Annotated in this window: 53 protein-coding genes and 1 pseudogene (1 of these 54 running past the window's edge); 37 read left to right on the top strand and 17 right to left on the bottom strand. The window is 73.8% G+C overall.

Going from position 1 to position 57,002, the window contains the following annotated elements; translation table 11 throughout:
* Positions 1-1,550, top strand: partial view of a DNA polymerase III subunit alpha gene (gene dnaE / locus ADL22_RS20270; RefSeq protein WP_066981422.1) — the 3' portion only. It extends 2,002 nt beyond the left edge of the window; only the last 1,550 of its 3,552 coding nucleotides appear in the window; its start codon lies beyond the left edge, outside the window; its stop codon occupies positions 1,548-1,550.
* A 135-nt stretch (positions 1,551-1,685) separates the two neighbouring features.
* Here dnaE and ADL22_RS35795 read toward each other — a convergent pair whose 3' ends face one another.
* Positions 1,686-1,850 (bottom strand): hypothetical protein, encoded by a 165-nt coding sequence (locus tag ADL22_RS35795; protein WP_199836343.1) that lies wholly within the window; start codon positions 1,848-1,850, stop codon positions 1,686-1,688.
* 271 nt (positions 1,851-2,121) lie between these two features.
* Here ADL22_RS35795 and ADL22_RS20265 point away from each other — a divergent pair, with 271 nt between their 5' ends.
* From ADL22_RS20265 to ADL22_RS20250, 4 genes are all read left to right on the top strand, one after another.
* Entirely contained in the window at positions 2,122-3,399 is a 1,278-nt protein-coding gene (locus tag ADL22_RS20265) for an NYN domain-containing protein (protein ID WP_066981417.1), read from the top strand.
* 94 nt (positions 3,400-3,493) lie between these two features.
* Complete coding sequence (locus ADL22_RS20260) at positions 3,494-4,504, top strand: ABC transporter ATP-binding protein (RefSeq protein ID WP_420711579.1); 1,011 nt, start codon at positions 3,494-3,496, stop codon at positions 4,502-4,504.
* A gap of 55 nt (positions 4,505-4,559) precedes the next feature.
* Positions 4,560-5,375, top strand: a complete 816-nt coding sequence (locus ADL22_RS20255; protein WP_079064285.1) for an ABC transporter permease — start codon at positions 4,560-4,562, stop codon at positions 5,373-5,375.
* A gap of 68 nt (positions 5,376-5,443) precedes the next feature.
* Positions 5,444-6,118: a DUF2567 domain-containing protein gene (locus tag ADL22_RS20250; protein ID WP_066981410.1), complete on the top strand. Its 675-nt coding sequence runs from the start codon at positions 5,444-5,446 to the stop codon at positions 6,116-6,118.
* 230 nt (positions 6,119-6,348) lie between these two features.
* Here the strand turns inward: ADL22_RS20250 and ybaK are convergent, their stop codons facing one another.
* The 3 genes from ybaK to ADL22_RS20235 all read right to left on the bottom strand — a co-directional run bounded on the left by ybaK (position 6,349) and on the right by ADL22_RS20235 (position 9,334).
* Positions 6,349-6,864: a Cys-tRNA(Pro) deacylase gene (ybaK, locus tag ADL22_RS20245; protein ID WP_066981407.1), complete on the bottom strand. Its 516-nt coding sequence runs from the start codon at positions 6,862-6,864 to the stop codon at positions 6,349-6,351.
* Positions 6,865-6,942: 78 nt separating this feature from the next.
* Complete coding sequence (locus ADL22_RS20240; protein WP_066981406.1) at positions 6,943-7,683, bottom strand: LON peptidase substrate-binding domain-containing protein; 741 nt, start codon at positions 7,681-7,683, stop codon at positions 6,943-6,945.
* A gap of 49 nt (positions 7,684-7,732) precedes the next feature.
* Positions 7,733-9,334, bottom strand: coding sequence for an oxidoreductase (locus ADL22_RS20235; RefSeq protein ID WP_066981404.1), 1,602 nt, complete (start codon positions 9,332-9,334; stop codon positions 7,733-7,735).
* A gap of 346 nt (positions 9,335-9,680) precedes the next feature.
* Here ADL22_RS20235 and hisD point away from each other — a divergent pair, with 346 nt between their 5' ends.
* Genes hisD through hisF form a run of 8 tightly spaced genes read left to right on the top strand, consistent with a single transcriptional unit; the run spans position 9,681 to position 15,506 of the window.
* The gene (hisD, locus tag ADL22_RS20230) at positions 9,681-11,006 is read left to right on the top strand and encodes a histidinol dehydrogenase (RefSeq protein WP_066981400.1); all 1,326 of its coding nucleotides are present in this window, start codon (positions 9,681-9,683) and stop codon (positions 11,004-11,006) included.
* 8 nt (positions 11,007-11,014) lie between these two features.
* Positions 11,015-12,148 (top strand): histidinol-phosphate transaminase, encoded by a 1,134-nt coding sequence (locus ADL22_RS20225; RefSeq protein ID WP_066981397.1) that lies wholly within the window; start codon positions 11,015-11,017, stop codon positions 12,146-12,148.
* Positions 12,145-12,750: an imidazoleglycerol-phosphate dehydratase HisB gene (gene hisB / locus ADL22_RS20220; protein ID WP_066981394.1), complete on the top strand. Its 606-nt coding sequence runs from the start codon at positions 12,145-12,147 to the stop codon at positions 12,748-12,750. Before ADL22_RS20225 ends, hisB begins: the two co-directional genes overlap by 4 nt.
* On the top strand, positions 12,750-12,914 hold the full coding sequence (locus ADL22_RS35790) for a hypothetical protein (protein WP_199836342.1): 165 nt from the start codon (positions 12,750-12,752) through the stop codon (positions 12,912-12,914). Before hisB ends, ADL22_RS35790 begins: the two co-directional genes overlap by 1 nt.
* Entirely contained in the window at positions 12,905-13,552 is a 648-nt protein-coding gene (gene hisH, locus ADL22_RS20215; RefSeq protein ID WP_066981391.1) for an imidazole glycerol phosphate synthase subunit HisH, read from the top strand. Before ADL22_RS35790 ends, hisH begins: the two co-directional genes overlap by 10 nt.
* A gap of 14 nt (positions 13,553-13,566) precedes the next feature.
* Complete coding sequence (priA, locus tag ADL22_RS20210; RefSeq protein ID WP_066981388.1) at positions 13,567-14,289, top strand: bifunctional 1-(5-phosphoribosyl)-5-((5-phosphoribosylamino)methylideneamino)imidazole-4-carboxamide isomerase/phosphoribosylanthranilate isomerase PriA; 723 nt, start codon at positions 13,567-13,569, stop codon at positions 14,287-14,289.
* Positions 14,290-14,332: 43 nt separating this feature from the next.
* Complete coding sequence (locus ADL22_RS20205; RefSeq protein ID WP_066981708.1) at positions 14,333-14,743, top strand: Rid family hydrolase; 411 nt, start codon at positions 14,333-14,335, stop codon at positions 14,741-14,743.
* 7 nt (positions 14,744-14,750) lie between these two features.
* Positions 14,751-15,506: an imidazole glycerol phosphate synthase subunit HisF gene (hisF, locus tag ADL22_RS20200; RefSeq protein ID WP_066981385.1), complete on the top strand. Its 756-nt coding sequence runs from the start codon at positions 14,751-14,753 to the stop codon at positions 15,504-15,506.
* Positions 15,507-15,589: 83 nt separating this feature from the next.
* Here the strand turns inward: hisF and ADL22_RS20195 are convergent, their stop codons facing one another.
* The 3 genes from ADL22_RS20195 to ADL22_RS20185 are packed head-to-tail and all read right to left on the bottom strand — an operon-like array spanning position 15,590 to position 18,974.
* A complete protein-coding gene (locus ADL22_RS20195; protein WP_066981382.1) occupies positions 15,590-16,333 on the bottom strand; it encodes a succinate dehydrogenase/fumarate reductase iron-sulfur subunit in 744 nt (247 codons plus the stop codon).
* Positions 16,330-18,303 (bottom strand): fumarate reductase/succinate dehydrogenase flavoprotein subunit, encoded by a 1,974-nt coding sequence (locus tag ADL22_RS20190; protein ID WP_066981379.1) that lies wholly within the window; start codon positions 18,301-18,303, stop codon positions 16,330-16,332. The genes ADL22_RS20195 and ADL22_RS20190 overlap by 4 nt, the downstream gene beginning before the upstream one ends.
* Before the next feature lie 2 nt (positions 18,304-18,305).
* Positions 18,306-18,974, bottom strand: a complete 669-nt coding sequence (locus ADL22_RS20185) for a succinate dehydrogenase (protein WP_066981376.1) — start codon at positions 18,972-18,974, stop codon at positions 18,306-18,308.
* A 130-nt stretch (positions 18,975-19,104) separates the two neighbouring features.
* Here ADL22_RS20185 and ADL22_RS20180 point away from each other — a divergent pair, with 130 nt between their 5' ends.
* On the top strand, positions 19,105-20,004 hold the full coding sequence (locus ADL22_RS20180; RefSeq protein WP_066981373.1) for a LysR family transcriptional regulator: 900 nt from the start codon (positions 19,105-19,107) through the stop codon (positions 20,002-20,004).
* Positions 20,005-20,047: 43 nt separating this feature from the next.
* On the opposite strand, the gene ADL22_RS20175 is transcribed toward ADL22_RS20180, so the two are convergent.
* Positions 20,048-20,680: a TIGR03085 family metal-binding protein gene (locus ADL22_RS20175; protein ID WP_066981369.1), complete on the bottom strand. Its 633-nt coding sequence runs from the start codon at positions 20,678-20,680 to the stop codon at positions 20,048-20,050.
* Between the two features lie 52 nt (positions 20,681-20,732).
* Positions 20,733-20,882 (bottom strand): hypothetical protein, encoded by a 150-nt coding sequence (locus tag ADL22_RS35435; RefSeq protein WP_159048696.1) that lies wholly within the window; start codon positions 20,880-20,882, stop codon positions 20,733-20,735.
* 32 nt (positions 20,883-20,914) lie between these two features.
* Between ADL22_RS35435 and hisI the strand changes: the two genes are divergently transcribed.
* The 14 genes from hisI (at position 20,915) to ADL22_RS20110 (ending at position 37,300) form a co-directional block, all read left to right on the top strand.
* On the top strand, positions 20,915-21,289 hold the full coding sequence (gene hisI, locus ADL22_RS20170; protein WP_066981366.1) for a phosphoribosyl-AMP cyclohydrolase: 375 nt from the start codon (positions 20,915-20,917) through the stop codon (positions 21,287-21,289).
* Between the two features lie 11 nt (positions 21,290-21,300).
* Positions 21,301-22,836 carry an anthranilate synthase component I gene (locus tag ADL22_RS20165; RefSeq protein WP_066981363.1) on the top strand — a complete coding sequence of 512 codons (1,536 nt, stop codon included), beginning with the start codon at positions 21,301-21,303 and terminating at the stop codon, positions 22,834-22,836.
* A 54-nt stretch (positions 22,837-22,890) separates the two neighbouring features.
* Positions 22,891-23,544: a TIGR02234 family membrane protein gene (locus ADL22_RS20160; RefSeq protein ID WP_066981360.1), complete on the top strand. Its 654-nt coding sequence runs from the start codon at positions 22,891-22,893 to the stop codon at positions 23,542-23,544.
* Between the two features lie 105 nt (positions 23,545-23,649).
* The gene (locus ADL22_RS20155) at positions 23,650-23,889 is read left to right on the top strand and encodes an HGxxPAAW family protein (protein ID WP_066981358.1); all 240 of its coding nucleotides are present in this window, start codon (positions 23,650-23,652) and stop codon (positions 23,887-23,889) included.
* A gap of 212 nt (positions 23,890-24,101) precedes the next feature.
* Complete coding sequence (locus ADL22_RS20150; RefSeq protein ID WP_066981705.1) at positions 24,102-24,494, top strand: DUF2752 domain-containing protein; 393 nt, start codon at positions 24,102-24,104, stop codon at positions 24,492-24,494.
* 174 nt (positions 24,495-24,668) lie between these two features.
* A complete protein-coding gene (gene trpC / locus ADL22_RS20145) occupies positions 24,669-25,478 on the top strand; it encodes an indole-3-glycerol phosphate synthase TrpC (RefSeq protein ID WP_066981354.1) in 810 nt (269 codons plus the stop codon).
* A 28-nt stretch (positions 25,479-25,506) separates the two neighbouring features.
* On the top strand, positions 25,507-25,677 hold the full coding sequence (gene trpM / locus ADL22_RS37005; RefSeq protein WP_420711577.1) for a tryptophan biosynthesis modulator TrpM: 171 nt from the start codon (positions 25,507-25,509) through the stop codon (positions 25,675-25,677).
* 118 nt (positions 25,678-25,795) lie between these two features.
* Entirely contained in the window at positions 25,796-27,058 is a 1,263-nt protein-coding gene (trpB, locus tag ADL22_RS20140; RefSeq protein ID WP_066981351.1) for a tryptophan synthase subunit beta, read from the top strand.
* The gene (trpA, locus tag ADL22_RS20135) at positions 27,058-27,909 is read left to right on the top strand and encodes a tryptophan synthase subunit alpha (protein ID WP_066981348.1); all 852 of its coding nucleotides are present in this window, start codon (positions 27,058-27,060) and stop codon (positions 27,907-27,909) included. Before trpB ends, trpA begins: the two co-directional genes overlap by 1 nt.
* Positions 27,910-27,966: 57 nt before the next feature.
* Positions 27,967-28,779: a DsbA family protein gene (locus ADL22_RS20130; protein ID WP_066981702.1), complete on the top strand. Its 813-nt coding sequence runs from the start codon at positions 27,967-27,969 to the stop codon at positions 28,777-28,779.
* A 124-nt stretch (positions 28,780-28,903) separates the two neighbouring features.
* Positions 28,904-29,929: a prolipoprotein diacylglyceryl transferase gene (gene lgt / locus ADL22_RS20125; RefSeq protein WP_066981346.1), complete on the top strand. Its 1,026-nt coding sequence runs from the start codon at positions 28,904-28,906 to the stop codon at positions 29,927-29,929.
* Between the two features lie 285 nt (positions 29,930-30,214).
* Positions 30,215-30,946: a VIT1/CCC1 transporter family protein gene (locus tag ADL22_RS20120; protein ID WP_066981699.1), complete on the top strand. Its 732-nt coding sequence runs from the start codon at positions 30,215-30,217 to the stop codon at positions 30,944-30,946.
* Positions 30,947-31,245: 299 nt separating this feature from the next.
* Positions 31,246-35,847 carry a glutamate synthase large subunit gene (gltB, locus tag ADL22_RS20115; RefSeq protein ID WP_066981343.1) on the top strand — a complete coding sequence of 1,534 codons (4,602 nt, stop codon included), beginning with the start codon at positions 31,246-31,248 and terminating at the stop codon, positions 35,845-35,847.
* Positions 35,840-37,300 carry a glutamate synthase subunit beta gene (locus ADL22_RS20110; RefSeq protein WP_066981340.1) on the top strand — a complete coding sequence of 487 codons (1,461 nt, stop codon included), beginning with the start codon at positions 35,840-35,842 and terminating at the stop codon, positions 37,298-37,300. The genes gltB and ADL22_RS20110 overlap by 8 nt, the downstream gene beginning before the upstream one ends.
* Positions 37,301-37,447: 147 nt before the next feature.
* Here the strand turns inward: ADL22_RS20110 and ADL22_RS20105 are convergent, their stop codons facing one another.
* Positions 37,448-38,014 (bottom strand): hypothetical protein, encoded by a 567-nt coding sequence (locus ADL22_RS20105; protein WP_066981338.1) that lies wholly within the window; start codon positions 38,012-38,014, stop codon positions 37,448-37,450.
* Between the two features lie 67 nt (positions 38,015-38,081).
* Between ADL22_RS20105 and ADL22_RS20100 the strand changes: the two genes are divergently transcribed.
* Positions 38,082-38,873 carry a winged helix-turn-helix domain-containing protein gene (locus ADL22_RS20100; RefSeq protein WP_066981335.1) on the top strand — a complete coding sequence of 264 codons (792 nt, stop codon included), beginning with the start codon at positions 38,082-38,084 and terminating at the stop codon, positions 38,871-38,873.
* Here the strand turns inward: ADL22_RS20100 and ADL22_RS20095 are convergent.
* Positions 38,851-39,447: a MarR family winged helix-turn-helix transcriptional regulator gene (locus ADL22_RS20095; RefSeq protein ID WP_066981332.1), complete on the bottom strand. Its 597-nt coding sequence runs from the start codon at positions 39,445-39,447 to the stop codon at positions 38,851-38,853. The genes ADL22_RS20100 and ADL22_RS20095 overlap by 23 nt on opposite strands.
* 101 nt (positions 39,448-39,548) lie before the next feature.
* Between ADL22_RS20095 and ADL22_RS20090 the strand changes: the two genes are divergently transcribed.
* Positions 39,549-40,271, top strand: a complete 723-nt coding sequence (locus tag ADL22_RS20090) for an SDR family NAD(P)-dependent oxidoreductase (RefSeq protein WP_066981329.1) — start codon at positions 39,549-39,551, stop codon at positions 40,269-40,271.
* 43 nt (positions 40,272-40,314) lie between these two features.
* On the opposite strand, the gene ADL22_RS20085 is transcribed toward ADL22_RS20090, so the two are convergent.
* Entirely contained in the window at positions 40,315-40,791 is a 477-nt protein-coding gene (locus ADL22_RS20085; protein WP_066981326.1) for a PPOX class F420-dependent oxidoreductase, read from the bottom strand.
* A 64-nt stretch (positions 40,792-40,855) separates the two neighbouring features.
* Entirely contained in the window at positions 40,856-41,353 is a 498-nt protein-coding gene (locus ADL22_RS20080) for a hypothetical protein (RefSeq protein ID WP_066981324.1), read from the bottom strand.
* 171 nt (positions 41,354-41,524) lie between these two features.
* On the opposite strand from ADL22_RS20080, the gene ADL22_RS20075 reads away from it, so the two are divergent.
* On the top strand, positions 41,525-42,259 hold the full coding sequence (locus tag ADL22_RS20075) for an MBL fold metallo-hydrolase (protein WP_066981321.1): 735 nt from the start codon (positions 41,525-41,527) through the stop codon (positions 42,257-42,259).
* A gap of 45 nt (positions 42,260-42,304) precedes the next feature.
* On the opposite strand, the gene ADL22_RS20070 is transcribed toward ADL22_RS20075, so the two are convergent.
* Positions 42,305-43,348: a LacI family DNA-binding transcriptional regulator gene (locus ADL22_RS20070; protein ID WP_066981696.1), complete on the bottom strand. Its 1,044-nt coding sequence runs from the start codon at positions 43,346-43,348 to the stop codon at positions 42,305-42,307.
* A gap of 182 nt (positions 43,349-43,530) precedes the next feature.
* On the opposite strand from ADL22_RS20070, the gene ADL22_RS20065 reads away from it, so the two are divergent.
* Complete coding sequence (locus tag ADL22_RS20065; protein ID WP_066981318.1) at positions 43,531-44,226, top strand: alpha/beta fold hydrolase; 696 nt, start codon at positions 43,531-43,533, stop codon at positions 44,224-44,226.
* 80 nt (positions 44,227-44,306) lie between these two features.
* Here the strand turns inward: ADL22_RS20065 and ADL22_RS20060 are convergent, their stop codons facing one another.
* Both ADL22_RS20060 and ADL22_RS20055 read right to left on the bottom strand, forming a co-directional pair.
* Positions 44,307-45,188: a GNAT family N-acetyltransferase gene (locus ADL22_RS20060; protein ID WP_066981316.1), complete on the bottom strand. Its 882-nt coding sequence runs from the start codon at positions 45,186-45,188 to the stop codon at positions 44,307-44,309.
* A gap of 260 nt (positions 45,189-45,448) precedes the next feature.
* Positions 45,449-46,375 (bottom strand): hypothetical protein, encoded by a 927-nt coding sequence (locus ADL22_RS20055; RefSeq protein WP_066981314.1) that lies wholly within the window; start codon positions 46,373-46,375, stop codon positions 45,449-45,451.
* 293 nt (positions 46,376-46,668) lie between these two features.
* Between ADL22_RS20055 and ADL22_RS20050 the strand changes: the two genes are divergently transcribed.
* Both ADL22_RS20050 and ADL22_RS20045 read left to right on the top strand, forming a co-directional pair.
* Positions 46,669-47,478: a S1 family peptidase gene (locus ADL22_RS20050; RefSeq protein ID WP_066981311.1), complete on the top strand. Its 810-nt coding sequence runs from the start codon at positions 46,669-46,671 to the stop codon at positions 47,476-47,478.
* Positions 47,479-47,695: 217 nt separating this feature from the next.
* Positions 47,696-50,782 (top strand): endo-alpha-N-acetylgalactosaminidase family protein, encoded by a 3,087-nt coding sequence (locus ADL22_RS20045; protein ID WP_066981308.1) that lies wholly within the window; start codon positions 47,696-47,698, stop codon positions 50,780-50,782.
* Between the two features lie 84 nt (positions 50,783-50,866).
* On the opposite strand, the gene ADL22_RS20040 is transcribed toward ADL22_RS20045, so the two are convergent.
* The gene (locus ADL22_RS20040) at positions 50,867-52,636 is read right to left on the bottom strand and encodes a glycoside hydrolase family 35 protein (RefSeq protein WP_066981305.1); all 1,770 of its coding nucleotides are present in this window, start codon (positions 52,634-52,636) and stop codon (positions 50,867-50,869) included.
* A gap of 192 nt (positions 52,637-52,828) precedes the next feature.
* Here ADL22_RS20040 and ADL22_RS20035 point away from each other — a divergent pair, with 192 nt between their 5' ends.
* The 3 genes and pseudogenes from ADL22_RS20035 to ADL22_RS20025 all read left to right on the top strand — a co-directional run.
* Entirely contained in the window at positions 52,829-53,716 is an 888-nt protein-coding gene (locus ADL22_RS20035; RefSeq protein WP_066981302.1) for a helix-turn-helix domain-containing protein, read from the top strand.
* A 93-nt stretch (positions 53,717-53,809) separates the two neighbouring features.
* Complete coding sequence (pepN, locus tag ADL22_RS20030) at positions 53,810-56,338, top strand: aminopeptidase N (protein ID WP_066981299.1); 2,529 nt, start codon at positions 53,810-53,812, stop codon at positions 56,336-56,338.
* Positions 56,339-56,586: 248 nt separating this feature from the next.
* Positions 56,587-57,002: pseudogene (locus ADL22_RS20025) on the top strand (aspartate aminotransferase family protein); the annotation flags it as partial.

Raw genomic sequence — 57,002 nt, 5'->3', positions numbered from 1 at the left:
TGGGCATGAACTCCCACATCAACTACGCCGAGCGGAAGAACGGCCGCCAGGAGATCACCCCGATCCACCCGGAGCTGGAGGAGCCGCTCAAGGAGACCCTGGGTCTGACCTACGGCCTGATCGTCTACCAGGAGCAGGTCCAGAAGGCCGCCCAGATCATCGCCGGCTACTCGCTCGGCGAGGCCGACATCCTGCGCCGCGTGATGGGCAAGAAGAAGCCCGAGGAGCTGGCGAAGAACTTCACCATCTTCCAGGCCGGCGCCAAGAAGAACGGCTACTCCGACGAGGCCATCCAGGCGCTGTGGGACGTCCTGGTCCCGTTCGCCGGCTACGCCTTCAACAAGGCGCACTCCTCCGCGTACGGCCTGGTCACCTACTGGACCGCCTATCTGAAGGCCAACTACCCGGCCGAGTACATGTCCGCGCTGCTGACGTCCGTGCGCGACGACAAGGACAAGTCCGCGGTCTATCTGAACGAGTGCCGCCGGATGGGCATCAAGGTCCTCCCGCCGAACGTCAACGAATCCGAGGCCAACTTCGCCGCCCAGGGCGACGACGTCATCCTCTTCGGCCTCACCGCGGTGCGGAACGTCGGCCAGAACGTCGTCGACTCGATCATCCGCTGCCGCAAGGCCAAGGGGAAGTACGCCTCGTTCCCGGACTACCTCGACAAGGTCGACGCGGTGGTCTGCAACAAGCGCACCACCGAATCGCTGATCAAGGCCGGCGCCTTCGACGAGCTGGGCCACACCCGCAAGGGGCTGATGGCGCACTACGAGCCGATGATCGACAACGTCGTCCAGGTCAAGCGCAAGGAGGCCGAGGGGCAGTTCGACCTCTTCGGCGGGATGGGCGACGACGCCGCCGACGACGGCCCCGGCTTCGGGCTGGACGTGCAGTTCTCCGACGACGAGTGGGACAAGACCTATCTGCTCGCGCAGGAGCGCGAGATGCTCGGCCTCTACGTCTCCGACCACCCGCTCTTCGGCCTGGAGCACGTACTCGCCGACAAGGCCGACGCCGCCATCTCCCAGCTCACCGGCGGCGACTACGCCGACGGCTCGATCGTCACCATCGGCGGCATCATCTCCGGCCTCCAGCGGAAGATGACCAAGCAGGGCAACGCCTGGGCGATCGCCACCGTCGAGGATCTGGCCGGCTCGCTGGACTGCATGTTCTTCCCGGCGACGTACCAGCTCGTCTCGACCCAACTCGTCGAGGACGCCGTGGTGTTCGTCAAGGGCCGGCTGGACAAGCGGGAGGACGTGCCGCGGCTGGTCGCCATGGAGCTGATGGTCCCCGACCTCTCCGAGGCCGGCGCGGACGCCCCCGTGACGATCACCATCCCGGCGGTGAAGGTCACCCCGCCGATGGTCGAGAAGCTCGGCGAGGTGCTCAGCAGCCACCGCGGCTCCACCGAGGTCCGGATCAAGCTCCAGGGCACCCGCAAGACCACCCTGCTGCGCCTGGACCGCCACCGGGTCACCGCCGACCCGTCGCTGTTCGGCGATCTGAAGGTGCTGCTCGGCCCGTCCTGCCTGGCCGGCTGAGCCTCCTGCCGGGGCGGCCGCGCCGCCGTCCCGGCCCCGCGTACGCGTCAGGGGCGCGCCCGCACACCGCGGGCGCGCCCCTGGTGTCCCCGGTGGCGCGGTCCGGGCGGCCGGTGAAGCGGCCGCGCCGGGGCGTCAGTTGTGGCCGAAGCGGCGCTGGTGCTTGCGCCCGCCGTCCGCCGCGCCGCCCTGGGCCGGGGAGTGCGAGATGGCGTCCAGAGCCGACTTCTCCGACTGCGCCCGGCCGCGCTCGGCCCGCTCCGCCTTCGGCTGCTTCCGGTCCTTCTTGTCCTTGGCCATGATCGTGCCTCCTGTGGGGGGATCCTGGGATCGGCCGGAATCAGCCTTACACGCCCGACACTTCCCTGCATTTCGGGCAATTACCCTGAGTGAGAGCGGCAGTTGCCCGCCGTGCGCCCCCCGCGCGCCGAATCCGCCACGCCGAAGATCGAGTTCGCACAGATAACCCCCGCCCGGTCGGGCAGACTCGAAGGAAGCCGAAGAGCACTCGTGCCACGGGCCGAGCCGGGGGGCGACCGGACTTCAGCACCTCATGGGAAGAGGGTGGAACGTGGACCGCTGCGTCGTCCTGGTGGACGCCGGGTATCTGCTCGGTGCCGCCGCGAGCCTGCTCGCCGGAGAGCCCGCCCGGTCCCGGATCACCGTCGACCACGCCGCCCTCATCCAGGGCCTGCGCCAGCGCGCCGAGGCCGACACCGAACGGCCGCTGCTGCGGATCTACTGGTTCGACGGCGCCCCCGACCGCGTCCCGCAGCCCGAGCACCGCCGGCTGCGCGTGATGCCCCGGGTCACCGTCCGGCTCGGCGCCCTGACCCGCAGCGACGGCCGCTGGGCGCAGAAGGGCGTGGACGCCGCCATGCACGCCGAGCTGACCGAACTCGCCCGCAACCGCGCCTGCTCCGACATTGTGCTGGTCACCGGCGACGGCGATCTGCTGCCGGGCCTGATGTCCGCCAAGGAGCACGGCGTCGCGGTCCACCTCTGGGCCGTCCAGGCCGCCGACGGCGACTACAACCAGTCCGAGGACCTGGTCGCCGAGGCCGACGAGCGGCGGGTCCTGGACCGCGCCTGGATCACCCGCGCGGTCCGCGCCAAGGAGCTGGGCGGCTCCTGCGCCCCGCCGCCCGCCCCGCGCCCGGAGATCGCCGCGATCCTCTCCGCGCCGCTCCCGGAGACCGCGGTCGCCGCCGCGGCCGCCGCGGCCGGCTCCGGCCCGGACACCGAGCCCCGGTCCGGCGCCAACGGCTCCGCCCGCCCCGCCCCGGCCGGCGACCGCGCCCCCTCCTCCGGCGACTCCGGCTCCGGCCCGTCCCGCGGCGTCCCCACCCCCAAGGACCTCGCCGTCCTCGGCCGCCCGCCCGCCGAGCGGAACGCCGACCGCAACGGCCAGCCCGCCGTCACCCCCGCCGCCACCCTCCGCTGGTCCTCCGACAAGGGCTGGATCGAGCGCGGCGGGCCGCTCGGCGAGCCGGAGGCGACCGCCGGGCTGCCCACCCTCGCCCAGCTCACCAGCGCCGAGCAGCGCTGGGCCGACCGCGAGGAGGACATCACCGCGGTCAGTGGCGACCCGTTCGAGGTCGGCCAGGTCTTCGCCCGCCGCTGGACCGAACGCCTCGCCGACCCCGCCCACCTCCCGCAGCTCTCCGCCGAGTACCCCCGCATCCCGCACCGCATCGACGGGGAACTGCTCCGCTACGCCGCCCGCTTCGGCCTGCTCGCCCACAAGGACGACCAGATCGACGAGCACGACCGGTACGCCATCCGGGCCGGCTTCTGGCGCGAGGTGGACCTCCGCAGCGCCGCCGAGCACGGCGCGGACGCCGGCTGACCGCCGCCGGAAAGCTGTGCGCCGGCTGTGCGCGCCCGGCGCCGCACAGCCCCCGGGGCGGCCGCGCCCGCCGGGCCGCGTACCCTCGTAGCTCGTGAAGACGGGCGCAAAACAGGTGGACAGCGGCGCGCCGGTGTGCGCCGTCCGGGACCTGGTCAAGACCTATCCCGCGCTGCGCGGGCGGCGCGGGGCCGACCGGGCGCCCGCGGTACGCGCCAGCGACGGCATCAGCCTGGACGTCCGGCGCGGCGAGATCTTCGGACTGCTCGGGCCCAACGGCGCCGGCAAGTCCACCCTGGTCCGCCAGCTGACCGGGCTGCTCCGGCCGGACTCCGGCGCGATCACCGTCCTCGGCCACGACCTCGTACGCCACCCGGAGCGGGCCGCCCGGCTGCTGGCCTACCTCGGGCAGGAGTCGACCGCCCTGGACGAGCTGACGGTGGCGCTGGCCGTGGAGACCACCGGCCGGCTGCGCGGCCTGGACACCCGCACGGCCCGCGCCGAACGCGACGCGGTCCTGGCCGAGCTGGGCCTCGAACCGCTCGCCGGCCGGGCGCTGAAGAAGCTCTCCGGCGGCCAGCGGCGGCTGGCCTGCTTCGCCACCGCGCTGATCGGCGAGCGCCCGTTGCTGGTGCTGGACGAGCCGACGACCGGTATGGACCCGGTCGCCCGGCGCGCGGTGTGGGCCGCGGTGGACCGGCGGCGCGCCGAGCGCGGCGCCACCGTCGTCCTGGTCACCCACAACGTCCTGGAGGCCGAGAGCGTCCTGGACCGGGTCGCGGTGATCGACCAGGGCCGGGTGATCGCCTGCGACACCCCCGGCCGGCTGAAGGAGCTGGTGGGGGAGGAGGTCCGGCTGGAACTGGTCTGGCGGGACCGGCCCCCGCTCGACGTGCCCGAGGTCGCCGCGCTCGCCGCCGGCGCCCGCACCGCCGGCCGCCGCTGGACCCTGCGGCTCCCCGCCGACCAGGCCCGCGCGGCGGTCACCGCGGTCACCGCCGGACCCGCCTTCGCGGCCCTGGACGACTTCACGCTGGCCACGCCCAGCCTGGAGGACGTCTACGTCACGCTGGGCGGGCGCGCGGAGGGGCTGGTGAAGGCGTGAGCCGGGACGCGTACGGAGCGGAGCGACGGTGTGGCGAGGAAGGCCGGGTGACGGTGTGAGTGTGCTGACCGCGCGGACCGCGGAGGGGGCCGCCGGGCGGCCGGACGGCGGCGGGCCCGCCCCGCTCGCGCCCCGGGCCCGGCTGCTGCCCGCGCTCGGCGCCGTCTACCGCGCCCAGCTCTCCCGGGCCCGGGTCGCCCGGATACCGCTGCTGTTCGTCGCCACCTTCCAGTCGGTGGGGATCATGGTCCTGCTGCGCGGGGTGGTCAGCGGCGGCGATCCGGCCCGGTCGGTGGTCTCCGGCTCGGCGGTGCTGGTCGTGGCGTTCGTCGCGCTGAACCTGCTGGCCCAGTACTTCGGGCAGCTGCGGGCCGGCGGCGGCCTGGACCACTACGCGACGCTGCCGGTGCCGCCGGCCGCCGTGGTGCTCGGCGCGGCCGCCGCGTACGCGTCGTTCACGGTGCCCGGCGCGGTGGTCACCGCCGTCACCGGCTGCCTGCTCTTCCAGCTGCCGATGGCGCACCTGTGGGTGCTGGCCGCCGTCATCCCGCTCTCCGGGGCGGCGCTGTCCGGGCTCGGCGCGGCCCTCGGACTGCTCGCCCCGCGCCAGGAACTCGCCACGCTGGGCGGCCAGTTGGGCATGTCGGCGGCGCTGCTGCTGGGCGTGCTGCCGGCCGGGGGGATGCCGGAGCCGATCGGCTGGGCCCGCGATCTGCTGCCCTCGACGTACGGCGTGGAGGCGCTGGCGCGCACCTTCGCACCGCATCCGGACTGGCCGGCGGTCGCCGGGGACCTGGGGATCTGCGCGGGCGTCGGGGTGCTGGCGCTGGCGCTGGCGACCTGGGCGTACCGCCGGGCGGCGGTGCGGTGAGCGGCGCGCCCGGCCCGTCCGGCCGTCCTGCTGCCGGGACCGCGGCGCCGGCCTGGCACGATGACGGGGTGACCGCACCGCAGACGCCCCCCGAGAACCAACCGCCCGAAGAGCCCCACCGGCACCAGGACCCCGGGCACCAGGACCCCGGCGGCCACGCGCCCGGCGCCCACGGCGCCACCGCGGGGCCCGGCCCGGAGCGCTCCCGCGAGCTGCGCGAGGCGGTGCTGATCGCGCTGCTGGTGGCGGTGAGCGGGGTGCTGCTGGGCGTGCTGTGGGCCTGGCTGGCGCCGCGCGTCCCGCTGATCGCGGACACCCGCAACGTCTACCTGAAGAACACCGAGGGCGAGGAGGCGATCGGCGCCGACGGCACGTTCCTGCTGCTCGCGTTCGGCTTCGGCGTGGTCAGCGCGGCGGTGGTCTTCCTGCTGCGGCGGCGCGGCGGGATCCCGCTGGTGGTCGCGCTGGCCGCCGGCGGGCTGCTGGCCGCCGTGCTCGGCTGGCTGACCGGGATGTGGCTGGGCCCCACGCCGGACGTGGTCGCGCACGCCAAGCAGGTCGGGCCCGGGGTGGTCTTCGACGGGCCGCTGCGGCTCCAGGCCAAGGGCGCGCTGCTGGCCTGGCCGATCGCCGCGATGCTCACCCAGATCGCGCTGACCGGGCTGTTCGGGCCGCGCGATCCGGAGGACGCCCCGGTGGTGCCGGACTGGTCCGGGCACCACCAGGAGCCGCCGGCGGGCTGACGGCCGACTGACGGGCCGGCTGAACCCACGCGGCCCGTCCGGCCGGTGCTCAGGACGGCCGGCGTCCGTGATTGGCCCGGCGCTTCCGGATGCGCCACTTCCGTTTACGGGTCCTCTTCGACATGGCGTACCTCCTCCCCGGGTGGTATCCGGGGACGGGGCACGCCGGGAAGCCCCCGGACGGCCCGGTCCGCGGCACCCGGGGGCGCACGGCGTCAGGACCCGGCGCGCTACCCCCGCGCGATCGGGGCGAAGCGGGCGCCGGTCAGGGCGGCCAGATCGGCGGGCGCCAGCTCGACCTCCAGCCCGCGCCGCCCGGCCGAGACGCAGACCGTCGCCCGGCCCTGCGCCGAGGCGTCCACCACCGTCCGCAGCCGCTTGCGCTGCCCCAGCGGCGAGATCCCGCCCAGGACGTAGCCGGTGCTGCGCTCGGCCGCGGCCGGGTCGGCCATCGCGGCCCGCTTCCCGCCCACCGCGGCGGCCAGCGCCTTGAGGTCCAGCGAGCCGGAGACCGGCACCACGGCGACCGTGAGGGTGCCGTCCACGTCCGCCAGCAGCGTCTTGAAGACCTGGTCGGGGGAGACCCCCAGCGCCTCGGCGGCCTCCTCGCCGTACGACGGCGCCGCCGGGTCGTGCTCATAGGCGTGCACCGTGAAGGGGACGCCGGCCTCGGTCAGCGCCACCGTCGCGGGCGTGCCGCCGGACGCCCGGCCGCCGTTCTTGCCCTGCTTCGCCTTCTTCGCCACCGCGCTCCGCCTCGCTCCACACATCCGCCGGTCGACCGCCCGGGCCGGGGACCGCGCCGGGCGCCCGGCGCCGGCCGGTCAGTTGGGGCTGGTCGGCTGCCGGGTCAGCTCCACGGCCGGCAGCGACGGGAGCTTACCGATCACCGCCGACTCCTGGCGAAGCAGTTTCAGCTCCTGCCGCAGCCGGTCCGCGGTGTCCGGCGCCTCCAGCAGCCGCTGCTTGGCCGGTACGTCCAGCACCGCCGCCGCGGCGACCAGGTACGACAGCACCGAGGGATCGCCGGGCAGCTCCTGGCCGCCGGCCAGCGTCCGCTCATTGGCCCAGGCCAGCCGCTTCTGGTACGTGCGGAACGCCCGCACCACCCCGGAGGCCAGCGCGCCCGCGCCGTCCCCCTGGTCCTCCTCCAGCTCCGCCAGCTCACCGGTCAGATACGGCCCGGAGGCGTCCACCGACAGCAGCCGGAAGCGGGTGGTGCCGGTGGCCAGGACCTCGTAGCCGCCGTCGGCCGGCTTCTCCCGGATGGTCGCCGCGTCCGCCACGCAGCCGACCGCGTGGAAGGCGCGCAGCGGATCGTCGCCGAAGCCGGCGGCCGGGCCGGCGGCGGCGGGCGCGGTGGCGTCCGGCAGCCCGGGGGCGGTGGGCGCCACCTCGCGGCCGTCCCGGATGGCGACCACCGCGAACCGGCGCTCGTCCTCGGGCCGGTCCAGCAGGTCGCGCATCATCGCCCGGTAGCGCGCCTCGAAGACGTTCAGCGGCAGCACCAGGCCCGGGAAGAGCACCGAGTTGAGGGGGAAGAGCGGCAGGCGCACGGAGGACACAGTCGGTAAGCCTAGAGCCTGTGCCCGCGCGGGCCACCACCCCACCCGGCTATTGCCGCCGCAGCAGCCGCGAGGCGCCCGCCGCCACCGTCGTCGCCAGCACCCACCCCAGCACGATCAGCACGGCCGCCACCCACTGCGCGGCCCCGCCCGGCTTCCAGGCGCCGCCCTGGTAGAGGTCGATCACCGGCAGCAGCAGGTCGAGGGTGTAGAGGTACGGGTTCCAGGCCGGCGCCTCGTCGGGCTTGAGGGCCGGCGGCGGGTACGAGGAGAAGTAGGCGGTGCCGATCGCCCACAGGACCACCATCCACACCGCGGCCCGCCCCGGGCGGTAGCCGTAGGCCACCGTCCAGTCCTGGAGGAAGCCCCACGCCTTGGCCGCCAGCGGCAGCGTCTCGCGCCGCCGCCGCTGCTTGGCCAGCTGCACCTCGCGGGCGTCGGCGTCCTCGCCCATGGCGCGCAGCGAGGCGGCCAGCATCTCGTACGGCTCGGGCGCGTACTCCGGTGTCGCGGCGGCCACCCACTGGAGCCGCAGCGCCAGCGGGAAGTGGCCGCGCGGGATCAGCGTCTCGTAGGCGAAGCCGGCCATCATCAGCCCGCCCAGCCCCGGCCAGCTCGCCGATTTGTCGACAAGATTGACGACCCGGGCGCCGGAGAGGATCACCCGGCCGCGCTGCGGCCGCTCGCCCAGGAACCGCAGCTCAGGGGTCTGGATACGGCGCAGCGACAGCTCCTGGTCGGACTCCATGACGAACCGCGCGTGCTCCAGGTCCACCGCGTCCCCGAACCGCCCGTCGTCCAGCCGCACCCCGCCCTCGCACTCGAACCGCTGCATCCGCGTCCCGCGCGAGGGGGTGTGGGTGATGCCGTACGGGGGCGTGGCGCCGCTGGAGAACGGCGAGTTCGCCAGGCCCGCGGCGGTGAGGTAGAGGGTGCGCTCGACGGTCAGCTGGGGGGCGTTCAGCGCCCGGCGGCCGAACGGATTGCTCAGATGGCTGCCGCGCAGGCTCAGCGACACCCCGACCGTGGCGCCGCGCAGAGACAGCTCGCCGTACGACTCCAGCATCTCGGCCTGGAGGTCCTGGGCGACGGTCAGCCCGTCCGCCATGATCGAGCGGCCCTGGCGGTCCTTGTGCGCGACGACCTGATTGAGCATCAGGTCGGTGCCGATGTGCGCGTCGGTCAGCCGGATCCCGGAGTGCACCACGCAGCGCGGCAGGTGCAGATCGCCCTCGGTGTGCAGCCGGGCCGCCTCCAGCCGAGGCAGCGCGCAGTTGACCATCCGCAGCGTGGTGAACCGGCTCTCCGGCAGCACCACCTCCGCCTCGAACCGGCAGTCCCGCAGCTCCACGAATGGCTTGATCGTGCCGCCCGCAAGGTCGAGAGTGTCCGTGATGTACGCACCGGTGAGCTTCAGCGCGGAGACCCGGCCGGGCTGCGCCGGCGGCCCGTCGAGCAGCAGCAGCGCCACCACCCGGGCCCGCACCCGGCGCTCCGGCCCCCACAGGTGCTGCCCGTGCGGGTCGTCCCGGGACGGCTCGCCGGTGTGCAGATCGCAGGTGCTGCCGTTGCGGAACGCCTGCCACATGCTCCATTCCGCGGATGTCAGTCGCAGGTCGGCGGGCGCGTCGCCGTCCCTGGCTCCGGTCACTGGCTCCCCCTTGCTCCGGGTGCCGGGCGGCACCGCGGTGTCCGGTGTGCTGTGCTGGTCGAATGCGGCGGCCCCGGCGGCTGGTCCGGGCCCCGGGCGGCCCGCCGTCCGGTCGCGGTACCTGTTCGGACGCATCCCGGCGGGCCGGATTCCGCCCGCGGGACGGACGTCCCCGCACGCCCGCACCGACCCCTTGCCCGCCCGGTGACCGGTTGAACACGCGTGGTCAGGGCCAACTCCGGTCAACTTCGCGGGCCCGCCGGCGGCCGTCCGGACCGCGCGTCACTGCGTATCACTGAGTGATACGGGCGTCCGGGCCCGGCGGCGGGTCTGAGACACTGGGGACGTGATCTCCCGAATCGACCTGCGTGGCGCCGCCCTCCCCGAGGGTGCCGCCCTGCGCGACCTGCTGCCCCGTGCCGAGTTCGACGTGGAAGCCGCCCTGGAGACGGTGCGGCCCATCTGCGAGGACGTACGCCATCGCGGCACCGCGGCGCTGATCGACTACGCGCGGCGGTTCGACGGCGTGGAGATCGAGCGGGTCCGGGTCCCGGCCGAGGCGCTGACCGAGGCGCTGGCCGCGCTGGACCCGGCGGTCCGCGCCGCCCTGGAGGAGTCCATCCGGCGCGCCCGGATCGTCCACCGCGAGCAGCGCCGCACGGATGTCACCACCACGGTCGTGCCCGGCGGCACGGTCACCGAGCGCTGGGTCCCGGTCGAGCGGGTCGGCCTCTACGTCCCCGGCGGCCGCTCGGTCTACCCGTCCTCCGTGGTCATGAACGTCGTCCCCGCCCAGGAGGCCGGCGTCGGCTCGCTCGCCGTCGCCTCCCCGCCGCAGGCGGACTTCGGCGGCCTGCCGCACCCGACGATCCTCGCCGCCTGCGCCCTGCTCGGCGTGGACGAGGTCTACGCGGCCGGCGGCGCCCAGGCCGTGGCGATGTTCGCGTACGGCACCGACGAGTGCGCCCCGGCCAATCTGGTCACCGGCCCCGGCAACATCTACGTCGCCGCCGCCAAGCGCCTGCTCAAGGGCCGGATCGGCATCGACTCCGAGGCCGGGCCCACCGAGATCGCGGTCCTCGCCGACCGCACCGCCGACCCGGTCCACGTCGCCGCCGACCTGATCAGCCAGGCCGAGCACGACCCGATGGCCGCCGCCGTCCTGGTCACCGACTCCGAGGAGCTGGCCGACCGCACCGAGAAGGAGCTGGCCCCGCAGATCGAGGCCACCAAGCACGTCGAGGACCGCATCGTGCCGGCGCTGTCCGGCCGGCAGTCCGCGATCGTCCTGGTGGACGGCCTGGACGAGGGCCTGGCGGTGGTGGACGCCTACGGCGCCGAGCACCTGGAGATCCAGACCGCCGACGCCGCCGCCGTCGCCGCCCGGGTCCGCAACGCCGGCGCGGTCTTCGTCGGCCCGTACGCCCCGGTCTCGCTCGGCGACTACTGCGCCGGCTCCAACCACGTCCTGCCCACCGGCGGCTGCGCCTGCCACTCCTCGGGCCTGTCCGTCCAGTCGTTCCTGCGCGGTATCCACGTCGTGGACTACACCCGCGAGGCGCTGGCCGAGGTCGCCCACCACGTGGTGACCCTCGCCGAGGCCGAGGACCTGCCGGCCCACGGCGCGGCGCTCAAGGCCCGCTTCGACTGGACGGTCCCCGAGAGCAAGTGAGCAGGCACGTGACCAGGATCGACGATCTCCCCATCCGGGACGAGCTGCGCGGCAAGTCCCCCTACGGCGCCCCGCAGCTCGACGTCCCGGTGCGCCTCAACACCAACGAGAACCCCTACCCGCTCCCCGAACCGCTGGTCCGGCGGATCGCCGAGCGGGTCACCGAGGCCGCCCGCCACCTCAACCGCTACCCCGACCGCGACGCGGTCGAGCTGCGCACCGAGCTGGCCGGCTACCTCACCCGCACCACCGGCCACCCGGTCACCACCAGCCAGGTCTGGGCCGCCAACGGCTCCAACGAGGTCCTCCAGCAGCTGCTCCAGACCTTCGGCGGCCCCGGCCGCACCGCCCTCGGCTTCGAGCCGTCGTACTCCATGCACGCGCTGATCGCGCGCGGTACGGGCACCGGCTGGATCTCCGGGCCCCGGTGCGAGGACTTCACCATCGACGTGGCGGCCGCGCGGGAGGCCATCGCCGAGCACCGGCCCGACGTGGTCTTCGTCTGCTCGCCGAACAACCCCACCGGCTCCGCCGTCGCCGCCGAGACGGTCCTCGCGCTGTACGACGCGGCGCAGGCCGCGCGGTCCGCCACCGGCGGGGCGCTGGTCGTGGTGGACGAGGCGTATGTGGAGTTCAGCCACCGGCCGTCGCTGCTGCCGCTGATCGAGGGCCGGCCGAACATGGTCCTCTCCCGCACGATGTCCAAGGCGTTCGGCGCCGCCGGCCTGCGGCTGGGCTACCTCGCCGCCGACCCGGCCGTGGTCGACGCCGTCCAGCTGGTCCGGCTGCCGTACCACCTCTCGGCCGTCACCCAGGCCACCGCGCTCGCCGCCCTGGAGCACACCGATACGCTGCTGGCCTACGTCGAGCAGCTCAAGAGCGAGCGGGACCGCCTGGTCACCGAGCTCCGCGGGATCGGCCACGAGGTCGTGGACTCGGACGCCAACTTCGTCCAGTTCGGCCTTTTCGACGACGCGCACGCCGCCTGGCAGGCGATCCTCGACCACGGCGTGCTGGTCCGCGACAACGGCGTACCGGGCTGGCTGCGGGTCACCGCCGGCACCCCGGCCGAGAACGACGCGTTCCTCGACGCGGTGCGCGCGGTGCGCAAAGAACGCAGCCTGAAGGAGAACAAGCGATGAGCGGTGCGACCGCCCGTGTGGGGCGCGTGGAGCGCACCACCAAGGAGACCACGGTGCTGGTCGAGATCGACCTCGACGGCTCCGGCCAGGTCGACGTCTCGACCGGCGTCGGCTTCTACGACCACATGCTCGACCAGCTCGGCCGGCACGGCCTCTTCGACCTCAAGGTCAAGACCGACGGCGATCTGCACATCGACACCCACCACACCATCGAGGACACCGCCCTCGCGCTCGGCGCCGCCTTCAAGCAGGCGCTCGGCGACAAGGTCGGCATCTACCGCTTCGGCAACTGCACCGTCCCGCTGGACGAGTCGCTGGCCCAGGTGACGGTGGACCTCTCCGGCCGCCCGTATCTGGTGCACACCGAGCCGGAGAACATGGCGCCGATGATCGGCACCTACGACACCACGATGACCCGGCACATCCTGGAGTCGTTCGTCGCCCAGGCGCAGATCGCGCTCCACGTCCACGTCCCGTACGGGCGCAACGCCCACCACATCGTGGAGTGCCAGTTCAAGGCGCTGGCCCGGGCCCTGCGCTACGCCAGCGAACGCGACCCGCGGGCGGCGGGCATCCTCCCGTCCACGAAGGGCGCCCTGTGATGAACGGCCTGTCCACCGTCTTCATCCTCGTGGGCCTCTTCCTGCTCGGCGGCGTCTACTCGTTCTGGAAGCAGAAGATCCCCAAGTCCGTGATCACCCTGCTCGCCATCGCCTCGGCGATGTGCCTGGTGGCGGGCGTGATGCGCCTGGAGGTGTGGAATTGAGCACCGCCCGGAAGGTCGTCGTCTTCGACTACGGCTTCGGCAACATCCGGTCCGCCGAGCGGGCCCTGGCGCATGTCGGCGCGGACGTGGAGATCACCCGCGACTTCGACACCGCGATGAACGCCGACGGGCTGCTGGTGCCCGGCGTCGGCGCGTTCGCCGCGTGCATGCGCGGGCTGAAGGAGGCCCGCGGCGACTGGATCATCGGCCGCCGGCTGTCCGGCGGCCGCCCGGTGATGGGCATCTGCGTCGGGATGCAGATCCTCTTCGGCCGGGGCATCGAGCACGGCGTGGAGACCGAGGGGCTCGACGAGTGGCCCGGCACGGTCGGCCCGCTCAAGGCCGAGGTGGTCCCGCACATGGGCTGGAACACCGTCCGCGCCGCCGAGGGCTCCCGGCTCTTCGCCGGGCTGCCGGCCGACGCCCGCTACTACTTCGTGCACTCCTACGCGGTCCACGACTGGGAGCTGGAGACCGCCAACGAGGCGATGACCGCTCCCAAGGTCACCTGGGCCACGCACGGCGAGCCGTTCGTGGCCGCGGTCGAGAACGGCCCGCTGTGGGCCACCCAGTTCCACCCCGAGAAGTCCGGCGACGCCGGTGCCCAGCTCCTGACCAACTGGATCGAAACGCTGTGAACGCTGTGAACGCTGTGAAGAAGCTCGAACTCCTGCCCGCCGTCGACGTCCGCGACGGCCAGGCCGTCCGCCTGGTGCACGGCGAGTCCGGCTCGGAGACCTCCTACGGCGACCCGCTCCAGGCCGCGCTGGCCTGGCAGGCGGCCGGCGCCGAGTGGCTGCACCTGGTCGACCTCGACGCCGCGTTCGGCACCGGCGACAACCGCGAGCGGATCACCGAGGTGGCCCGCTCCATGGACATCAAGGTCGAGCTGTCCGGCGGCATCCGCGACGACGCCTCGCTGGCCGCCGCGCTCGCCACCGGCTGCACCCGGGTCAACATCGGCACCGCGGCGCTGGAGCAGCCCGAGTGGGTCGCCAAGATCATCGCCGAGCACGGCGACAAGATCGCGGTGGGCCTGGACGTCCGCGGCACCACCCTGCGCGGCCGCGGCTGGACCCGGGACGGCGGCGACCTCTACGAGACGCTGGCCCGCCTGGACGCCGAGGGCTGCGCCCGCTACGTCGTCACCGACATCAACAAGGACGGCACCCTCCAGGGCCCCAACCTGGAACTTCTGAAAAACGTCTGCGCGGCCACCGACCGCCCCGTCGTCGCCTCCGGCGGCGTCTCCTCCCTCGACGACCTGCGGGCGATCGCCGCGCTGGTGCCGCAGGGCGTGGAGGGGTCGATCGTCGGCAAGGCGCTGTACGCGAAGGCGTTCACCCTCGAAGAGGCACTGGCGGCGGTGTCCTAGGCCGCGGGTGCCGCAACCGGCCACGGCCATGGGAGGCGGCGTGATGAGCATCGAGCGCGTACGGACCGACAGCCCCTGGGAAGAGTCCATTGGCTTCGCACGCGCGGTGGCGGCCGGCGACCGGGTCCTGGTCGCCGGCACGATGCCGCTGGTCGGCGGGGTCCTCCAGGGCGAGGGCGATCCCTACGTCCAGACCAAGGTCGCCTTCGGCAACGCGCTGGCGGCGCTGACCCCCTTCGGGCTGGGCGCCGCCGAGGTGGTGCGCACCCGGATGTACCTGACCCACCTGCGGGACGCGGACGCCGCCTCCCGGGCCCACCGGGAGCTGTTCGAGGCCGCGCCGCCCGCCACGACCCTGGTCGTGGTCTCCGGCTTCATCGATTCCCGCGTCCTGGTGGAAGTAGAACTAGAAGCGTTCCGGGATCCGTCCCGGGACACCGAGCGAGAGGGCTGAGACCGACATGAGCCTGGCGGTCCGCGTCATCCCCTGCCTGGACGTCGACAACGGCCGCGTCGTCAAGGGCGTCAACTTCCAGAACCTCCGGGACGCCGGGGACCCGGTCGAGATGGCGAAGGTCTACGGCCAGGAGGGCGCCGACGAGCTGACCTTCCTCGACATCACCGCGTCCTCCGGCAACCGCGAGACCACCTACGACGTGGTCCGCCGCACCGCCGAGCAGGTCTTCATCCCGCTGACCGTCGGCGGCGGGGTGCGCACCGCCGAGGACGTCGACAAGCTGCTGCGGGCCGGCGCGGACAAGGTCGGTGTGAACACCGCGGCGATCGCCCGCCCGGAGCTGATCAAGGAGATCGCGGAGCGGTTCGGCAGCCAGGTGCTGGTCCTGTCGGTGGACGCCCGGCGCACGGCCGACGGCTCGTTCGAGGTCACCACGCACGGCGGGCGCCGCTCGGCCGGGATCGACGCGGTGGAGTGGGCGCACCGCGCCGCCGAGCTGGGCGCCGGGGAGATCCTGCTGAACTCCATGGACGCCGACGGCACCAAGGACGGCTACGACGTGGAGATGATCGAGGCGGTGCGCCGGCACGTCAGCGTCCCGGTGATCGCCTCCGGCGGCGCCGGCAAGCTCGGCGACTTCGCCCCCGCGGTGGCCGCCGGCGCCGACGCCGTACTGGCCGCCTCGGTCTTCCACTTCGGCGATCTGCGCATCGGGCAGGTCAAGGACGCGCTGCGGGAGGCCGGGCACCCGGTGCGGTAGCGGCTCGCGCCTGCGAACGCCGAAGGGCCCCTGCCGCATCCCCGCGGCAGGGGCCCTTCCCGTTCACCTCCCGGCGCCGCCGGTCACTTCGCCTTGCGGGCGGCGCGGACGAACTCGCGGTTCATCCTGGTGATGCTGAACAGCGGGATGCCCTTGGGGCAGGCGGTGGCGCACTCCCCGGCCAGGGTGCAGCCGCCGAACCCCTCGGCGTCCATCTGCGCCACCATGTCCAGCACCCGGGACTCCCGCTCCGGGGCGCCCTGCGGCAGCACGTTGAGGTGGTTGACCTTCGCGGAGGTGAACAGCATCGCCGCGCCGTTGGGGCAGGCCGCCACGCACGCGCCGCAGCCGATGCACTCGGCGTGCTCGAACGCGGCGTCGGCGTCCGGCTTGGGCACCGGCGTGGCGTGCGCCTCGGGGGCGGAGCCGGTCGGCGCGGTGATGTAGCCGCCGGCCTGGATGATCCGGTCGAACGCCGAGCGGTCCACGACCAGGTCCTTGACGACCGGGAAGGCCGCGGCGCGCCAGGGCTCGACGTCGATGGTGTCGCCGTCCCGGAAGGACCGCATGTGCAGCTGGCAGGTGGTGGTCCGCTCGGGGCCGTGCGCGTCGCCGTTGATGACGAGCGAGCAGGCCCCGCAGATGCCCTCACGGCAGTCGTGGTCGAAGGCGACCGGGTCCTCGCCCTTGAGGATCAGCTCCTCGTTGAGGGTGTCGAGCATCTCCAGGAAGGACATGTCGGGGGAGATGCCGTCCACCTCGTACGTGGACATGGCGCCGTCGGCGCCGGCGTGCTTCTGCCGCCAGACGCGCAGGGTGAGCCTCATGCGTAGCTCCGCTGGGTGGGGTGGACGTACTCGAAGACCAGGTCTTCCTTGTGCAGGACGGGGGCCGCGCCGGTGCCGGCGAACTCCCAGGCGGCGGCGTAGCCGAACTCCTCGTCCCGGCGGGCCGCCTCGCCGTCGGGGGTCTGCGACTCCTCGCGGAAGTGGCCGCCGCAGGACTCGGCGCGGTGCAGCGCGTCGAGGCACATCAGCTCGGCCAGCTCCAGGTAGTCGACGACGCGGTTGGCCTTCTCCAGCGACTGGTTGAACTCCGCGCCGGTGCCGGGGACCTTGATGCGCCGCCAGAACTCCTCGCGGATCTCGGGGATCCGGGCCAGGGCCTTGCGCAGCCCGGCGTCGGTGCGGGCCATCCCGCAGTACTCCCACATGAGTTCGCCGATCTCGCGGTGGAAGGAGTCCGGGGTGCGGTCCCCGTCCACGGCGAGCAGCAGGTTGATCCGGTCCTCGGTCTCGGCCAGGACGTCCTGGACGACCGGGTGGTCCGCACCGACCGGCTCCTGGTGCGGGTTGCGGGCCAGGTAGTCGTTGATGGTCGAGGGCAGGACGAAGTAGCCGTCGGCCAGGCCCTGCATGAGCGCGCTGGCGCCCAGGCGGTTGGCGCCGTGGTCGGAGAAGTTGGCCTCGCCGATGGCGAACAGGCCGGGCACGGTGGTCTGGAGGTCGTAGTCGACCCACAGCCCGCCCATCGTGTAGTGCACCGCGGGGTAGATCCGCATCGGCACCCGGTACGGGTCCTCGTCGGTGATCCGCTGGTACATGTCGAAGAGGTTGCCGTACTTGGCCTCGACGGCCTTGCGGCCCATCCGCGCGATGGCGTCCGCGAAGTCCAGGTAGACGCCCTGGCCGCCGGGGCCGACGCCGCGGCCCTCGTCGCAGACGTTCTTGGCGGCGCGGGAGGCGATGTCGCGGGGGACGAGGTTGCCGAAGGACGGGTAGATGCGCTCCAGGTAGTAGTCGCGCTCGTCCTCGGGGATCTCGTTCGGCGGGCGGGTGTCGCCCTTGGCCCTGGGCACCCAGATCCGGCCGTCGTTGCGCAGCGACTCGCTCATCAGCGTCAGCTTGGACTGGTGGTCGCCGGTGCGCGGGATGCAGGTCGGGTGGATCTGGGTGAAGCAGGGGTTGGCGAAGTAGGCGCCGCGCCGGTGGGCCCGCCAGATCGCGGTGGCGTTGGAGTTCATGGCGTTCGTCGACAGGTAGAAGACGTTGCCGTAGCCGCCGGAGGCGAGCACCACCGCGTCCGCGAAGTAGCTGGAGATCTTCCCGGTGACCAGGTCGCGGGCGACGATGCCGCGGGCCCGGCCGCCGACCACGATCAGGTCCAGCATCTCGGTGCGCGGGTGCAGTTCGACGTTGCCGGCCGCGATCTGCCGGGACAGCGCCTGGTAGGCGCCGAGCAGCAGCTGCTGGCCCGTCTGGCCGCGGGCGTAGAAGGTGCGGGAGACCTGGACGCCGCCGAACGAGCGGGTGTCGAGCAGACCGCCGTACTCGCGGGCGAACGGCACGCCCTGGGCGACGCACTGGTCGATGATCTCGACGGAGATCTGCGCGAGCCGGTGGACGTTGGACTCCCGGGCGCGGAAGTCGCCGCCCTTGACGGTGTCGTAGAAGAGGCGGTGGACCGAGTCGCCGTCGTTGCGGTAGTTCTTCGCGGCGTTGATCCCGCCCTGCGCGGCGATGGAGTGGGCCCGGCGCGGGGAGTCCTGGTAGCAGAACTGGACGACGTGGTAGCCCTGTTCGGCGAGGGTGGCGCCGGCCGAGCCGCCGGCCAGTCCGGTGCCGACGACGATGACCGTGTGCTTGCGGCGGTTGGCCGGGTTGACCAGCTTGGCCTCGAAGCGGCGGGTGTCCCAGCGCTCGGCGATCGGCCCGGCCGGGGCCTTGGCGTCGGCGAGCGGCGCGCCGGTGGTGTAGTCGGTGTACGCGGGGAAGGCGGAGGCGGGGGAAGCGGTCATGGTCAGCTCACCAATCCGGTCATGACGCCGACGGGGACGGCGATGAAGCCCAGGGTCAGCACCAGCGCGAGGACGTTGGCCAGGGTCTTCAGGAGGCGGTCGCGGGTCCGGCTGCCCGCGCCGAGGGTCTGCGCGGCGCTCCAGAAGCCGTGCCGGATGTGCAGGCCGAGGGCGAGCATCGCCACGAGGTAGATGGCGTTGCCGTACCAGGTCGAGAAGGTGGCCACGACGTTCTGGTACGGGTGGCCGGGCTGGAAGCCGGAGTGCACGGTGCCGGTGGTCAGGTCCAGCAGGTGCCAGACGATGAACAGGCCGAGGATCACCCCGCCCCAGCGCATGGTGCGGGTGGCGTAGCTGGTCCGCGCCTTGCGGTGGACGTAGCGGTCCGGGCGGGCCTTGAGGTCGCGGCGGCTGAGCTGGTACGCGGCGGTGGCGTGCGCGACGACGGCGGCCACCAGCACCACGCGGATCACCCACAGCGTCCACTCGTAGTGCATGAACGGTTCGCCGACCGTGCGCAGCCAGTGCGCGTACGCGTTGAAGGAGCCCGCCCCGAAGAAGATCTTCAGGTTGCCGAACATGTGGACGACAAGATAGGCGAGCATGATCAGGCCGCTGACGGCCATCACCGCCTTCTTGCCGACGGTGGAGCCCCAGAGCGTCCTCGTCATCGACGGCCGTCGGTCCGTCCGTTGTGCCAGTGCCATGGGTCCCGACGGTAGGGAGGCGTTGGCCATCCGTCCAAGACATGGTGCGGCTGATCTCCATAGGCAGGCCCTATCACTGCCTTATATTCCCCTTATGCAGCTGCAGCAGCTCCGCTACTTCACGGCCGTGGCCGACACCCGCCACTTCACCCGCGCCGCCGAGCGCGAACACGTCGCCCAGCCCTCGCTCTCCCAGCAGATCCGGGCCCTGGAACGGGAGTTGGGCGCCGAACTCTTCCACCGCGCCCGCGGCCACATCTCCCTCACCGACGCCGGCGAGACCCTGCTCCCACTGGCCCGCCGGATCCTCGCCGACACCGAGACCGCCCGCCGCGAGGTCCAGGAGGTCGCCCAGCTGCGCCGCGGCCGGCTGCGCCTGGGCGCCCCGCCCAGCCTGTGCGCCAGCCTCGTCCCCGACGTGCTCAGCGCCTTCCACGCCGCCTACCCCGGCGTCGAGCTGATCATCGCCGAGGACGGCTCCCAGGACCTGGTCCGCGCGCTGGCCGACGGCGAACTGGACCTCGCGCTGATCATCACCCCGCTGCCCGGCCAGGCCCCCGCGCTGGCCACCACCGAGCTGCTGCGCGAGGAGCTGGTGGTGGTCTCCGCCCCCGGCCGCCCCGCGCCGGTCGCCGGCCGGCGCACCCGGATCCGCGTCGAGGATCTGCGCGGCCGGCCGCTGGCGATGTTCCGCCGGGGCTACGACCTGCGGGAATTCACCACCGCGGCATGCCGCGCGGCCGGCTTCGAGCCGACCTTCACCGTCGAGGGCGGCGAGATGGACGCGGTACTCGGCTTCGTCCGGGCCGGCCTCGGCGTCGCCGTCGTCCCCAGCATGGTCGCCGAACGCTCCGGGCTGCGGGTGACGCCGTTCGCCACCCCCGGGATGCACCGGGTGGTCTCCGTCGCGCACCGCGGCGACGTCTCCCCGCCACGCGCCGCCCGGGAACTGGAGCGCATCCTGCGCGCCCACCTGGCCGGCGGCACGCCCTGAGCGCGGGCCGGCCCGGCCAGGGGAGCGGCGGCCCGCCCCGGCCTCAGATGCCGAGCCGCGCGCCCCGCAGCTTGGCCACCGCCTCCTCGTCCCCGTCCTGCTCCACCTTCGCCGCGCCCTGCCGGCCGAAGGCGAACAGCGTCAGCTCACCCGGCTCACCGGTCACCGTCACCACCGGCGTCCCCCGGTGGGCCACCGCGGTCTGCCCGTCCGGACGCCGCAGCACCAGACCCACCGGCGCCTTCCGCCCCAGCACCCGGGCCATCCGCTCCAGCCGCACCCACAGCGCGTCCGCGAAGACCGGGTCCAGCTCGCGCGGAGCCCAGTCCGGCTGCGCGCGCCGCACGTCCTCGGCGTGGACGTAGAACTCGACGGTGTTCGACGCCTCGTCGACCTGCTTCAGCGCGAACGGCGACAGCCGCGGCGGGCCCGTCCGGATCAGCTGGATCAGCTCCTCGTACGGCTTCGCGGCGAACTCCGCGCGCACCTTCTCCAGCCGCCCCGCCAGCGGTTTGGCGATCAGCCCCGCGGCCGCGTCGGCGCGCCGCTCGCGCACCACCACGTGCGCCGCCAGATCCCGGGTCGTCCAGTCCTCGCACAGCGTCGGCGCCTCGGGCCCGGCGCTCTCCAACAGGTCGGCCAGAAGGAGCCGTTCACGCTTCGCATGGGTCGACATACGGCCAGCCTACGGCCGCCCCGCGCACCCTGCCACGGCGCACCGCCCGCACTCACGTCCGCAGCACCACCACCGCCACCACCACGGCCGCCACCAGCGACGCAGCGAACACCGCCAGCAGCACCCGCACCGCCACCCGCGCCGCCCGGTCCGGGTCCGGCGGCGGCCCGGGCGGCGGGAGCGGAGGCGGCGGCTGATCCATAACGGCAGCATGCCGCACGGCACAATGGACCCATGACCACCAGCCGCGCCACCAGCACCGACCTGGACCCCGCCGTCGCCGCCCGCCTCAAGCGCGGCGCCGACGGCCTCTTCCCGGCCATCGCCCAGCAGTACGACACCGGCGAGGTGCTGATGCTCGGCTGGATGGACGACGAGGCGCTGCACCGCACCCTGACCACCGGCCGCTGCACGTACTGGTCCCGCAGCCGCCAGGAGTACTGGGTCAAGGGCGACACCTCCGGCCACGTCCAGTACGTCAAGTCCGTCGCCCTGGACTGCGACGCCGACACCGTCCTGGTCAAGGTCGACCAGGTCGGCGCCGCCTGCCACACCGGCGCCCGCACCTGCTTCGACGCGGACGTCCTGGCGGGCGCCGCCGACCAGTAGGCTCCGCTGCCATGACCACGGGAACCACCGGCACCGCCACACCGGACCTCGACACCTTCCGCACGCTCGCCAAGGACCGGCGGGTCATCCCCGTCACCCGGCGCCTCCTGGCGGACGGCGACACCCCCGTCGGCCTCTACCGCAAACTCGCGGCCGAGCGCCCGGGCACTTTCCTGCTGGAGTCCGCGGAGAACGGCCGGACGTGGTCGCGGTACTCCTTCATCGGCGTGCGCAGCGCCGCCACGCTCACCGTCCGCGACGGACAGGCCCACTGGCTGGGCACCCCGCCGGTCGGCGTGCCCACCGGCGGCGACCCGCTGGCCGCCCTGCGCGCCACCGTCGAGACCCTGCACACCCCGCGCGACCTCATCGAGGGCGAGGGGCTGCCCCCGTTCACCGGCGGCATGGTCGGCTACCTCGGCTACGACATCGTCCGCCGCCTGGAGAAGATCGGCGCGCACACCGAGGACGACCTCGGGCTGCCCGAGCTGACCATGCTCCTCACCTCCGACCTCGCCGTCCTGGACCACTGGAACGGCACGGTCCTGCTGATCGCCAACGCCATCAACCACAACGACCTGGCGACCGGCGTGGACGAGGCGTACGCGGACGCGGTGGCCCGCCTGGACGCCATGGCCGACGACCTGGCCCGCCCCGCCCCGGCGAGCGCCGCCGCGCTGCCGCCGTCCGCCGTGCCCCCGTACACCGGCAAGTGGGGCGGCGAGGCGTTCCGGGCCGCCGTCGAGGACGTCAAGGAGCGCATCCGGGCCGGCGAGGCGTTCCAGGTGGTGCCCTCGCAGCGGTTCGAAACCCCCTGCACGGCAAGCGCGTTGGACGTCTACCGCGTGCTGCGGGCCACCAACCCCAGCCCGTACATGTACCTCTTCCGCTTCGCCGGCGACGGCGGTACGCCCTTCGACGTGGTCGGCTCCAGCCCCGAGGCGCTGGTCAAGGTCGAGGGCGGCCGGGCCATGGTGCACCCCATCGCCGGCACCCGCCCGCGCGGCGCGACCGTCCAGGAGGACCAGGCGCTCGCCGACGAACTGCTCGCCGACCCCAAGGAGCGCGCCGAGCACCTGATGCTGGTCGACCTCGGCCGCAACGACCTCGGCCGGGTCTGCGAGCCCGGCAGCGTCGAGGTCGTCGACTTCATGTCCGTCGAGCGCTACAGCCACGTCATGCACATCGTCTCCACGGTCACCGGCACGGTCGCCCCCGGCCGCACCGCCTTCGACGTGCTCACCGCCTGCTTCCCGGCCGGCACCCTCTCCGGCGCCCCCAAGCCGCGCGCGATGCAGATCATCGAGGAGCTGGAGCCGACCCGGCGCGGCCTGTACGGCGGCTGCGTCGGCTATCTGGACTTCGCCGGCGACTCCGACACCGCCATCGCCATCCGCACCGCGCTGCTGCGGGACGGCACCGCGTACGTCCAGGCCGGCGCCGGCGTGGTCGCCGACTCCGATCCGGCGGCCGAGGACACCGAGTGCCGCAACAAGGCCGCGGCCGTGCTGCGCGCCGTGCACACCGCCAACCACCTGGGCGAATGAGCCGCCGCACCCCCGCGCGACGGGCCGCGGGGGCCGGTAGGCGATAGTGGTGGGGTGACTGCCGCACCCCGGACCCGTACCGACACCGAAGCCGCGCCGGCCGCGGACCGGCCCGCCCGCGGCGCCAAGCGCTCCCTCGCCCTGGCGCTGCTGCTGGGCGCCGCCGGCGCGGGCCTGGCCCTGCTGGCCTCCGGCCGCACCTGGGCGAGTGGCACCGCCGTACTGGCCCAGGGCGAGCTGCCGCGCACCGTCACCGGCACCGACGTCACCGGCGTGCCCGGCGCGCTGGCGGTGGTCGGGCTGGCCGCGCTGGTCGCCGTCTTCGCGGTCCGCCGCGCCGGCCGGATCGTGGTCGCCGGGCTGCTGGCCCTGGCCGGGCTGGGCATCGCGGCGGCCGCCGCGCTCGGCTACTCCGACACCTCCGCGCTGCGCGAGAAGGCCGCCGACGCGGTGGGCCTGTCCGGCGCGCAGGTGCACCACGTCACCCACACCGCCTGGCCCTGGATCGCCGCCGCCGGCGGGGTGCTGCTGCTCCTGGCCGGTGTGCTGGCCCTGGTGTACGGCCGCGCCTGGCCCGCCATGTCGGGCCGGTACGAGCGGACGCCCGGCGGCGGACGGGGCCCGCGGCGCGCCCCGGCGGCGCCGGACCTGGAGCGCCCCGAGGAGATCTGGAAGTCCCTGGACCGCGGTGAGGACCCCACCCGGTAGGCGAGGACCCCACCCGGTAAAAGGCGTCCGCCCGGCATCGGTGACAATGGACGACGACATTCCCGCGCCCCGACCCCGGCGCGGCAGAGCAACGAGGAGCACTCCATGTCGAGCAGTGGCCACGGACACACCCCCGCCGCCTGGACCGGCGTCATCATCGCGTTCATCGGGTTCTGTGTCGGCGGCGCCTTCATCGTGCTGGGCAGCGTGGCCGGGTTCTGGGCGGGTATCGCGCTGATCGGCGCCGGCGCCGTGGTGGGCGGCATCATGCGCGCGGCCGGCCTCGGCCAGGAGCCCCGCCGCGCCGGCAAGCCCGCGGCCGCCGCCCGCCCCCAGGAGAGCTGACCACCCGCTCACCGGAGAACTCCACCGAGGCGCGGCTTCCCGGCCGCCGCACGGACCGGGCCTTTCTCAGGCCCGCGCCCCGTACGGCCGCCGAGAAGCCGCGCCTTCGCGCTGCCGGTGGCAGCATCGGCGGCGTGAACGCACTCGCGGCCCGGCCGCGCACCGGGCAGGAAGGGCGGCGCACCGGGCAGGACCGGCCGCGGCGGGGCCCGCTGCGCCGCCTCGCCGCCCCGGCCGGCACCCTGGCCGCGGCCGCCGCCGCCTTCGCCTGGGTCGGCGCGGTCGACCCGAACGAACCGGGCCACTACCCGGTCTGCCCGCTGCACTCGCTCACCGGCGTGCTCTGCCCGGCCTGCGGCGGACTGCGCAGCGCGCACGCCGTCGCGCACGGCGACCTCCTCACGGCGCTGGGCGCCAACGCCCCGGCGGTGGCCGGCTACGCCGCGTTCGCGGTCTTCGTCCTGGTCTGGCTGGTCCGCGCGGCCCGCGGACTGCCCACCGCAGGCCCCCGGCCGCGCCCGGCCCACTGGTGGGCGCTGGGCGCGCTGCTGCTGGTCTTCACGATCCTGCGCAACCTCCCCGCCGGCGCCTGGCTGCGCCCGTGACCAGGGCCGTTTCCGGCCGCCCGGCCGCACCGGGCTGTCCAGGGAGTGGGACCGGCGCCCACCGGATGCGGGACCTGCACCCGCCGACGGATACCATCGGAGAACCGGCCGGGGCAGTGGTTGCGTCCCACCAGCCGCTGTCCACCTCCACCGTTCAGATAGGAGGCCGCTCGCGTGAGCGTGCTCGATGAGATCATCGACGGAGTCCGCGCCGACCTCGCAGAGCGGCAGGCGCGCGTCGGCCTCGACGAGCTCAAGGAGCGGGCCCGCGCGGCGCGCCCGGCGAAGGACGGCGCCGCCGCCCTGAAGGGCGACGGGGTCCGGGTCATCTGCGAGGTCAAGCGCTCCAGCCCCTCCAAGGGCGCGCTGGCCGCCATCGCCGACCCCGCCGGACTGGCCGCCGACTATGAGGCCGGTGGCGCCGCGGTGATCTCCGTGCTCACCGAGGAGCGCCGGTTCGGCGGCTCGCTGGCCGACCTGGAAGCGGTCCGCGCCCGGGTCGACATCCCGGTGCTGCGCAAGGACTTCATCGTCACCGCCTACCAGCTGTGGGAGGCCCGCGCGCACGGCGCCGACCTCGCGCTGCTGATCGTCGCCGCGCTGGAGCAGGAGGCCCTGGTCTCGCTGATCGAGCGGGCCGAGTCGATCGGCCTGACCCCGCTGGTCGAGGCGCACGACGAGGAGGAGGCCGCCCGCGCGGTGGACGCCGGCGCCCGCATCATCGGGATCAACGCCCGCGATCTGAAGACCCTGGAGGTCGACCGCGGCACCTTCGCCCGGGTCGCCCCCGAGATCCCCGACCACATCGTCAAGGTCGCCGAATCCGGCGTCCGCGGCCCGCACGACCTGATCGCCTACGCCAACGAGGGCGCCGACGCCGTACTGGTCGGCGAGTCCCTGGTCACCGGCAAGGACCCCAGGACCGCCGTCGCCGACCTCGTCGCGGCCGGTTCGCACCCCGCGATCCGGCACGGCCGGGACTGACCGGCCGCCGCCGGAGCAGGCACCCGCGATGACCCCCGTCCCCCGCCGCCCCGTGGCCAGCTTCTCCGCGCTGCCCTCGTGGCACCGCGGCTGCCGGGCCCCGGCCCGGCGCGTCCGGGGACGCCGGGTCCGCTACCACATCGGCTCCGAGCCGGGACAGATCAACGGACGGCGATGGCGTCCGGGGCCCGCGCGCTGACGCGTCCGGCCCCGTACCGGCGGCGCGCGCACCAAACGCGCGCGCCCGCCGCGACACCCTCCCATCCCGACCACACCGGACCTCCGGGGCGCTGAGGCCCCGGATGAGGAGTGCTCAGATGTCCGCAGGCAGTTCCCGCTTCTTCCTTCCGGATCCGGACGGATCCGTCCCCAGCGCCGCGGGGTATTTCGGCGCGTTCGGCGGCAAGTTCATCCCCGAGGCGCTGGTCGCCGCGGTGGACGAGGTCGCCGCCGAGTACGAGAAGGCCAAGGCCGATCCGGCGTTCGCCGCCGAACTCGACGACCTGATGGTCAACTACACCGGGCGCCCCAGCGCGCTCACCGAGGTGCCGCGGTTCGCCGAACACGCCGGCGGCGCCCGGGTGTTCCTCAAGCGCGAGGACCTCAACCACACCGGCTCCCACAAGATCAACAACGTGCTGGGGCAGGCCCTGCTCACCAAGCGGATGGGCAAGACCCGGGTCATCGCCGAGACCGGCGCCGGCCAGCACGGCGTGGCCACCGCCACCGCCTGCGCCCTCTTCGGCCTCGAGTGCACCATCTACATGGGCGAGGTCGACACGAAGCGGCAGGCCCTGAACGTCGCCCGGATGCGGATGCTCGGCGCCGAGGTCATCGCCGTCACCTCCGGCAGCCGCACCCTGAAGGACGCCATCAACGAGGCGTTCCGCGACTGGGTCGCCAACGTCGACCGCACCCACTACCTCTTCGGCACGGTCGCCGGACCGCACCCCTTCCCGGCCCTGGTCCGCGACTTCCACCGGGTGATCGGCGTCGAGGCCCGCCGGCAGATCCTGGAGCGCGCCGGGCGCCTCCCGGACGCCGCGCTGGCCTGCGTCGGCGGCGGCTCCAACGCCATCGGCCTGTTCCACGCCTTCCTGCCCGACACCGGCGTCCGCCTGATCGGCTGCGAGCCGGGCGGCCACGGCGTCGAGACCGGTGAGCACGCCGCCACCCTCACCGAGGGCACCCCCGGCATCCTGCACGGCTCCCGCTCGTACGTCCTCCAGGACGAGGACGGCCAGATCACCGAGCCGTACTCCATCTCGGCCGGTCTGGACTACCCGGGCATCGGCCCCGAGCACGCCTACCTCAAGGACACCGCCCGCGCCGAGTACCGCGCGGTGACCGACGACGCGGCCATGCAGGCGCTGCGGCTGCTGTCCCGCACCGAGGGCATCATCCCGGCCATCGAGAGCGCGCACGCGCTGGCCGGCGCCCTGGAGGTCGGCCGGGAGCTGGGCCCCGACGCCCTGCTGCTGGTGAACCTCTCCGGGCGCGGCGACAAGGACATGGACACCGCCGCCCGCTACTTCGGGCTCTACGACGACGCCGACCGCGGCGGCGAGGGGGACAACTGATGGCGGGCAACATCGAACTGCTCCGGACCGTCCTGGCGCAGGCCAAGGCCGAGGACCGGGCCGCCCTGGTCGGCTACCTCCCGGCCGGCTTCCCCACCATCGACGGCGGCATCCGGGCCATGACCGAGATGCTGGACGGCGGCTGCGACATCGTCGAGGTCGGCCTGCCGCACAGCGACCCGGTCCTGGACGGCCCGGTCATCCAGACCGCCGACGACATCGCGCTGCGGGCCGGCATCCGGATCACCGACGTACTGCGCACGGTCCGCGAGGTGCACGCCGCCACCGGCGCGCCGGTGCTCTGCATGACGTACTGGAACCCCGTCGACGCCTACGGTGTCGAGCGGTTCGCCGCCGACCTCGCCGAGGCGGGCGGCGCCGGCTGCATCCTGCCGGACCTCCCGGTCGAGGAGTCCGAGGTGTGGCGGAAGGCCGCCGCGCAGCACGGTCTGGCCACCGTCTTCGTGGTCGCGCCGAGCAGCCGGGACGAGCGGCTGGCCAAGATCACCGCGGCCGGCAGCGGCTTCGTCTACGCCGCGTCCCTGATGGGCGTCACCGGCACCCGTGAGTCGGTGGGCCGGGAGGCCGAGGACCTGGTGGCCCGCACCCGCGCCACCACCGATCTGCCGGTCTGCGTGGGCCTGGGCGTCTCCAACGCCGCGCAGGCCGCCGAGGTCGCCCGGTTCGCCGACGGCGTGATCGTCGGCTCGGCGTTCGTCAAGTGCCTGCTGGCGGCGGACGGCGACACCGACGCCGGTCTCGCCGCGGTCCGCACCCTCGCCGGGCAGCTCGGCGAGGGCGTGCGCCGGAGCGGCGCGGCCGGCGACCGGGCCGCCGATATCGCCCGATAGAGCGAACCTGCGAGCGGAGGGGTGCGGCCGCGCCCCTCCGCTTCGTTGTCCACGGGCGTGAACCAGAAGAACCATGACGGCCAGAACCGTGACGGAAAGAGCAGCGCCCGCGAGCGGCTGCAGGCCCAGCGCGCCAAGGAGAGGACGCGGTCCCGGCGGGTCCGCCAGGCCGTGGTCGCCGGGGCCGTGGTGGCGGCCCTGGCGGTGGCCGGCGGGATCGCCGTCTGGGTGTCGTCCGGCGGCGGCAGCGGCAGCACCGCCGGCGACGACTTCGCCCTCCCCAAGCAGGCCAGTGACGGCGCCAAGCCCGCCGTCCCGGTGGGCGCGCCGGGCGCCCGCTCCACCCTCACCGTCTGGGAGGACTTCCGCTGCCCGGCCTGCCAGCAGTTCGAGACCGGCTTCCGCCCGGTGATCCACGAACTCCAGGACTCCGGCAAGCTCCGCGCCGAATACCACCTCGCCACCCTGATCGACGGCAACACCGGCGGCTCCGGCTCGCTGAACGCCGCCAACGCCGCGCTGTGCGCCCAGGACGCCGGAAAGTTCCGCCAGCTCCACGACGTCCTCTACGCCAACCAGCCGCCCGAGCAGCAGGACCGCTTCGCCGACAAGACCTACCTCGTCAAGCTCGCCGGCAAGGTCCCCGGCCTGGTCACGGACACCTTCACGACGTGCGTGCGGTCCGGCCGGTACGACGGCTTCGTCCGCAAGTCCAACGCCGCCTTCGCCTCCGCCGGCTTCCGCGGCACCCCCACCGTCCTGCTCAACGGCAAGGACCTCGCCCAGGTCAAGGGCGGCCAGCTCACCCCCGATGACCTCAAGAAGATGGTGCTGGACGCCGACAAGGCCAAGACCTCCGGCGGCCGCTGACCCGGCCCGCGGCCGCTGACCCGTTCGGCGGACGTATGGACCGCCACCCGGGCGGGGCCGTTACGCAGCCGTAGCCGGGCGGGTTGCCGTCCACCCCGCCCGGCGCGGTAGCGTCGGTCCTGCCATGGACCTCGCATTCATTCCCAGCCCGCCGACCGGTGTCGTCCATCTCGGCCCGATCCCGCTGCGCGGCTACGCGTTCTGCATCATCATCGGCGTATTCGTCGGCGTCTGGCTCGGCAACAAGCGCTGGGTGCGGCGCGGCGGCCGCTCCGGCACCGTCGCCGACATCGCCGTGTGGGCGGTGCCCTTCGGCCTCGTCGGCGGACGCCTGTACCACGTCATCACGACGTACGAGCCGTACTTCGGCCCGAACGGCCATCCGCTCGACGCCTTCAAGGTGTGGCAGGGCGGCCTGGGCATCTGGGGCGCGGTGGCGCTGGGCGCGCTCGGCGCCTGGATCGGCTGCCGCCGCCGCGGCATCCCGATGCCCGCCTACGCCGACGCGCTGGCGCCGGGCCTGGCCATCGGGCAGGCGATCGGCCGTTGGGGCAACTGGTTCAACCAGGAGCTGTACGGCAAGGCGACCGACGTCCCGTGGGCGCTGAAGATCGACCCGGACCCGGCGATCGGCCGGATCGGCGGCACCTACCACCCGACGTTCCTGTACGAGTCCCTGTGGTGCCTGGGCGTCGCGGCGCTGGTGATCTGGGCGGACAAGCGCTTCCGGCTGGGTCACGGGCGGGTCTTCGCGCTCTACGTCGCCGCGTACTGCGCGGGCCGCGCCTGGATCGAGTACCTCCGGGTCGACGAGGCGCACCACATCCTGGGCCTGCGGCTGAACGACTGGACCTCGCTGATCGTCTTCGTCCTGGCCGTGGTCTACATGATCGTCTCGGCGAAGAAGGCGCCGGGCCGCGAGGAGGTCGTCGAACCGGAGTGGCAGCTCGCCGGGGGCGCGGAGGGCGCCGGGGGCGAGGGGTCTGCCGGGGGCGAGGGGGCCAGGGGTGAGGTGTCCGGGGACGCCGCCCCTGACAAGACCGGCAAGGCCGATAACCCCGATACCGCCGATAGCCCCGGCAAGCCCGACAAGGCCGAGGCGATCGAGGCCGACAAGCCCGCGAAGAGCGCGGGCGGCGCCGCCTCCTGAGCGAGGCCGGCGACGGCGGCACGCACTTCCGACCGGAGCGCCGGGCGGACCCGATCATCCGGGACCGCCCGGCGCTCTGTCGTATCCGCCGCATCCGCCGCCGAGGGCCCTTGTGAGCCGGATCACAAGGCCGCCCGCTCGATAAAACCGCAGGTCAGCGCGGTAAGTTCGGCCTTCCTTGCTAGCGGCGGAGGGTAATTCGCGCATAGCTTCGAGGTGTTGGAGGGGGAAGCGCCGCGATCGGCCCACACCTCGCTGAGCAGGGAGCAGGTCGTTATGTCCGTCATGGAGATCATGGATGCCGCCGCGCCGACCCATGTGGCGCACCGCGACAACCACACCCACCGCGATGTGAACGGCGGCTGGCTCCGCCCCGCCGTGTTCGGCGCCATGGACGGCCTGGTGTCCAACCTCGCCCTGATGACCGGCGTGGCCGGCGGCGCCGTCTCGCCGCATACGATCGTGATCACCGGGCTGGCGGGGCTGGCGGCCGGCGCGTTCTCGATGGCCGCGGGGGAGTACACCTCGGTGGCTTCGCAGCGTGAGCTGGTGGTCGCGGAGCTGGACATCGAACGGGCTCAGCTGCGCGCCCACCCGAAGGACGAGGAGGACGAGCTGGCGGCGCTCTACGTCTCCCGCGGGGTGGAGCCCGAGCTGGCCCGGCAGGTCGCCGAACAGCTCTCCCGGGACCCCGAGCAGGCGCTGGAGATCCACGCCCGCGAGGAGTTGGGCATCGATCCGTCCGACCTTCCTTCTCCCGCCGTCGCCGCGGTCTCCTCCTTCGGATCCTTTGCGCTGGGCGCGCTTCTGCCTGTCCTTCCTTATCTGCTGGGCGCCACGGTGCTCTGGCCGGCGGTGCTGCTGGCGCTGTTCGGGCTCTTCGCCTGCGGTGCGGTGGTGGCCCGGGTCACGGCCCGTTCGTGGTGGTTCAGCGGGCTGCGCCAGCTGGCCCTGGGCGGCGCCGCGGCGGCCGTCACGTTCGGTCTCGGCGCGCTGTTCGGGACGGCGGTGGGTTGACGTCCCTTTCGGGTGACCGCATGATGGCCGCATTACCCAGCGGTTTCGGTTTGTTGACGACCGGGCATAAGGCCCTGGCGTCGCGGGCAATGTCGCTCGCCGGACGCCGCCGCAGAGGGCGGCCCGTTTCCGTCCGTGTTTCCCAGAGATTCCGTCTCACCGCCGGTGCGGTGTCCGTATGTTGGAAAGCCACTTTCGCTTTCTGAGAAGCGGGTCATCCTGTAACCTGCACGAAATTTCGCGGAGGGCCAACGTCGTCCCTCGGCAACTCACTTGCCACGACGACGTTGGGAGAGCCGATGCGCCACGCGTCCACGCACTCCGCGACCACCGGCGGCGACGCCGCCACCTGGTCGCCCCTGGACGGTCGCCCCGCCCAGCAGGGAATGTACGACCCCCGCAACGAGCACGACGCCTGCGGCGTCGGCTTCGTGGCCACCCTCACCGGCGAGGCCAGCCACGCCCTGGTCGAACAGGCCCTGACCGTGCTGACGAATCTGGAGCACCGCGGCGCCACCGGCTCCGAGCCCGACTCGGGCGACGGCGCGGGCATCCTGCTCCAGGTCCCGGACGCGTTCCTGCGCGAGAACGTCACCTTCGAGCTGCCCGAGGCCGGCGCGTACGCCGTCGGTATCGCCTTCCTCCCCTCCGACGCCCACGAAGCGGCCGAGGCCGTCTCACGTATCGAGACGATCGCCGCGGAGGAGAACCTCACCGTCCTGGGCTGGCGGGTCGTCCCGGTCGCCCCGCAGCTGCTCGGCAACGGCGCCCGCGCCACCATGCCGGCCTTCTCCCAGCTGTTCGTCGCGGACGGGGAGAACACCGGTCTGGCGCTGGACCGCAAGGCGTTCGCGCTGCGCAAGCGCGCCGAGCGGGAGGCCGGGGTCTACTTCCCGTCGCTCTCCGCCCGCACGATCGTCTACAAGGGCATGCTGACCACCGGGCAGCTGGAGCCGTTCTTCCCGGACCTGTCCGACCGCCGGTTCGCCACCGCGATCGCCCTGGTCCACTCGCGGTTCTCCACCAACACCTTCCCGAGCTGGCCGCTGGCCCACCCGTACCGCTTCGTCGCGCACAACGGCGAGATCAACACGGTCAAGGGCAACCGCAACTGGATGCGCGCCCGGGAGTCCCAGCTCGCCTCGAAGCTCTTCGGCGACGAGAATCTGGAGCGGCTGTTCCCGGTCTGCACCCCGGACGCCTCCGACTCCGCCTCGTTCGACGAGGTGCTGGAGCTGCTGCACCTCGGCGGGCGGTCGCTGCCGCACGCGGTGCTGATGATGGTCCCCGAGGCGTGGGAGAACGCGCCCGCCATGGACCCGGCCCGGCGCGCCTTCTACCAGTACCACTCCACGATGATGGAGCCCTGGGACGGCCCGGCCTGCGTCACCTTCACCGACGGCACCCAGGTCGGCGCGGTGCTGGACCGCAACGGCCTGCGCCCGGGACGCTACTGGGTCACCGACGACGGCCTGGTCGTGCTCTCCTCCGAGGTCGGCGTCCTGGACATCGACCCGGCCCGGGTCGTCCGCAAGGGCCGCCTCCAGCCCGGCCGGATGTTCCTCGTGGACACCGCCGAGCACCGCATCATCGAGGACGACGAGATCAAGGACGCCCTGGCCGCCGAGCAGCCCTACCAGGAGTGGCTGGACGCCGGGCTGATCCACCTCGCCGACCTGCCCGAGCGCGAGCACATCGTGCACACCCACGCCTCGGTCACCCGCCGCCAGCAGACCTTCGGCTACACCGAGGAGGAGCTGCGGGTCATCCTCGCCCCGATGGCCAAGACCGGCGCCGAGCCGATCGGCTCGATGGGCACCGACGCGCCGATCGCCGCGCTCTCCGAGCGCCCCCGGCTGCTCTTCGACTACTTCACCCAGCTGTTCGCGCAGGTCACCAACCCGCCGCTGGACGCCATCCGGGAGGAGCTGGTCACCTCCCTGATCTCCTCCCTCGGCCCGCAGGGCAACCTCCTCGCGCCCACCGCCAGCTCCTGCCGCAGCGTGACCCTGCCGTTCCCGGTCATCGACAACGACGAGCTGGCCAAGCTCGTCCACATCAACGCCGACGGCGACATGCCCGGGATGAAGGCCGTGACCCTCTCCGGCCTCTACCGCGTCTCCGGCGGCGGCGCGGCGCTGGCCGCCCGGATCGAGGAGATCCGCGCCGAGGCCGACGCCGCCATCGCCGACGGCGCCCGGCTGATCGTGCTCTCCGACCGCCACTCGGACGCCGAGCACGCGCCGATCCCGTCGCTGCTGCTGACCTCCGCGGTCCACCACCACCTCATCGCCACCAAGACCCGCACCCAGGTCGGGCTGCTGGTCGAGGCCGGCGACGTCCGCGAGGTGCACCACATCGCGCTGCTCATCGGCTACGGCGCCGCGGCGGTCAACCCCTACCTCGCGATGGAGTCCGTCGAGGACCTGGTCCGGGCCGGCACCTTCCTGCCCGGCGTGGACACCGACACCGCGATCCGCAACCTCATCAAGGCGCTCGGCAAGGGCGTGCTGAAGGTGATGTCCAAGATGGGCATCTCCACCGTCGCCTCCTACCGGGGCGCGCAGGTCTTCGAAGCGGTCGGCCTGGACGAGGAGTTCGTCGCGACCTACTTCCAGGGCACCGCCACCAAGATCGGCGGCGCCGGCCTGGACGTCATCGCCCAGGAGGTCGCGGCGCGCCACGCCAAGGCGTACCCGGCCTCCGGCATCGCCGCCACCCACCGCGCGCTGGAGATCGGCGGTGAGTACCAGTGGCGCCGCGAGGGCGAGCCGCACCTCTTCGACCCGGAGACCGTCTTCCGGCTCCAGCACTCCACCCGCACCCGCCGCTACGACATCTTCAAGCAGTACACCGAGCGGGTGAACGAGCAGTCCGAGCGGCTGATGACGCTGCGCGGCCTGTTCTCCTTCGCCTCCGACCGCCCCTCGATCCCCCTGGACGAGGTCGAGCCGGCCGCCGAGATCGTCAAGCGCTTCTCCACCGGCGCGATGTCGTACGGCTCCATCTCCCAGGAGGCGCACGAGACCCTCGCCATCGCCATGAACCGGCTCGGCGGCAAGTCCAACACCGGTGAGGGCGGCGAGGACCCGGAGCGCCTGTACGACCCGGAGCGCCGCTCCAGCATCAAGCAGGTCGCCTCCGGCCGCTTCGGCGTCACCTCCGAATACCTCGTCAACGCCGACGACATCCAGATCAAGATGGCCCAGGGCGCCAAGCCCGGCGAGGGCGGCCAGCTGCCCGGCCACAAGGTCTACCCGTGGGTCGCCAGGACCCGGCACTCCACCCCGGGCGTCGGCCTGATCTCCCCGCCGCCGCACCACGACATCTACTCGATCGAGGATCTGGCCCAGCTGATCCACGACCTGAAGAACGCCAACCCGGCGGCCCGCATCCACGTGAAGCTGGTCTCCGAGGTCGGCGTCGGCACGGTCGCCGCCGGCGTCTCCAAGGCGCACGCGGACGTGGTGCTGATCTCCGGCCACGACGGCGGTACGGGCGCCTCGCCGCTCACCTCGCTCAAGCACGCCGGCGGGCCCTGGGAGCTGGGCCTGGCCGAGACGCAGCAGACGCTGCTGCTCAACGGGCTGCGCGACCGCATCGTCGTCCAGACCGACGGCCAGCTCAAGACCGGCCGCGACGTGGTCATCGCCGCGCTGCTGGGCGCCGAGGAGTTCGGTTTCGCCACCGCGCCGCTGGTCGTCTCCGGCTGCGTGATGATGCGCGTGTGCCACCTGGACACCTGTCCGGTCGGCATCGCCACCCAGAACCCGGTCCTGCGCGAGCGGTTCAACGGCAAGGCCGAATTCGTCGTCAACTTCTTCGAGTTCATCGCCGAGGAGGTCCGCGAACTCCTCGCCGAGCTGGGCTTCCGCACCCTGGACGAGGCCATCGGCCACGCCGAGGTCCTCAACGTCTCCCGGGCGGTCAACCACTGGAAGGCGCAGGGCCTGGACCTCGCCCCGCTGCTGCACGTCCCCGAGCTGCCCGCCGGCGCGGTCCGCCACCAGGTCACCGAGCAGGACCACGGCCTGGCGAAGGCGCTGGACAACGAGCTGATCGAGCTCGCCGCCGACGCGCTGGCCGCGGACACCGCCGAGGCCGCCCAGCCGGTCCGCGCACAGCTCCCGATCCGCAACATCAACCGCACCGTCGGCACCATGCTCGGCCACGAGGTGACGAAGAAGTTCGGCGGCGCGGGCCTGCCCGACGACACCATCGACCTCACCTTCACCGGCTCGGCCGGCCAGTCGTTCGGCGCGTTCCTGCCCCGCGGCATCACCCTCCGCCTGGAGGGCGACGCCAACGACTACGTCGGCAAGGGCCTGTCCGGCGGCCGGATCATCGTCCGCCCGGACCGCGGCGCCGACCACCTCGCCGAGTACTCCACCATCGCCGGCAACACCCTCGCCTACGGCGCCACCGGCGGCGAGCTGTTCCTGCGCGGCCGGGTCGGCGAGCGGTTCTGCGTCCGCAACTCCGGCGCCACGGTGGTCTCCGAGGGCGTCGGCGACCACGGCTGCGAGTACATGACCGGCGGCAACGCCGTCGTGCTGGGCGAGACCGGGCGCAACTTCGCGGCCGGGATGTCCGGCGGCTTCGCCTACGTCATCGACCTCGACCCGGCCAACGTCAACAAGGAACTGGCCGGCGCGATCCACCCGCTGGACGACACCGACAAGCAGTGGCTGCACGACGTGGTGCGCCGCCACCAGGAGGAGACCGGTTCGACCGTGGCCGCCAAGCTCCTCGCCGACTGGGATGGCGCCGCCGCGCGCTTCAGCAAGGTCATCCCGCCCACGTACCAGGCAGTGCTCGCCGCCAAGGAGGCCGCCGAGCTGGCCGGGCTCACCGAGTCCGAGACCCACGAGAAGATGATGGAGGCGGCGACCCATGGCTGACCCCAAGGGCTTCCTGAACCACGAGCGCGAGGTCGCCCAGACCCGCCCCGTCGACGAGCGCGTCAAGGACTGGAACGAGGTCTACCGGCCCGGCTCCCTGCTGCCGATCATCACCAAGCAGGCGTCGCGCTGCATGGACTGCGGCATCCCGTTCTGCCACAACGGCTGTCCGCTCGGGAACCTCATCCCCGAGTGGAACGACTACGCCTACCGGGAGGACTGGAAGGCGGCCAGCGAGCGGCTGCACGCCACCAACAACTTCCCGGAGTTCACCGGCCGGCTGTGCCCCGCGCCGTGTGAGGCGGCCTGTGTGCTGGGCATCAACCAGCAGCCGGTCACCATCAAGAACGTCGAGGTCTCCATCATCGACCGGGCCTGGGACGCCGGCGACGTCACCCCGCAGCCGCCCGAGCGGCTCTCCGGCAAGACCGTCGCCGTCATCGGCTCCGGCCCGGCCGGCCTGGCCGCCGCCCAGCAGCTGACCCGGGCCGGCCACACCGTCGCGGTCTACGAGCGCGCCGACCGGATCGGCGGTCTGCTCCGCTACGGCATCCCCGAGTTCAAGATGGAGAAGCGGCACATCAACCGCCGCATCGAGCAGATGCGCGCGGAGGGCACCAAGTTCCGCACCGAGACCGAGATCGGCCGGGACATCGACGCGGCCGCGCTGCGCCGCCGCTACGACGCGGTGGTCATCGCGGCCGGCGCCACCACCTCCCGCGACCTGCCGGTGCCCGGCCGCGAGCTGAACGGCATCCACTTCGCCATGGAGTACCTGCCGCTGGCCAACAAGGTCCAGGAGGGCGACCTGACGGTCTCCCCGATCAGCGCCGAGGGCAAGCACGTGGTCGTCATCGGCGGCGGTGACACCGGCGCGGACTGCGTCGGCACCGCGCACCGCCAGGGCGCCGCCTCGGTGACCCAGCTGGAGATCATGCCGAAGCCGGGCGAGGAGCGGTCCGCGGGCCAGCCCTGGCCGACCTTCCCGATGCTCTACAAGGTCACCTCCGCGCACGAGGAGGGCGGCGAGCGGATCTACTCCGTCTCCACCACCCACTTCGAGGGCGACGAGGACGGCAACGTCCAGTGGCTGCACCTGGTCGAGGTGGAGTTCAAGGACGGCAAGCCGGCGCAGAAGCCCGGCACCGAGCGGAAGATCCCGGCCCAGCTGGTCACCCTCGCCATGGGCTTCACCGGCACCGACCGGGAGAACGGCCTGGTCGAGCAGTTCGGCCTGGAGCTGGACGCGCGCGGCAACATCGCCCGCGACGCGGACTTCGCCACCAACGTCCCCGGTGTCTTCGTCGCCGGCGACGCCGGCCGCGGCCAGTCGCTGATCGTCTGGGCCATCGCCGAGGGCCGCTCGGCCGCCCGCGGCGTGGACCGCTACCTCACCGGAGCCAGCGCCCTGCCGGCCCCGATCAAGCCGACGGACCGCGCCCTGGCGGTGTGAGCGTCCGTCCCGAGATGTCCCGTACAACGTCGTACGGCGGCACGGGGACCGGGTGAGAACCCGGGTCCCGTACCGCGGCGCCTGTCCCCCTCCCCGACCGGAAGGGCAGGCGCCGCTGTGTGTCCGGGGCCGGTCCCGCGCCCGGTGTCAGCTCTCCCGCTGGGCGGGGAACCGCCGGCCCAGCTGCCGGGCCAGCTCCCGGGCGGGCGCCGGCACGGCCCGCGGCGGGGGAGCGGCCGGCGGCCGGAAGTCGTGCACCGGCGCCCGCCAGGCCGAGACGTCCAGCATGCCGTCGGCCAGCGGCTGCACCCGGCGCGGGTCCGCGTGCACCCGCAGCACCTGCGCCTCGATCTGCGTCCAGGCGCCGTCGGTCAGCGTGCGGTCGCCGACCCGGCGGGCCTCCAGCGTCACCGGGCAGTGCGCCAGCCGTGGCGGCCGGACCAGCTCGGACGGCTCCGTCCACGGCTCCTCCGCGCCGGGGCCGCCGGGCGCGCCGTCCCCGTCCGCCGCCTCCGGGTGCGGCAGATTGAAGACAACATCGGGGCGTACCGCGAGATTGCGCGCCGTACGGCCGCGGGCCGGCAGCCAGACGCTGACCACCGGCCCGAGATCCCACCGGATCCGCAGCGCGACCAGCACGAACGTCCCGTCGTCGTTCTCCGTGGACAGCAGCGCCGGCACGACCGAACTGCTCTTCTCCAGCGCGGATTTCATGCCCCTGAGGATAGAAGCCGGACGATTCGGCGCTCACCGAAGTGTTATATGTGATTACGCTCTGCACATGATTCGATGGGACGCCGATCACGAAAGCACCGCCGAAACCCCCGATCTGGCCGCCCTCGCGGCGCTGCTCGCGGACCGCACCCGCGCCGCCATCTGCATCGCCCTGCTCGACGGCGGCACCTGGACCGCCGGCGAACTGGCCGAGTACGCCGGCGTGGCGCCCTCCACCGCCACCGAGCACCTCAACCTCCTCGTCGCCGGCGGACTGCTGGCCGAGGAGCGGCGCGGCCGCCGGCGCCACCTCCGGCTGGCCGGCCCGGACACCGCGGAGACCCTGGAGAACCTCGCCGGCCTCGCCCCCTACCGCCGGGTGCGGATCCGCTCGCTCGCCGAGGCCAACCACCGCCGGGCCCTGCACCACGCCCGGACCTGCTACGACCACATCGCCGGCGCGCTCGGCGTGGCCATCGCCGAGGCCATGACCGAACGCGGTCTGCTCCTGCGGGAGCACGGCCCGGAGCTGTCCACCGCGGGCGCCGCGTGGCTGGCCGCGCTGGGCATCCCGCACGGCGGCCACGCACCGGCCCACCGGGCGCATGTGCGCACCTGCCTGGACTGGACCTCCCGCCGCCACCACCTCTCCGGCGCGGTCGGCGCCGCCCTCTACCGGCACGCGCTGGAGCGGCGCTGGATCGTCAGGGCGCCGGCCGGCCGGATCCTCGCCGTCACCGAGGCCGGCCGGGCCGCGTTCCGTACGGAACTGGGCCTGCCGGAGGACGTGTTGACCCCGGCGCCGGCCGTGCCCCCGGCGCCGGAGCGCAACGAGGTCAGTCCTCGCCGACCTGGCTGATCCGGTCGTCGCCGAGCCGCCGCTGGACGTCCTGGAGCAGGATCCGCAGCAGCCCGGTCAGCTGCTCCTGCTGCTCGACGGTGAGCGCCCCCATCAACTCCGCCTCCCGCCCCAGCACTTGGTCAACGGTCGACTCGACGAGATCGTGCCCGGCCGGCGTCAGCTCGACCAGCACCGTGCGCGGGCGGCCCTCGCCGGGCCGGCGGGTGACCAGGCCGTCCCGTTCGGCGCGGGCCACCCGCTGGGAGATCGCCCCGGCCGTGAGCAGCGAACGCCGGCTCAGCTCCCGGGTGGTCAGGGTGTACGGCGGACCGCCGCGGCGCAGCACGCTCAGCAGGTCCAGGGTCGCCACGTCCACCCCGGCCCGCTGGAGCACCCGCCGCCGGTCGTCGCCCAGCAGCTTCGCCAGCCGCCAGATCGGCGTGACGATCCCGATGGAGGAGACCGGCGTACCGGGGCGCTCGCGCTGCCAGGCGGCGGCGATCTCCTCGACCTGGTGGACGGCGCTCCGCGCCCCGCCCGCCGCGTCCTCGACCGCTTCCCCCGCCGCTTCCTCTGCCGCTTCCCTTGCCACCGGACCTCCCGCGAGTGTTATGTTCAGGTCTAAATTTAGCCCTGAACGCAAGACCGCGGGCTACATATTTAGACCTAAATAAACGGGACGGAGTTCAGCTCATGGCACGCACCATCCTGGTCACCGGCGGCGGCACCGGTATCGGACGCGCCCTCGCCGCGCACTTCGCGGGCTGCGGCGACCGCGTCGTGATCACCGGCCGGCGCCCCGGCCCGCTCCAGGAGACCGCCGGCGCCCTCGACGGGGTGACGGCCGCGGTCTGCGACCACACCGACCCCGCGGCGCTGCTGCGGCTCGCCGACACCCTGCCCGAACGTCTCGACGTCCTGGTCAACAACGCCGGCGGCCAGCTCGAATTCGACTCCGACGGCGCCACCGACCTCGCCTCGTACGCCCGGGACTTCCGCGCCAACCTCGACGCCAACCTGCTGAGCGCGGCCCTGACCACCCGGGCGGTGGCGGACCGGCTGGCCGAGGGCGGCGCGGTGATCCACCTGGGGTCCATCGCCGCCGACCAGGGCTCCGGCTCCTACGGCGCGGCCAAGGCCGGCCTCGCCTCCTGGAACGTCGAACTGGCCCGCACCCTGGGCCCGCGCGGTATCACCGCGAACGTGGTCGCGCCCGGCTACATCGCCGGCACCGAGTTCTTCCGCGACAAGCTCGCCGACAGCCGCCGGGAGCAGCTGATCGCGGCCACCGCCACCGGCCGCCCCGGCGGCGTGGACGACATCACCGGCGCGGTCGCCTTCCTGGCGTCCCCGGCGGCCCGGCACATCACCGGGCAGGTGCTGAACGTCAACGGCGGGGCGGTGACGACCCGTTGAGCACGCGGCTCCCGGGCCGCCGCGCGCTCCCGCCGCTCCGGCGTCAGGCGCTCCGGCCGTCCACCAGGCGGGCCGGGAAGCCGCCGGTCGCGATCGGGCCCCAGCGGCGCGGCGTCACCCGGATCAGCGACTTGCCCTGCTTGCGCATGGCCGCGCGGTACTCGTCCCAGTCCGGGTGCTCCCCGGCGATGTTGCGGTAGTACTCGACCAGCGGCTCGATGGAGTCCGGGGCGTCGACCACCTCGGCCTCGCCGTCGATCTGCACCCACGGACCGGTCCACTCGTCCGACAGCACCAGCACACTGACCGACGCCACCCGGCGGACGTTGCGGACCTTGGCGCGCTCCGGATACGTCGCCATCACCAGCCGCCCGGAGTCGTCCACCCCGCAGGTCAGCGGCGAGCCCTGCGGGGTGCCGTCGGAACGGCGGGTCAGCAGGATCGCGCGGTGCCGGGGGCGGACGAACTCCAGCAGCTCGGGCAGGTCGACGCGGGTGGTGGTGGCGATGGAAGGGCTCATACGGCCGAGCCTAGGACGTGGCACGCCCCCGGTGGGAGGCGGCGCGGCGGCCGGGCGGCCCGGGTCAGCCCTTCAGCAGCCGTTTGCCGGTGGCCGCGTCGACCACCGTGCGCCCGCCCAGCGGCGCCTTCAGACGGACCGTCACCTTGTCGGTGGCCAGCTGCGCGGTGCACATGCCCTGCGCGCTCTTCTTCCGGCCCCAGCCGGTGACCACGACCAGGTCCTCGGACTCCTGGGCGCGGGCGCCGTAGCGGGCGTCGCAGGCGCTGTGCCCGACGGTCACGGTCAGCTCGCGGGCGTTCGCGGCGCCGGGCCGGGCGGCGCCGGCCAGCGGCAGCAGTGCGTCGTGCCGGCCGGGCACCGGGGCCACCTTCGGCCAGTCCCGCACGATCTGCGCGGCGCGCCGGGTGAAGGCGTCCTGGGCGCGCGGGGGCGGTGCGGTGCCCACGGTCTGCGTCTCCTTGCCGCAGCCGGAGAGCGCCGTGGCCCCGGCCGCGGTGAGGGCGAGGGCCAGGGCGGTCACCCGGGCGCGCGTACGGGAGCGGTTGGCGGGGTGCTGCATGACATGCCTCCTCGGGTCGGTCGGGGATGGGACGTGGCGGGGGCGCGACGGGTTCCGGGGGGGGCGGGCGCGCCATGGGGCCTTCTCCGGGCGGGAGTTACGCCATCCGCGCAGTCCGCCCACGGCGCAACACACGGGACGTCCGGACGTCCGGCGGCTAGCGTCCGGATCATGGACGCACTCACCCGGATCTCCCCGCACGTCTGGCAGGTCCCGTTCCCCGTCGGCCACGTCTACCTCGTCGCGCTGCGCGGCGACGGCTACGCGGCCATCGACACCGGCCTGCCCGGCTCGGCCCCGGCGGTCCTCGACGCACTGGCCGCGCTCGGCGCCGCCCCCGCCGCCCTGCGGCAGATCGTGCTCACCCACTGCCATATCGACCACATGGGCTCGGCCGCCGACCTGGCCGCCGCCACCGGCGCCCGGGTCCTGGCCGGCGCCCTGGACGCCCCCTGCATCACCGGTGCGCAGCCGGCCCCCGAGCCCTGCCACAGCCCCGCCGAACAGGTCCTGCACGAAAGTCTGGTGGCCGGTTTCGCCGCCTCCGGGCGGCCCCCGCTGCGGCCCGTCCCGGTGGACACCGCACTCCACGAGGGCGACACCCTCGACGACTGGCCCGAACCGGTCCGGGTACTGCACGTCCCCGGCCACACCCCGGGCGGTATCGCCCTGTACCTCCCGGAGAGCGGGCTGCTCTTCCCCGGCGACGTCATCGGCACCGACCCCGCCGGCACCCAGGTCGTCCTCGGCCCGTTCAACGTCGACCGGGCGGCCGCCGTCGCCTCCTTCCGGCGCCTGGCCGCCCTCGACGGCCTCGAAACGGTCTGCGTCCCGCACGGCGTCCCGCTCCGCACCGGCGCCCGCGCGGCCCTGGCGGCGGCGACCCCGGAGACGGACTGGCTGTGAGCGAGACACCCAACGGCCGTACGCATCAAGGAATCTGACTCGGCGTCAGCCCGACTCGCGGCCCGCCACCCGGAACGTCCCCAGCCGGTGCGCGGCCGGTGCCGTGCCCGGCTCCCGGATCAGGCCGTCCACCAGCCGGGCGATGCCCTCCGGCGGGGTGATCTCGGGGCGGACGGTGGTCAGCCGGGGGCGCACCAGGCGGCCCGGCAGCAGATCGTCCGCGCCGACCACCGCGGTCGCCCCGGCGCCGGTGCCCACCGCGTGGCCGGCGTCCTGGAGCGCGCGCATCAGCAGCATCGCGTACTCGTCGTTGTACGCGAAGACCGCGTCCAGGCCGAGCGCCGGCCACCGCGCCGCCAGCCGGGCCGCGGACTCCTCGGTGAGCGCCAGCTCCAGCGTGCGGACCACCGCGCCGGGGCAGGCCGCGGCCGCCTCCCGTACGCCGGCCAGGCGGGGCGCGGCGAAGGCGGCCAGGCCCGGTTCGGCGGGCCGCACCACGCCGATCCGGCGGCGGCCCCCGGCCAGCAGGTGCGCCCCGGCCCGCCGGCCCGCCTCCCGGTGGTCCAGCAGCAGGGTGTGCGCGCCCGGCGGCGCCTGCGGACCGGCGGTGAGCACCGCCGCGGTGCCGGACCGCTTCAGCAGCGCGACGGCCGCGGCGTCCAGCGCCGGCCCGTGCAGCGCCAGCACGGCGGCGGGCCGCAGCTCCGCCCAGGCCCGCGCTGCGGCCGCCGGGGACTCCGCGGGCGCGCCGTGCAGCACGCCGGTGTACCCGAGCCGGTGCAGCGCGCTCTGGAAACCGGCCAGGAAGCCGGTGAACAGCGGCCCGAACGCGGGCACGGTGTCGGCCGGCGCGGCCAGCAGCACGATCCGGCCCCGCCCGGCCCGCAGACTGCGCGCCGCCGCGTGCGGTACGTACCCCAGCTCCTCGGCCGCGGCCCGCACCCGGGCCTGGGTGCGGGCCCCGACGCGCCCGGCGGCCTGCCCGTTCAGCACGTACGAGACGGTGGCGCGGGAGACCCCGGCGCGGCGGGCAACGGCCGCGCTGGTCGGGGGAGTCGGGAGCGGCGCGGGGCCGGCTGGGTCGGTCATGGTGGTGGGCATCCTCGCACAGCGCGGCGCGGCCGCCTCCGCGTCACCGCTTGCGCCCGTATGGGAACTTACACGTGTAACGTCAGCCGTGCGGCCGCGCCCCCGTACGGCCCCGGGCCCCGGCGCGCGCGGGCGGAGCGCGCCCCGGAGCGGGCGGGAGACGAGCGGGAGAGAGGGACGGTATGCAGCTGCACACCCACGAGTGGGGCACCGGCGACCGGATCGCGGTCCTGATCCACGGGATAATGTCCGACCACCGCACCTGGCACCGGGTCGGCCCGGCCCTCGCCGACCGCGGCTACCGCGTGCTCGCCGTCGATCTGCGCGGCCACGGCCGCAGCCCGCGCGGCGACTACGGCCCCGAACTCTTCGCTGACGACCTCGTGGACACCCTCCCGGCCGGCGTCGAGGTCGCGCTCGGGCACTCGCTGGGCGGGCTGGCGCTGTCCCTGGCGGTGCCGCGGCTGCGACCCCGCCGCGCGGTCTACTGCGATCCGGCGTGGTCGCTGGCGGGGGTGGGGCAGCCGGTCGACCCGGCGGTCTTCGTGACGTTCAAGAACGCCGACCGGGCCCGCATCCGCGCCTTCAACCCGCGCTGGGACGACGCCGATGTCGATATCGAACTGGCCACCCTGGCCGACTGGGACACCGGCACCGCGCTGGCCCTCTCCGGCGGCCATCTGCACGACCGGACCCCGGAGCGCCCGGTGGTGCCGTCACTGGTGCAGATCGCGGGGGAGGGGTTCCTGTTCACCGAGGAGGCGGCGAAGGACCTGACCGGCCGCGGCTTCGAGGTGCGGACCGTGGCCGGCGCCGGCCACACCATCCACCGCGACGACCTGCCGGCCTTCCTGGCGGGGCTGGAAGGCTGGATCTGAGAAGTCCTCCGTGACCGGACACGTCACGAGGCCACCCCCCTGGGGATGGGCCGAGGCGCGCCTCGCCCCATCCCCCCGCCTCACAGATCGAGTTGATAGGTGAGTTCCTGGTGCGTCGGTGCGTAGCCGAGCGCGTCGTTGATGTTCCGCATGGGCCGGTTGGTGTCGGCGGTATCGGTCAGCAGCCCGCCGAGCTCGGGGTGGCGTGCGCGGGCCTGCCGGATCGATGCGGCCTTCATCCACCGGCCGAGGCCGTGTCCGCGGTGCTCGGGCAGCACGCCGGTCCCGTAGTGCAGGCCGTCGCCCCTGCCGTCGCCGGGGACGACCAGCTCGGTGAAGCCGGCGATCGAGCCGTCCGAGGCGTCCACGGCCACGACCGTGTGCAGCAGCTCGCCTCGCTCCGCGACGGCCCGCGCGACAGCCCGGACCCGGTCCACGTCCCAGGTCACCGTCCCGTGATCGGCGTCGTCCATCGGCATGTCGTCCATGGCGCGGCGCGAGGCGGCGAAGGTGCGGGCGAGGTCATCGGGAACGGTCCCGTACCACGACGCCAGCCGGTATCCGGGATGCGGCCGCTCCACGATCTTTTCGAGGGCCGCGACGTCCACTCCGGCCAGCGGCAAGCGGGCGAACGTCAGGGTGAGGACCTTCCGGAAACCCCGGGCCGGCAGGAAACGGCCGCCGGGGGACCCGGCCTCGGCCTGGGCGAGAACGCAACGCCTGCGGTCTTCCCGGGCAGCGGCCACGGCCGCGTCGAGCAGCCGCGAGCCGATGCCGCGGCGCCGCTCGACCGGATGGACCCGGAGCTCGAGTTCGGCCAGGTGCGCTCGCCCGGCATCGGTGAACAGGCGCAGGAACGCCGAGCCGACGGGAACCCCGGCGGCGTCGGACGCCAGCCAGGCCAGACGGTGGCTGGACGGACCGTGGTGGGGGTCGGTCAGAGGAGTGACACGTATCGACAAGTTGTCTCCGTCGTGAGGAGGTGGCGAGTGGGGGAACGCGGACTCGACTGCTGAGCACTCCTGCGCATGTGCTGCACACCTCCCTGTCGGCGGAGCCGGCCGATGGCACTCGGACGGCCGGCAGAACCTAACCGCTCCCGCGCGCCAACGGCAAGGCGGAACACGGTAAATGCTCGGACGGGGCCGACTCCCCGCTCACGTACCGCACCCACGTACCGCAACCGCGTACCGCTCCCACACACCGCTCCCCCCTACCGCTCTCACGTATCGCAATCCAGCACCGTCCGGCACAGGCCGCAGCGGGCCCGGAGGCGGCCGCGGACCGGGACGCGGATCCGGGCGCAGCAGACCGGGCACGGGAAGGAGACCCGCGGCGGCGCGCCGGGTCCCGGCGCGGGCTCGAAGGCGTAGCCGGGGCCCTCGCCGTCGCCGGGGGCGGCCGGTGGGACGGTGCGCTGCGGACTCTGGGTCGCCGCGCGGCGGTCCCGGGTGTAGCGGAGCCGGGCGGTCCAGCCGGCGCCGGCCAGCGGCGGCCGGTGCTCGTCCCGGCGGGCCCGGTCCCGTCCGGCGGTGTACGCGTCGTACGCCTGCGGGCTGGTGAACCACGGCGCGGGGTCCTCGGCGAAGAACGCGGCCCGTTTGGCGAGGACGTACCCGAACTCCTCCGGGGTGAGATAGCCCAGCTTCTGCGAGAACGGGCCGTGTTCGCGGTAGGCGTCCAGCAGCAGCCAGCCGGCGCCGAGGTAGGCGGCGGCGGTGTCGGTGAGGATCTCGTTGTCGCGGGTGCCGGGGAAGGACAGGTCCAGGCGGTGCAGCCAGACGTGGGTGACCTCGTGGGCGAGGGCGGCGCCGATGTCCTTGCGGTGGCGCCGGAAGCGGTCGTTGAGTTCGACGAAGTACTCGGGCCCGGCGGTCAGTTCGACGGTGGCGGCGTGCTCCATCTCGCGGAAGGTGATCACGATCCGGGCGTCCGGCAGGTGCAGCTGGCGGACCATGGCGCGGGCCACCCGCTGGGCGCCCAGGTGCAGATCCTCGGTGTCGTCGAACGCCACGTCCACCGGGAGCACGCTGGTGGGAAAGGCGCTGACGGTGTCGTAGGACAGGCGCCGGAAGAGCGCCGTGAGGGCCGCGCGGACCGTGCCGAGATGGGGGAAGCCGTGCGCGATACCGCTGCCGCCGCTGCTCATCCGGCCACTCTACGGCCGGAGCGGGCGGGAGAGGGACGGGACGTACGGGGCGCAAGGGGTAGGGGAGTTGGCCGGATGTTGACCCTTGTCACTCTGTTCCCCCGGTCCACATAATCGCAGGGCGCTTTACGGGTTCATTGCCCCGATGCCCGGAGGCTTTGCGGTATGCCGCCGCCGTACACGCGCTTTTTACGGCGGCCATACCCGCCGCCGGGCTTGGCATGAGCCTGCCATGAAGAAGCGTGCCGTGCGTACGAACCCCCACACGTCCACCCCCCACGAAAGGACACCCGATGCGCCTCCCCACGAAGCACATCAGGAGAACCACCGCCGCCGGCGCGATCGCCCTGGCCGCCTTCAGCCTCCAGCCGGCCGCCGCGCACGCCGCCCCCGCCCCCACCCCCGGCGGCCCCGTCCACTCCCACGTCGTCGGCGGCACCCGCGCCGGCCAGGGCGAATTCCCGTTCATGGTGCGGCTGTCGATGGGCTGCGGCGGCGCCCTCTACGCCAAGGACATCGTGCTCACCGCCGCCCACTGCGTCGACGGCAGCGGCCCCGACACCTCCATCACCGCCACCGCCGGCGTCGCCGACCTCCAGGACCCGGTCGCCGTCAAGGTCAACTCGACCCAGGTACTCCAGGCCCCCGGCTACAACGGCAAGGGCAAGGACTGGGCCCTCATCAAGCTCGCCAAGCCGATCGACCAGCCCACCCTCAAGATCGCGGGCACCGACACCTACAACAACGGCGACTTCACCATCGCCGGCTGGGGCGCCGACAAGGAAGGCGGCGACCAGCAGCGCTACCTCCTCAAGGCCACCGTCCCGTTCGTCGACGACGCCACCTGCCAGAAGGCGTACGGCGACTCGCTGACCCCCGGCGACGAGATATGCGCCGGCAAGCTCGACACCGGCGGCACCGACACCTGCCAGGGCGACTCCGGCGGCCCGATGTTCCGCAAGGACGACGCCGGCCAGTGGATCCAGATCGGCATCGTCTCCTGGGGCGAGGGCTGCGCCCGCCCCGGCAAACCCGGCGTCTACACCGAGGTGAGCACCTTCGCCTCCGACATCCAGAAGGCGGCCTCCCAACTGGGCGGCTGAGCCGCACCCGCCCCTGATAGCGGGCCCCTGGGAGCGCCCCGGGGGCCCGCCGCTCACCGCGTCGCCCCGTAGCCCACCGTGAGCGTCAGCGGCTCCCACGAGAAGCGGATCCGCCCCACTTCTGTCCAACACCCCCGCCCCTCAGTCCATGGGCCGGGCCGGGGGGTGCGGCGCAGGGTGGGGGCGGTAGAGCGTTGCGGGAGTGAGGAGGACGGGCGTGAAGGTACCGCCGGGGCCGAGTCGCAGGCAGGTGGTCGCCGCTGGGGCGGTGGCCGGGGTGGTGGGGGTGCTGCCGTCGGGCGCGGGGGCCGCGGCCGCTGTGCCCCGAGGTGGGGAAACGGTCCTGCGGTCGGGGGAGTTGGAGGTCCGGGTGGATTCGGGGTTCCCCCGGATCGTGGCGTACGCCGATCGGGGGACCGGGGAGGTGGTGTACGGGCAGGACGTGCCCGTGAGTGAGGTGCTGATCGACGGGGTGGCGCACCGGCCGCAGGTCAGCCGGCGGGTCCGGGGCGGCGATCGGGTGGACTACATGCTCGACTTCGGGGGCGGGACCACGCTCGCCGTGCGGATCGCGGTGCGGGGGCGGCAGGTGGACTGGCGGGTCACGGCCGTCACCGATACGCCGGCGCTGCGCATCGGGACGCTGGAGATACCGGGGCTGGCGCTGCTGGCCGTGCGGAGTGATCAGCCGGGGGCGCAGCTGTTCGCCGCGCGGCTTCAGCTGGACAAGGCCGGGAGCGGGGACACGTTCATAGCGGTCGAGGCGGAGACGCCGGTGGAGGCCACGCGTACGGGGTGCGCGTATGGCGTCGTCGCCACGGGGCGGCTCGCCGCCGCCATCGAGACCAATACCTGCTACGACCACCCCAGCGGGACCACCACCTGGGAGAACGGGCGGTTGTGGCGGCAGACCGTACGGGGGGAGGGGTGGGTGAAAGCCCAGCTCGGCCCCGGGCAGTGGACCGTACGGGCGGCGGGCGCTTCCGCGGAGGGGGAGGGTGGCGCCGAGCCGCTGCCGTATGCGACGGTCATCGTCACCCGGGACCGCAACGGGGACGGGCGGGCCGACTGGCAGGACGGCGCGATCGCGTTGCGGGACATCATGGTGACGCCGCTGGGCGCCGAGGAGCAGCATCTGCGGGTCGTACCGCATATCCCGTTCAACTTCGCCAGTCAGGCCACCAATCCGTTCCTGGCGACGCTCGACAACGTCAAGCGGATCGCGCTGGCCACGGACGGGCTGCGGCAGTTCACGCTGCTCAAGGGCTATCAGTCGGAGGGGCATGACTCGGCGCACCCGGACTACGGCGGCAACTACAACGCGCGCGCCGGCGGCCTGGCCGACCTCAACACCCTGCTGCGCGCCGGGAAGAAGTGGCACAGCGATTTCGCCGTCCACGTCAACGCCACCGAGTCGTACCCCGTCGCGCACGCCTTCTCCGAGCAGCTCGTCAACAAGGACGACAAGCAGTGGGACTGGCTCGACCAGTCGTACCGCATCGACGCCCGCCGCGACCTGCTCTCCGGCCGTATCGCCGCCCGCTTCGCGCAGCTCCGCGCCGAGACCGACCCCGCCCTGACCACCGTCTACCTCGACGTCTTCCGCGAATCCGGCTGGAACTCCGACCGGCTCCAGCGCCATCTGCGCGACCAGGGCTGGCAGATCGCCACCGAATGGGGCCACGGCCTGGAACGCTCCGCGCTGTGGTCGCACTGGGCCAACGAGACCGACTACGGGCCCGACACCTCGCGCGGTATCAACTCCCGGCTGATCCGCTTCGTCCGCAACCACCAGAAGGACGTCTTCGCCGACAAGTGGCCCACCCTGCTCGGCGCGCCCCGGATGGGCAACTTCGAGGGCTGGACCGGCAAGAACGACTGGCACGCCTTCCTCGCCATCGTCTGGAACGACGCGCTGCCCGCCAAATACCTCCAGGCGTACCCGATCCGCACCTGGGACGCACACGAGATCACCTTTGAGGGCCCCACTCGCACCACCGTCACGGACAGCGGCGGCGTCCGCCGGATCACCACGGATGGCCGTCTGGTCTACGACGGGGGTACGTATCTGCTGCCGTGGGAGCCGCGTGACGCGACCGATCCGGCCAAGCTCTATCACTTCAATCCCGGGGGTGGGAGGAGTACGTGGCGGTTGCCGCGGGGGTGGGGGGATGCCTCTGCCGTGTACGTCTACCGGCTGACTGATCAAGGGCGGGCGGAGGAGACCCGGGTGCCTGTCGCCGGGGGGCGGGTCACGCTCGATGCCCGGGCCGGCACCGCCTACGCCGTCTATCGGGCGCCCGCCCCGGCAAAGGCCGATCCGCGCTGGGGGGAGGGCACGCCGCTGGCCGACCCCGGGTTCCACGCCGGGAATCTCGACGCGTGGCAGGTCACCGGGCCGGCCGAGGTCCGGGCCAACGAGCGGGGGGATTACGAACTCGTCATCGGGGCGGGATCGGCCGCCACCGTCGCCCAGCGGCTGGCCCGGCTCGCCCCCGGCGACTACGCCGCCTCCGTCCAGGTCGAGGTCGGCGCCACGGCGGGGGAGCGGCGGCGGGCCGCGCTGGAGATCCGTACCGGCGACGGCGTCACCGCCGCCAACTGGACCGACACCTCCACCGCCGGCAACTACGTCGCCGCCGACCGCAAGTCCGGGACCCGCTTCCAGCGGATGACCACCCGCTTCACCGTCCCGGAAGGCGGCGGTCCGGTCACCCTCGCCCTCTCCGCCGCCACCGGCACCGCCCGGGTCCGCTTCGACAACGTCCGGGTGGTGGCCGCGCCCCGGCCCGCCGCGGCCCCCGGCACCCTCTGCGACGAGGACTTCGAGCACGTACCGCAGGGCTGGGGACCGTTCGTCAAGGGCGACGCCGGCGGCAGCACCGATCCGCGCACCCACCTCGCCCAGCGGCACGCGCCGTACACCCAGCGCGGCTGGAACGGCAAGGCTGTTGACGATGTGCTCGACGGTGGGCAGTCGCTGAAGTCGAGGGGGGAGAACCGGGGGGTGGTCTACCGGACCGTGCCGCACACCGTTCGCTTCCGGCCCGGCCGGCGGTACCGCGTCACCTTCCGCTATCAGAACGAGAAGGCGGGGCAGTACGCGTGGATCACCGCGGTGGACGAGCCCGCGGCCCGCGAGCTCGCGCGGCAGCCGCTGCCGGTCGCCACGGAAACGGCCGCGTTCGGTTACGAGTTCGCGGCGCCGGCGAGTGGGGAGGTGTGGGTGGGGCTGCGGAAGACGGGGGATGACGGTACGGCGGAGTTCGTCCTCGATGCCTTCCGGGTCATCGAGGTGGGGTGATGAGGGGGAGAGGTGAGGGCGCGCGGCGGGGGGCACCCTGGGGGCGCCAGACTCACGGCACCAGGCCGGGGCGCCCCGGCTCGCTCACGGCACCAGCCGGGGCGCCCCCGCCGCACCGCCCGCCCCGGGGCCCTCCAGCTCCAGCACCAGGACCTCGTTCACTCCGTCCCGCAGCACCGGCCCCGGTACGCACAGGGCCCGCTGCGGGCCCGCCGACCAGTACCGCCCCAGCGGGAAACCGCCCACCCACGCGAACCCCCGCGTCCAGCCCGGGAGTTCCAGCAGCGCGTCCCCCGCCCCGCCGGCCGGCACTGTCACCATGCCCCGGTGCAGCCCCCGCGCCCCCGGCCGCGGCGCCTCCCACGGCAGGCCCGCGGCCGCCGCCGCCCCCGCCGCCCCGTCCAGCGCGTCCAGCCGCAGCCCCCGCGCCGACACGCCGTGCAGATACTGCCGCTCGTGCAGCACCCCGCCGGTGATGCCCTTGGGCTCGCCCAGCCGCGGCCCGTAATTGACCCGGCCCAGGGACTCCACCCACAGGTCCACGACCGCCGGGCCCGGCACCGGCCCCAGCAGCGCCTCCTCCTCCGCCAGCACCGGCCCCGGCACCCCGTCCACCAGGGTCACCGCCCGGTCCCGCAGCCCGACCACCCGCAGCTCGTACGGCCGGCGCGGGCCCGGCACCGCCACCCGGTAGCGGACCAGGCCCCGGTCCACGTCCAGCTCCTCGAACGTCGGCGGCACCGCCGCGCGCACCTCCGGCCCGCCCAGCGCGTCCAGCACCGCGTCCGGCGCCGCCCAGCCCGTCAGCGCCACCTCGGCCGGCGCCGCCAGCACCGGTTCCGGGTCCGGCGGCGCCGGCAGCGGCTCCTCGGCGTACTCCGCCAGCACCTCCCGCAGCCGCCGGTACAGCTCGGTCGGCCGCCCCCGCTCGTCCACCGGCGCCCCGTAGTCGTACGAGGTCACGGCCGGCAGCAGCCGCCCGTCGTGCCGCTCACCGGCCCGGTTCGCCCCCGCCCAGCCGCCGGAGCTGGTCCCGCCGTGCGCCATGTAGACGTTCACCGACGCGCCGCACTCCAGTACCTCGCGCAGCGCCGCCGCCACCTCCGCCGCCGGCCGGGAGACGGTCCGCCCGCCCCAGTGCGCGAACCACCCGCACCAGAACTCCATGCACAGCAGCGGCCCGCGCGGCCGGTGCCGGCGCAGCACCGCGAACGCCTCCGCCGCCCCGGACCCGAAATTCACCGTCGCCGGCAGTCCCGGGACACTCCCGCCGGTCAGCATGTGGTCCTCCGGGCCGTCGGAGGTGCACAGGGGGACAGAAATCCCCAAGTCCTTTATCAACGCGGCAAGTTGGTGGAGATAGGCGGTGTCCGAGCCGTACGAGCCGTATTCGTTCTCGACCTGGACGAGCACCACCGGGCCGCCGCGGTCGCACTGGCGGGCCGCCACCTCCGGCAGCAGCACCCGCCACCAGTCCGCGACCGGGCCCAGGAACGCCGCGTCGGCCGTCCGCACCCGCCGCCCCAGCGCCCCGGTCAGCCAGGACGGCAGCCCGCCGTTCTCCCACTCGGCGCAGATGTACGGGCCCGGCCGCACGATCGCCATCAGGCCGGCCGCGTGCGCCGCGTCCAGGAAGCGGCCCACCGCGCCGACGTCCCGGTAGTCACCCCGGCGCGGCTCGTGGAGATTCCACGGTACGTACGTCTCCACGCAGTTCAGGCCCATCGCCCGCAGCAGCGCCAGCCGGTGGCCCCACTGCGCCTCGTGCACCCGGAAATAGTGCAGCGCCCCCGACAGCAGCCGCACCGGCCGCCCGTCCCGTTCGAAGTGCTCTTCCCCCACCGCGAACCGCATCGCGCCTCCCCTCCCGCCACCACACGTCGCCGGCCACCCTCGCCCTCTGGCGCCCCACCCGTCCATGGACAAAGATCGGACCCCATTGGACCGTTCGGCATCGGACTGTTCGGCATCGGTCGGCATCGGTCCGTTCGACAGCGGACCGTTCGACCACACGCGGCGGCGCACGGCGACGGGAGGCCGGCCGGCATGTACCACACCTGGATGCGCTACTTCACCCCCAGCCCCGTCCACCACCGGCTCGGCCTGGTCTGCCTCGGCGTCGGCCTCCAGTACGGCACCCTGCCGCCGGTCGGCCCCCGCACCCTCGACCACCACGTCGCCGTCCTGATCACCGCCGGCCGCGGCTTCCTCACCACCCCGGACGGCCACCGCCGCACCGTCACCGCGCCCGCCCTCCTCTGGCTGCTGCCCGGCGTCCCGCACCACTACGGCGCCGACCCGGCCACCGGCTGGGACGAAAGCTTCGTCGACTTCACCGGCCCGGCCGCCGACACGTACACCGAACTCGGCTACATCGATCCTGAGCAGCCACTCGTCCCGCTCGCCGACACCGGCCCGGCCCGCACCGCCATCGGCCGCATCGCCCGCGCCGCCCGCCGCGGCAACCCCCTGCTGGAGGTCGAGACCGCCGCCGCCGTCCACGAACTCCTCGTCGCGCTGCGCCGCGCCCGCGCCGACACCGGCGCCGACGGCGAACCCCTGCTGCGCGCCCTGGCCCGGGACGCCTTCCTCCCGCTCACGGTCACCGAGCACGCCGCCCGCCACGGTATGACCCCGGCCGAACTCCGCGCCGCCGTGCGCCGCGGCGCCGGCTGCAGCCCCAAGGACTACCTCCTCGGCATCCGCCTGGGCCGCGCCAAGGAACTCCTCGCCGGCACCGAACTCCCGGTCGCCGCCGTCGCCCGCCGCGTCGGCTACGACGATCCCGCCTACTTCAGCCGCCTGTTCACCCGCCGCGTCGGGCTCGCCCCCGCCCGCTTCCGCGACCGCCGCACCCGGGACGTGCCCGGCGGCTGGTCCACCCGGGTCCCGGACCCGGACAATCCGCCGCTGGTGGGCGGGAGCAGTCCGTGATCAGCGCGAGGAGGCCGAGCCCGGCCCGGCCCCCGCGGGCCCCGTCCCCCAACCCCGTGGACCACCCCGCCCGCCACCGGGCAGCATGGCCCCATGCCCGCACTGCAGCGTTCCGAAGCCGAAGCCCGCGCCCAGCTCCTCGACGTCCACCACTACGCCATCGACCTCGATCTGACCCGCGACGACGAGCACTTCACGTCCCGTACCACCATCGACTTCACCGCCCGCGCCGCCGGCGACACCTTCGCCGAGATCAAGCCCCACGAGCTGCACACCGCCACCCTCGACGGCCGCCCCCTCGACCCCGCCACCCTGGACGGCAACCGCCTGCCCCTCACCGGCCTGTCCGCCGGCCCGCACCGCCTCGAACTCCACGCCACCATGCGGTACTCCCGCACCGGCGAAGGCATGCACCGCTTCACCGACCCCGCCGACGGCGAGACCTACACCTACACCCAGCTCTTCCTGGACGACGTCCAGCGCGTCTTCGGCGCCTTCGACCAGCCCGATCTGAAAGCCACCGTCGACCTCACCGCCACCGCCCCGCCCACCTGGACCGTCCTCGCCAACGGCCGCACCACTCAGCTCCCGGACGGCACCTGGCAGGCCGCCACCACGCCCCGCATCTCCACCTACCTCGTCGCCGTCGCCGCCGGGCCCTGGCACTCCGTCCGCACCGAACACGCCGGGATCCCCTTCGGCCTGCACTGCCGCCGCTCGCTCGCCCCCCACCTCGACGCCGACGCCGAGGAACTCCTCGACCTCACCCGCCGCTGCTTCGACCGCTACCACCAGCTCTTCGAGGAGCCGTACCCCTTCGACTCCTACGACCAGGCGTTCGTCCCGGAATTCAACGCCGGCGCCATGGAGAACCCCGGCCTGGTCACCTTCCGCGACGAATTCGTCTTCCGCTCCGCCGTCACCGACACCGAACGCCAGACCCGCGGCATGGTCATCGCCCACGAGATGGCCCATATGTGGTTCGGCGACCTCGTCACCCTGCGCTGGTGGGACGACATCTGGCTGAACGAGTCCTTCGCCGAGTACATGGGCTACCAGGTCCTCTCCGAAGCCACCCGCTACACCGGCACCTGGACCGACTTCGCCGTCGCCCGCAAGGGCTGGGGCTACGACGCCGACCAGCGCCCCTCCACCCACCCCGTCGCCCCGGCCCCCGACGACGTCCCCGACACCGCCTCCGCCCTGCTCAACTTCGACGGCATCTCCTACGCCAAGGGCGCCTCCGCGCTCCGCCAGCTCGTCGCCTGGATGGGCGAGAAGGACTTCCTCACCGGCATCAACGACCACTTCGCCCGCCATCGCTTCGGCAACGCCGCCCTCGCCGACTTCCTCGACTCGCTCGCCCGCGCCACCGACCGCGACGTCCACGCCTGGGCGGAGCGCTGGCTGCGCACCACCGGCGTCGACACCCTCACCCCCGCCGTCACCGCCGAGCACGGCAGCTGGCACCTCGACATCGCCCACACCGGCACCCGCCCGCACCGCATCGCCGTCAGCGGCTACGACACCGACCCGCACCACCCCGGCCGCCTCACCCCCCGCGACCGCTTCGAACTCGACATCCCCGCGGACGGCAACCCGCCCCGCCACACCACCCCGCGCGCGGCCCCCGCCCTCGTCGTCCTCAACGACGGCGACCTCAGCTACGCCAAGATCCGCTTCGACCCGGCCTCCTGGCGGACCGCCGCCCGCTCCCTCTCCGCCCTCCCCGACCCGCTCACCCGCGCCGTCGTCTGGAACGCCGCCCGCGACCTCGTCCGCGACGGCGAACTGCCGCCCACCGCCTACCTCGACGCGGCCCGCGACCACCTCCCGCACGAAACCGACCTCGCCCTCGTCCAGGGCGTCCTCGCCTTCGCCCGCGGGCAGATCGCCGATCGCTACCTCCCCCTCCCCGAACGCCACACCGCCCTCACCCTCCTCACCGACCTCAGCCGCGACCTGCTCCGCCGCACCGAAGGCCCCGGCCACGGTCCCGAGGCCGGTCTCCGCCTCACCGCCGTCCGCACCTTCATCGACAGCGCCACCACCCCCGAAGGACTCCAGGACTGGCTCGACGGCGACACCGTCCCCGGCGGCCCCGCCCTCGACCACGAACTCCGCTGGCGCATCCTCGCGCGCCTCGCCACCCTCGGCGCCGCCACGCCCGAAGCCATCGACACCGCCCTCGACCGCGACCCCAGCGCCACCGGCCGCGAGGGCGCCGCCCGCTGCCGGGCCGCGCTCCCCGACCCGGCCGCCAAGCAGGCCGCCTGGGACGCCCTGTTCACCGCCGACGAGGACACCGCGCTGTCCAACTACCTCTTCACCGCCACCGCCACCGGCTTCTGGGCCCCCGAGCAGCAGGACCTGCTCCGCCCCTACGTCGCCCGCTACTTCGCCGAGGTCCCGGCCCTCGCCGCCCGCCGCGGCCCCGCCCTCGCCAAGGCCGCCGGGCGGTACGCCTTCCCCGGCCCGTTCGTGGAGGACGCCACCCTCCGCCTCGGCGAACGGTGCCTGGCCGAGGCCGACCCCACCCCGGCCCTCCGGCGCACCGTGGACGACCAGCTCGACGACCTGCGGCGCGCACTGCGCGTACGGGCCGCCGCCGCGCAGCGGTAGCACGTACCGGAGCGGAAACGGCAGGGGAACGGCGCGGGTGCCCTCGGGTGCCCGCGCCGTCCGCGTCCCGGGCATCCGCCCCCGACCCCGCGCAAGACCGCAGGCAACCGAACATCTGCGGGACAACCGTCCCACGAACGGGTGGTCCCTCCGGAACGGGTGGATACCCGCTGTACCGGGACAGTAACTTAGGGCGGCCTAAGACCCGGTGCGCCGTGCACCAACTCCCGTTGAAGAAGAGCCTCTTGATGCCCGACGCCCCTGCCGGCACCGCCCTCGCAGGCGGCACCGACGGCCCCCGCGCGCTCCGCCCGTTCCTCGACACCGTCCTCGACGCCCTCACCACCGGCGCCCAGGACCGCTCCGGCCCCCTCCCGCCCGGCGGCCCGGACATCGTCGCCCGCACCGTCCGCGACGCCTGCCACCCCCTCCTCCCCGACGAGGGCGACGGCCCCCACACCGCCCTGCGCACCCTCGTCCACACCCTCGCCGCCGGCGCCGCCGACCCCGCCGATCCGCACTGCGCCGCCCACCTCCACTGCCCCCCGCTCGCCCTGGCCGCCGCCGCCGACCTCGCCGCCAGCGCCCTCAACCCCTCCCTCGACTCCTGGGACCAGGCCCCCGCCGCCTCCACCCTGGAAACCCTCACCGCCCGCGCGCTCGC

Source organism: Streptomyces sp. NRRL F-4489, assembly GCF_001509485.1.
Classification (GTDB): domain Bacteria; phylum Actinomycetota; class Actinomycetes; order Streptomycetales; family Streptomycetaceae; genus Streptomyces.
This window is presented reverse-complemented; position numbering and strand designations above follow the sequence as displayed.

Coding starts and splice junctions, on each gene's coding strand:
- ADL22_RS35795 (WP_199836343.1), bottom strand. CDS start 1,850: ATGGCCAAGGACAAGAAGGACCGGAAGCAGCCGAAGGCGGAGCGGGCC.
- hisB (WP_066981394.1), top strand. CDS start 12,145: ATGAGCGGTGCGACCGCCCGTGTGGGGCGCGTGGAGCGCACCACCAAG.
- ADL22_RS35790 (WP_199836342.1), top strand. CDS start 12,750: ATGAACGGCCTGTCCACCGTCTTCATCCTCGTGGGCCTCTTCCTGCTC.
- ADL22_RS20075 (WP_066981321.1), top strand. CDS start 41,525: ATGGACGCACTCACCCGGATCTCCCCGCACGTCTGGCAGGTCCCGTTC.
- ADL22_RS20050 (WP_066981311.1), top strand. CDS start 46,669: ATGCGCCTCCCCACGAAGCACATCAGGAGAACCACCGCCGCCGGCGCG.
- ADL22_RS20165 (WP_066981363.1), top strand. CDS start 21,301: ATGACCACGGGAACCACCGGCACCGCCACACCGGACCTCGACACCTTC.
- ADL22_RS20090 (WP_066981329.1), top strand. CDS start 39,549: ATGGCACGCACCATCCTGGTCACCGGCGGCGGCACCGGTATCGGACGC.
- gltB (WP_066981343.1), top strand. CDS start 31,246: ATGCGCCACGCGTCCACGCACTCCGCGACCACCGGCGGCGACGCCGCC.
- ADL22_RS20085 (WP_066981326.1), bottom strand. CDS start 40,791: ATGAGCCCTTCCATCGCCACCACCACCCGCGTCGACCTGCCCGAGCTG.
- ADL22_RS20110 (WP_066981340.1), top strand. CDS start 35,840: ATGGCTGACCCCAAGGGCTTCCTGAACCACGAGCGCGAGGTCGCCCAG.
- ADL22_RS20180 (WP_066981373.1), top strand. CDS start 19,105: ATGCAGCTGCAGCAGCTCCGCTACTTCACGGCCGTGGCCGACACCCGC.
- ADL22_RS20185 (WP_066981376.1), bottom strand. CDS start 18,974: ATGACGAGGACGCTCTGGGGCTCCACCGTCGGCAAGAAGGCGGTGATG.
- ADL22_RS20205 (WP_066981708.1), top strand. CDS start 14,333: ATGAGCATCGAGCGCGTACGGACCGACAGCCCCTGGGAAGAGTCCATT.
- hisF (WP_066981385.1), top strand. CDS start 14,751: ATGAGCCTGGCGGTCCGCGTCATCCCCTGCCTGGACGTCGACAACGGC.
- ADL22_RS20155 (WP_066981358.1), top strand. CDS start 23,650: ATGTCGAGCAGTGGCCACGGACACACCCCCGCCGCCTGGACCGGCGTC.
- ADL22_RS20040 (WP_066981305.1), bottom strand. CDS start 52,636: ATGCGGTTCGCGGTGGGGGAAGAGCACTTCGAACGGGACGGGCGGCCG.
- trpB (WP_066981351.1), top strand. CDS start 25,796: ATGTCCGCAGGCAGTTCCCGCTTCTTCCTTCCGGATCCGGACGGATCC.
- ADL22_RS20035 (WP_066981302.1), top strand. CDS start 52,829: ATGTACCACACCTGGATGCGCTACTTCACCCCCAGCCCCGTCCACCAC.
- ADL22_RS20065 (WP_066981318.1), top strand. CDS start 43,531: ATGCAGCTGCACACCCACGAGTGGGGCACCGGCGACCGGATCGCGGTC.
- hisI (WP_066981366.1), top strand. CDS start 20,915: ATGACCACCAGCCGCGCCACCAGCACCGACCTGGACCCCGCCGTCGCC.
- ADL22_RS20100 (WP_066981335.1), top strand. CDS start 38,082: ATGATTCGATGGGACGCCGATCACGAAAGCACCGCCGAAACCCCCGAT.
- ADL22_RS20080 (WP_066981324.1), bottom strand. CDS start 41,353: ATGCAGCACCCCGCCAACCGCTCCCGTACGCGCGCCCGGGTGACCGCC.
- ADL22_RS20120 (WP_066981699.1), top strand. CDS start 30,215: ATGGAGATCATGGATGCCGCCGCGCCGACCCATGTGGCGCACCGCGAC.
- lgt (WP_066981346.1), top strand. CDS start 28,904: ATGGACCTCGCATTCATTCCCAGCCCGCCGACCGGTGTCGTCCATCTC.
- ADL22_RS20055 (WP_066981314.1), bottom strand. CDS start 46,375: ATGAGCAGCGGCGGCAGCGGTATCGCGCACGGCTTCCCCCATCTCGGC.
- ADL22_RS20105 (WP_066981338.1), bottom strand. CDS start 38,014: ATGAAATCCGCGCTGGAGAAGAGCAGTTCGGTCGTGCCGGCGCTGCTG.
- ADL22_RS20195 (WP_066981382.1), bottom strand. CDS start 16,333: ATGAGGCTCACCCTGCGCGTCTGGCGGCAGAAGCACGCCGGCGCCGAC.
- ADL22_RS20190 (WP_066981379.1), bottom strand. CDS start 18,303: ATGACCGCTTCCCCCGCCTCCGCCTTCCCCGCGTACACCGACTACACC.
- trpA (WP_066981348.1), top strand. CDS start 27,058: ATGGCGGGCAACATCGAACTGCTCCGGACCGTCCTGGCGCAGGCCAAG.
- ADL22_RS35435 (WP_159048696.1), bottom strand. CDS start 20,882: ATGGATCAGCCGCCGCCTCCGCTCCCGCCGCCCGGGCCGCCGCCGGAC.
- ADL22_RS20175 (WP_066981369.1), bottom strand. CDS start 20,680: ATGTCGACCCATGCGAAGCGTGAACGGCTCCTTCTGGCCGACCTGTTG.
- pepN (WP_066981299.1), top strand. CDS start 53,810: ATGCCCGCACTGCAGCGTTCCGAAGCCGAAGCCCGCGCCCAGCTCCTC.
- trpM (WP_420711577.1), top strand. CDS start 25,507: ATGACCCCCGTCCCCCGCCGCCCCGTGGCCAGCTTCTCCGCGCTGCCC.
- ADL22_RS20070 (WP_066981696.1), bottom strand. CDS start 43,348: ATGACCGACCCAGCCGGCCCCGCGCCGCTCCCGACTCCCCCGACCAGC.